This window comes from Pseudonocardia sp. P1 (assembly GCF_000178675.2).
Lineage (GTDB): Bacteria > Actinomycetota > Actinomycetes > Mycobacteriales > Pseudonocardiaceae > Pseudonocardia.
The window spans coordinates 1775355-1832459 of the sequence record NZ_ADUJ02000001.1; the positions used below are offsets into that span (position 1 = coordinate 1775355).

At 74.4% G+C, this 57105-nt stretch carries 53 protein-coding genes (2 of these 53 running past the window's edge); 30 read left to right on the forward strand and 23 right to left on the reverse strand.

Features of this window, described 5'->3' with window-relative positions:
• The 8 genes from PP1_RS07740 to PP1_RS07775 all read right to left on the reverse strand — a co-directional run.
• Positions 1–606, reverse strand: the start of a protein-coding gene (locus tag PP1_RS07740) for an MFS transporter (RefSeq protein ID WP_083697068.1). The gene continues 780 nt to the left of window position 1, outside the view; the window shows 606 of its 1386 coding nt (coding positions 1–606); the start codon lies at positions 604–606; its stop codon lies off the left edge, out of view.
• A gap of 124 nt (positions 607–730) precedes the next feature.
• Entirely contained in the window at positions 731–1687 is a 957-nt protein-coding gene (locus tag PP1_RS07745; protein WP_010226968.1) for an NAD(P)H-dependent flavin oxidoreductase, read from the reverse strand.
• The gene (locus PP1_RS07750; RefSeq protein WP_010226970.1) at positions 1684–3294 is read right to left on the reverse strand and encodes an AMP-binding protein; all 1611 of its coding nucleotides are present in this window, start codon (positions 3292–3294) and stop codon (positions 1684–1686) included. The genes PP1_RS07745 and PP1_RS07750 overlap by 4 nt, the downstream gene beginning before the upstream one ends.
• Entirely contained in the window at positions 3291–4052 is a 762-nt protein-coding gene (locus PP1_RS07755; protein ID WP_010226972.1) for an enoyl-CoA hydratase/isomerase family protein, read from the reverse strand. Before PP1_RS07755 ends, PP1_RS07750 begins: the two co-directional genes overlap by 4 nt.
• Entirely contained in the window at positions 4049–5239 is a 1191-nt protein-coding gene (locus tag PP1_RS07760) for a CaiB/BaiF CoA transferase family protein (protein WP_010226973.1), read from the reverse strand. The genes PP1_RS07755 and PP1_RS07760 overlap by 4 nt, the downstream gene beginning before the upstream one ends.
• The gene (locus tag PP1_RS07765) at positions 5236–5979 is read right to left on the reverse strand and encodes an enoyl-CoA hydratase/isomerase family protein (protein ID WP_010226975.1); all 744 of its coding nucleotides are present in this window, start codon (positions 5977–5979) and stop codon (positions 5236–5238) included. The genes PP1_RS07760 and PP1_RS07765 overlap by 4 nt, the downstream gene beginning before the upstream one ends.
• Before the next feature lie 16 nt (positions 5980–5995).
• A complete protein-coding gene (locus PP1_RS07770) occupies positions 5996–6934 on the reverse strand; it encodes a hydroxymethylglutaryl-CoA lyase (RefSeq protein ID WP_010226977.1) in 939 nt (312 codons plus the stop codon).
• A 57-nt stretch (positions 6935–6991) separates the two neighbouring features.
• Complete coding sequence (locus PP1_RS07775) at positions 6992–7477, reverse strand: MarR family winged helix-turn-helix transcriptional regulator (protein ID WP_010226978.1); 486 nt, start codon at positions 7475–7477, stop codon at positions 6992–6994.
• Positions 7478–7594: 117 nt separating this feature from the next.
• On the opposite strand from PP1_RS07775, the gene PP1_RS07780 reads away from it, so the two are divergent.
• Positions 7595–8944: an MFS transporter gene (locus PP1_RS07780; protein ID WP_010226979.1), complete on the forward strand. Its 1350-nt coding sequence runs from the start codon at positions 7595–7597 to the stop codon at positions 8942–8944.
• A 31-nt stretch (positions 8945–8975) separates the two neighbouring features.
• On the opposite strand, the gene PP1_RS07785 is transcribed toward PP1_RS07780, so the two are convergent.
• Complete coding sequence (locus PP1_RS07785; protein ID WP_010226980.1) at positions 8976–11234, reverse strand: S9 family peptidase; 2259 nt, start codon at positions 11232–11234, stop codon at positions 8976–8978.
• A 175-nt stretch (positions 11235–11409) separates the two neighbouring features.
• On the opposite strand from PP1_RS07785, the gene PP1_RS07790 reads away from it, so the two are divergent.
• On the forward strand, positions 11410–12156 hold the full coding sequence (locus PP1_RS07790; protein WP_033199067.1) for a MerR family transcriptional regulator: 747 nt from the start codon (positions 11410–11412) through the stop codon (positions 12154–12156).
• On the opposite strand, the gene PP1_RS07795 is transcribed toward PP1_RS07790, so the two are convergent.
• Positions 12119–13657 (reverse strand): ArnT family glycosyltransferase, encoded by a 1539-nt coding sequence (locus PP1_RS07795; protein WP_010226983.1) that lies wholly within the window; start codon positions 13655–13657, stop codon positions 12119–12121. The genes PP1_RS07790 and PP1_RS07795 overlap by 38 nt on opposite strands.
• A gap of 194 nt (positions 13658–13851) precedes the next feature.
• Between PP1_RS07795 and PP1_RS07800 the strand changes: the two genes are divergently transcribed.
• The 4 genes from PP1_RS07800 to PP1_RS07815 all read left to right on the forward strand — a co-directional run bounded on the left by PP1_RS07800 (position 13852) and on the right by PP1_RS07815 (position 17931).
• Positions 13852–15147, forward strand: a complete 1296-nt coding sequence (locus PP1_RS07800; RefSeq protein WP_010226984.1) for a cytochrome P450 — start codon at positions 13852–13854, stop codon at positions 15145–15147.
• A gap of 41 nt (positions 15148–15188) precedes the next feature.
• The gene (locus tag PP1_RS07805) at positions 15189–15830 is read left to right on the forward strand and encodes a TetR/AcrR family transcriptional regulator (protein ID WP_075315010.1); all 642 of its coding nucleotides are present in this window, start codon (positions 15189–15191) and stop codon (positions 15828–15830) included.
• 68 nt (positions 15831–15898) lie between these two features.
• Complete coding sequence (locus PP1_RS07810) at positions 15899–16702, forward strand: helix-turn-helix domain-containing protein (protein WP_010226986.1); 804 nt, start codon at positions 15899–15901, stop codon at positions 16700–16702.
• Positions 16699–17931, forward strand: a complete 1233-nt coding sequence (locus PP1_RS07815) for a cytochrome P450 family protein (RefSeq protein WP_010226987.1) — start codon at positions 16699–16701, stop codon at positions 17929–17931. Before PP1_RS07810 ends, PP1_RS07815 begins: the two co-directional genes overlap by 4 nt.
• Positions 17932–17940: 9 nt before the next feature.
• Here PP1_RS07815 and PP1_RS07820 read toward each other — a convergent pair whose 3' ends face one another.
• The gene (locus PP1_RS07820; RefSeq protein WP_010226988.1) at positions 17941–18762 is read right to left on the reverse strand and encodes an alpha/beta hydrolase family protein; all 822 of its coding nucleotides are present in this window, start codon (positions 18760–18762) and stop codon (positions 17941–17943) included.
• Positions 18763–18783: 21 nt separating this feature from the next.
• Positions 18784–19209, reverse strand: coding sequence for a hypothetical protein (locus PP1_RS07825; RefSeq protein ID WP_139323820.1), 426 nt, complete (start codon positions 19207–19209; stop codon positions 18784–18786).
• Between the two features lie 140 nt (positions 19210–19349).
• On the opposite strand from PP1_RS07825, the gene PP1_RS07830 reads away from it, so the two are divergent.
• Positions 19350–20249 carry an NADP-dependent oxidoreductase gene (locus PP1_RS07830; protein ID WP_010226992.1) on the forward strand — a complete coding sequence of 300 codons (900 nt, stop codon included), beginning with the start codon at positions 19350–19352 and terminating at the stop codon, positions 20247–20249.
• Between the two features lie 32 nt (positions 20250–20281).
• On the opposite strand, the gene PP1_RS07835 is transcribed toward PP1_RS07830, so the two are convergent.
• The gene (locus tag PP1_RS07835) at positions 20282–20890 is read right to left on the reverse strand and encodes a DUF4232 domain-containing protein (protein WP_139323819.1); all 609 of its coding nucleotides are present in this window, start codon (positions 20888–20890) and stop codon (positions 20282–20284) included.
• A 175-nt stretch (positions 20891–21065) separates the two neighbouring features.
• Here PP1_RS07835 and PP1_RS07840 point away from each other — a divergent pair, with 175 nt between their 5' ends.
• Positions 21066–21926 (forward strand): alpha/beta fold hydrolase, encoded by an 861-nt coding sequence (locus tag PP1_RS07840; protein ID WP_010226996.1) that lies wholly within the window; start codon positions 21066–21068, stop codon positions 21924–21926.
• A gap of 98 nt (positions 21927–22024) precedes the next feature.
• On the opposite strand, the gene PP1_RS07845 is transcribed toward PP1_RS07840, so the two are convergent.
• A complete protein-coding gene (locus tag PP1_RS07845) occupies positions 22025–23290 on the reverse strand; it encodes an HNH endonuclease (RefSeq protein ID WP_010226998.1) in 1266 nt (421 codons plus the stop codon).
• Between the two features lie 204 nt (positions 23291–23494).
• On the opposite strand from PP1_RS07845, the gene PP1_RS07850 reads away from it, so the two are divergent.
• Positions 23495–24232 (forward strand): helix-turn-helix transcriptional regulator, encoded by a 738-nt coding sequence (locus tag PP1_RS07850; RefSeq protein WP_075314074.1) that lies wholly within the window; start codon positions 23495–23497, stop codon positions 24230–24232.
• A 12-nt stretch (positions 24233–24244) separates the two neighbouring features.
• On the opposite strand, the gene PP1_RS07855 is transcribed toward PP1_RS07850, so the two are convergent.
• Together PP1_RS07855 and PP1_RS07860 are read right to left on the reverse strand one after the other, a co-directional pair.
• Positions 24245–24616: a hypothetical protein gene (locus PP1_RS07855; protein ID WP_010227003.1), complete on the reverse strand. Its 372-nt coding sequence runs from the start codon at positions 24614–24616 to the stop codon at positions 24245–24247.
• A complete protein-coding gene (locus PP1_RS07860) occupies positions 24613–25773 on the reverse strand; it encodes an LLM class flavin-dependent oxidoreductase (RefSeq protein WP_010227005.1) in 1161 nt (386 codons plus the stop codon). The genes PP1_RS07855 and PP1_RS07860 overlap by 4 nt, the downstream gene beginning before the upstream one ends.
• Positions 25774–25965: 192 nt before the next feature.
• Here PP1_RS07860 and PP1_RS07865 point away from each other — a divergent pair, with 192 nt between their 5' ends.
• The 7 genes from PP1_RS07865 (at position 25966) to ptsP (ending at position 35455) form a co-directional block, all read left to right on the forward strand.
• On the forward strand, positions 25966–26277 hold the full coding sequence (locus PP1_RS07865; protein ID WP_010227007.1) for a hypothetical protein: 312 nt from the start codon (positions 25966–25968) through the stop codon (positions 26275–26277).
• Between the two features lie 61 nt (positions 26278–26338).
• Positions 26339–27115 (forward strand): SDR family NAD(P)-dependent oxidoreductase, encoded by a 777-nt coding sequence (locus PP1_RS07870; protein ID WP_010227009.1) that lies wholly within the window; start codon positions 26339–26341, stop codon positions 27113–27115.
• A 181-nt stretch (positions 27116–27296) separates the two neighbouring features.
• Positions 27297–28148: a helix-turn-helix domain-containing protein gene (locus PP1_RS07875; protein WP_010227012.1), complete on the forward strand. Its 852-nt coding sequence runs from the start codon at positions 27297–27299 to the stop codon at positions 28146–28148.
• A 32-nt stretch (positions 28149–28180) separates the two neighbouring features.
• On the forward strand, positions 28181–31291 hold the full coding sequence (locus PP1_RS07880; RefSeq protein ID WP_010227014.1) for a DUF3427 domain-containing protein: 3111 nt from the start codon (positions 28181–28183) through the stop codon (positions 31289–31291).
• A 95-nt stretch (positions 31292–31386) separates the two neighbouring features.
• Entirely contained in the window at positions 31387–32391 is a 1005-nt protein-coding gene (gene dhaK, locus PP1_RS07885) for a dihydroxyacetone kinase subunit DhaK (RefSeq protein WP_010227016.1), read from the forward strand.
• A 5-nt stretch (positions 32392–32396) separates the two neighbouring features.
• Complete coding sequence (gene dhaL / locus PP1_RS07890) at positions 32397–33044, forward strand: dihydroxyacetone kinase subunit DhaL (RefSeq protein WP_010227018.1); 648 nt, start codon at positions 32397–32399, stop codon at positions 33042–33044.
• The gene (gene ptsP, locus PP1_RS07895; RefSeq protein ID WP_075314073.1) at positions 33041–35455 is read left to right on the forward strand and encodes a phosphoenolpyruvate--protein phosphotransferase; all 2415 of its coding nucleotides are present in this window, start codon (positions 33041–33043) and stop codon (positions 35453–35455) included. Before dhaL ends, ptsP begins: the two co-directional genes overlap by 4 nt.
• A gap of 18 nt (positions 35456–35473) precedes the next feature.
• Here ptsP and PP1_RS07900 read toward each other — a convergent pair whose 3' ends face one another.
• From PP1_RS07900 to PP1_RS07915, 4 genes are all read right to left on the reverse strand, one after another.
• Complete coding sequence (locus PP1_RS07900; RefSeq protein WP_283161928.1) at positions 35474–36259, reverse strand: alpha/beta fold hydrolase; 786 nt, start codon at positions 36257–36259, stop codon at positions 35474–35476.
• Positions 36256–37236, reverse strand: coding sequence for an extracellular catalytic domain type 1 short-chain-length polyhydroxyalkanoate depolymerase (locus tag PP1_RS07905; RefSeq protein ID WP_010229307.1), 981 nt, complete (start codon positions 37234–37236; stop codon positions 36256–36258). The genes PP1_RS07900 and PP1_RS07905 overlap by 4 nt, the downstream gene beginning before the upstream one ends.
• A gap of 140 nt (positions 37237–37376) precedes the next feature.
• The gene (locus PP1_RS07910; protein WP_060573081.1) at positions 37377–37946 is read right to left on the reverse strand and encodes a universal stress protein; all 570 of its coding nucleotides are present in this window, start codon (positions 37944–37946) and stop codon (positions 37377–37379) included.
• Positions 37947–38016: 70 nt separating this feature from the next.
• Positions 38017–38613: a TetR family transcriptional regulator gene (locus PP1_RS07915; RefSeq protein ID WP_227012657.1), complete on the reverse strand. Its 597-nt coding sequence runs from the start codon at positions 38611–38613 to the stop codon at positions 38017–38019.
• An 89-nt stretch (positions 38614–38702) separates the two neighbouring features.
• Here PP1_RS07915 and bioB point away from each other — a divergent pair, with 89 nt between their 5' ends.
• Genes bioB through bioD form a run of 3 tightly spaced genes read left to right on the forward strand, consistent with a single transcriptional unit; the run spans position 38703 to position 41742 of the window.
• The gene (gene bioB, locus PP1_RS07920; protein ID WP_029239721.1) at positions 38703–39761 is read left to right on the forward strand and encodes a biotin synthase BioB; all 1059 of its coding nucleotides are present in this window, start codon (positions 38703–38705) and stop codon (positions 39759–39761) included.
• A complete protein-coding gene (locus PP1_RS07925) occupies positions 39758–40984 on the forward strand; it encodes an 8-amino-7-oxononanoate synthase (protein WP_075314071.1) in 1227 nt (408 codons plus the stop codon). The genes bioB and PP1_RS07925 overlap by 4 nt, the downstream gene beginning before the upstream one ends.
• Positions 40981–41742 (forward strand): dethiobiotin synthase, encoded by a 762-nt coding sequence (gene bioD, locus PP1_RS07930; RefSeq protein WP_075314070.1) that lies wholly within the window; start codon positions 40981–40983, stop codon positions 41740–41742. Before PP1_RS07925 ends, bioD begins: the two co-directional genes overlap by 4 nt.
• A 554-nt stretch (positions 41743–42296) precedes the next feature.
• Here bioD and arr read toward each other — a convergent pair.
• Both arr and PP1_RS07940 read right to left on the reverse strand, forming a co-directional pair.
• Entirely contained in the window at positions 42297–42743 is a 447-nt protein-coding gene (gene arr, locus PP1_RS07935; RefSeq protein ID WP_010227644.1) for an NAD(+)--rifampin ADP-ribosyltransferase, read from the reverse strand.
• A gap of 117 nt (positions 42744–42860) precedes the next feature.
• The gene (locus PP1_RS07940) at positions 42861–43349 is read right to left on the reverse strand and encodes a GNAT family N-acetyltransferase (protein WP_010227642.1); all 489 of its coding nucleotides are present in this window, start codon (positions 43347–43349) and stop codon (positions 42861–42863) included.
• A 117-nt stretch (positions 43350–43466) separates the two neighbouring features.
• On the opposite strand from PP1_RS07940, the gene PP1_RS07945 reads away from it, so the two are divergent.
• The 7 genes from PP1_RS07945 to PP1_RS07975 all read left to right on the forward strand — a co-directional run bounded on the left by PP1_RS07945 (position 43467) and on the right by PP1_RS07975 (position 51844).
• The gene (locus PP1_RS07945) at positions 43467–44198 is read left to right on the forward strand and encodes a GntR family transcriptional regulator (RefSeq protein WP_010227640.1); all 732 of its coding nucleotides are present in this window, start codon (positions 43467–43469) and stop codon (positions 44196–44198) included.
• Positions 44199–44279: 81 nt separating this feature from the next.
• Positions 44280–45185: a dihydrodipicolinate synthase family protein gene (locus tag PP1_RS07950; protein ID WP_010227638.1), complete on the forward strand. Its 906-nt coding sequence runs from the start codon at positions 44280–44282 to the stop codon at positions 45183–45185.
• Positions 45182–46675 carry an aldehyde dehydrogenase family protein gene (locus PP1_RS07955; RefSeq protein ID WP_010227636.1) on the forward strand — a complete coding sequence of 498 codons (1494 nt, stop codon included), beginning with the start codon at positions 45182–45184 and terminating at the stop codon, positions 46673–46675. The genes PP1_RS07950 and PP1_RS07955 overlap by 4 nt, the downstream gene beginning before the upstream one ends.
• Before the next feature lie 86 nt (positions 46676–46761).
• On the forward strand, positions 46762–47946 hold the full coding sequence (locus tag PP1_RS07960; RefSeq protein ID WP_010227634.1) for an enolase C-terminal domain-like protein: 1185 nt from the start codon (positions 46762–46764) through the stop codon (positions 47944–47946).
• A 61-nt stretch (positions 47947–48007) separates the two neighbouring features.
• Positions 48008–49360 carry an MFS transporter gene (locus PP1_RS07965; RefSeq protein WP_010227632.1) on the forward strand — a complete coding sequence of 451 codons (1353 nt, stop codon included), beginning with the start codon at positions 48008–48010 and terminating at the stop codon, positions 49358–49360.
• Positions 49361–49413: 53 nt separating this feature from the next.
• Positions 49414–50745: an Nramp family divalent metal transporter gene (locus PP1_RS07970; RefSeq protein WP_010227629.1), complete on the forward strand. Its 1332-nt coding sequence runs from the start codon at positions 49414–49416 to the stop codon at positions 50743–50745.
• Between the two features lie 28 nt (positions 50746–50773).
• Positions 50774–51844, forward strand: coding sequence for an Ldh family oxidoreductase (locus tag PP1_RS07975; RefSeq protein WP_010227627.1), 1071 nt, complete (start codon positions 50774–50776; stop codon positions 51842–51844).
• A gap of 23 nt (positions 51845–51867) precedes the next feature.
• Here PP1_RS07975 and PP1_RS07980 read toward each other — a convergent pair whose 3' ends face one another.
• A complete protein-coding gene (locus PP1_RS07980; RefSeq protein WP_075314069.1) occupies positions 51868–54621 on the reverse strand; it encodes an AAA family ATPase in 2754 nt (917 codons plus the stop codon).
• A gap of 185 nt (positions 54622–54806) precedes the next feature.
• Here PP1_RS07980 and PP1_RS07985 point away from each other — a divergent pair, with 185 nt between their 5' ends.
• The 4 genes from PP1_RS07985 to PP1_RS08000 all read left to right on the forward strand — a co-directional run.
• Complete coding sequence (locus PP1_RS07985) at positions 54807–55520, forward strand: flavodoxin family protein (protein ID WP_010224458.1); 714 nt, start codon at positions 54807–54809, stop codon at positions 55518–55520.
• A 40-nt stretch (positions 55521–55560) separates the two neighbouring features.
• Positions 55561–56514, forward strand: coding sequence for a DUF5996 family protein (locus PP1_RS07990; RefSeq protein ID WP_010224457.1), 954 nt, complete (start codon positions 55561–55563; stop codon positions 56512–56514).
• Positions 56511–56867, forward strand: a complete 357-nt coding sequence (locus PP1_RS07995; protein WP_010224456.1) for a nuclear transport factor 2 family protein — start codon at positions 56511–56513, stop codon at positions 56865–56867. The genes PP1_RS07990 and PP1_RS07995 overlap by 4 nt, the downstream gene beginning before the upstream one ends.
• A 76-nt stretch (positions 56868–56943) precedes the next feature.
• Positions 56944–57105, forward strand: partial view of a hypothetical protein gene (locus PP1_RS08000; protein WP_075314068.1) — the start only. The gene runs 669 nt beyond the window's last position; 162 of the gene's 831 nt are visible here — the first part of the coding sequence; it begins with the start codon at positions 56944–56946; the stop codon falls past the right edge of the window.

The following is a 57105-nucleotide window of genomic DNA, read 5'->3' on the forward strand; positions in this document are numbered from 1 at the left end:
GAGGACCAGCGTCGCGCCCGCGGCCAGCAGGCTGGTCGCGGCCGTCGTCAGCAGCAGCGCCGGCGACAGCCCGAGCACCCCGACGAGCAGCCCGCCCAGCCCGGGCCCGGCCAGCAGCAGGACGTTGCCGACGGTCTCCCGGGTCGCGATCAGCCGGTCCAGCCGGCCGGGCTGCGTGCCGCCGAGCCGCGCGAGGACCGGCAGGATCGTCTCCTGCGCCGTCATCCCGGGCACCCGGATCACCGCCCCGACGACCCCGAGGGCGAGGAACCAGGCCATGTCCAGGCCCCACAGCAGGTCGACGACAGGCAGGGCGGCCAGCGACAGGGCCGCGAGCAGGTCGGAGACGACCGACACCACCCGCCGGTCGGTGCGGTCGACGAGCAGCCCGGACACGATCCCGGTAGCCGCCGACGCCGCCGTCGACACGGTCGCGAGGATGCCGGCGGCGAGGACGTCGCCGGTGCGGTCGAGCACCAGCAGCGGGAGCACGACGCTCGCGACGCCCTTGCCGAGCAGGGACAGTCCGTACGAGGCGAACCAGACCGAAGGGCTGAGCCGCGGGGTCACCCCCGTCGGCCGTGCGGTCCTGTGCGGCCGTCCCATGCGTCGCTCCCTCTCCGGTGGTGTCGGTCCTGCTGCGACACCAGGAGACGGCGTGCCGGTGCGGCACACTCCAGTCCGGATCCGTGTGATCCGGACCACTGCGCATCGGCGGCACCGCCGGCGGTCAGGCAGTCGTGGCGGGAAGCCGCCCGACGGCGGATCCGTACTCGGTCACGATGCGGGCGACGAGTTCCGCCGCCGGGCGCACGTCGTGGAGGAGTCCGGCGGACTGGCCCGCCTCGACCTTGCCGCCGCGGACGTCGCCGTGCACGGCGGCGTCGCGGAGGGTGGCCACGCCGAACGGTGAGCGGCGTGCCTCGACGCTCTCCCCGGCCTGCTCGAGTGCGGTCATCCGGTCGGTGAAGTCGTTGCGCACGGCGCGGATCACGCCGAGTCCGTGCCCGACGGTGCGGGTGCCGTCGACCTCCGCCGTGAGCACGGCGTCCTGGTAGTCGGGGTGCACCGACGCCTCGGCGCTGAGCAGGAAGCGGGTGCCGAACTGTGCACCGTCGGCGCCGAGTGCCAGGACCGCGGCGAGTCCGGCGCCGTCGGCGATCCCACCGGAGGCGACGACCGGGATGTCCGGGACGGCGGTCGCGACGGCGCGGACCAGCACCATCGTCGTCACGAGCGCGGGGGGCGGGTGCCCGCCTGCCTCGGCCCCGACGACTACCAGCCCGTCGACGCCGGCGTCGGCGGCCTTGCGGGCGTGCTCGGCTCCGGCCACGACGTGGAGGCAGCGGGTGCCGAGGGCCTGGAACCGGTCGAGGTAGCGTCTCGGTCCGCCCTGGGAGGCGATGAGTACCGGCGGTGGCCGGCGTTCGAGCAGGGCGAGAACGTCGTCGACACCCTGGCGATAGAGCGGGAGGTTCACCGCCCAGGGCCGGTCGGTGCCCGCGGCCATCTCGTCGAGGGTGCGTTCCAGGTCCGGCAGCCGCATCGGGCCGGCGGCGACGACGCCGAGTCCGCCCGCGTTGCTCACCGCCAGGGGCAGCGCGGACGACGACGACACCCACGACATCCCGGCCTGGACCACCGGCACGTCGGTGCCGAGCAGCTCGGTGATCCTGGTCGTGATCATGCCTCCACCTGCTCGAGCAGGGCGCGCGCGTGGGTGGCGAGCTTGTTCTTCTGGATCTTCGAGCTGGCCGTCATGCCGATGTGGTCGAAGCCGTCGACGATCCGCAGGTGTCTGGGCAGCTTGAATCCGGCCATCCGGCCGCGCGCCCAGTCGAGGATCTCGGTCTCGCTCGCCGCGCCCGGCGTGGTCAGCACGACGAACGCGAACGGCACCTCGACCAGGCGGGCGTCGGGTACCCCGACGACGGCGGCCTGGCGCACGGCCGGGTGGCGGTGCAGCGTGTCCTCGACGTCGGCGGGTGCCACGTTCTCGCCGCCGACCCGGATGATGTCCTTGGTCCGGCCGGCGAAGTGCAGCCGACCGCTGCTGTCGAGCATCCCCAGATCACCGGTGTCGAGCCACCCGTCGGCGTCGATCGTCTCGGCGGTCTTCGCGGGGTCGTCGAGGTAGCCCTGCATGAGGTTCCAGCCGCGCACGAGGATCGTCCCGTTCTCTCCGGGCGCACACAGGCGGCCGTCGTCGGTGCCGCGGATGCGGACCTCGACGCCGGGTTGCGGGGCCATGGCTGCGCTCGCCCGGATCTGCTCGGGTTCCCACCACGCGGACTGGGCGACGTTCGGGGAGGCCTCGGACTGGCCGTAGCCGGCGACGGCCTCGCGGGCACCGAGCTCGTCGATCACCCGCCGGATCACCGTCGACGACGCGGCCAGCCACGCCCCCCGCAACGCGAGCGTGTAGCGGTCCCGGTCGGGGTGGTCGAGCAGCAGCAACGCCATGGTGTCGTTGCCGGAGAAGTGTGTGCAGCGCTCCGATTCCAGCAGGCCCAGGGCCTCGACCGGTTCGAACCGCGCCATGGTGACCAGGGTGGTGGTGTGCTGGATCGCCGAGAGCACCGACAGCGTGCTCCCCGCGACGTGGAAGAAGGGCCGGGCCGAGTGGAACCGGTCGCCGGGGCGCAGGCCCATCCGGGCACCGGAGAAGTAGGCGTTGGCACACATGCTGCGGTGGGTGAGCAGGACGCCCTTGGGGCGGGACGTGGTGCCGGAGGTGTACTGGACCAGCACGACGTCGTCGGGCGTCGCGGTGGGTCCCCGGTCTTCGGCCCCGTCCCCGGTGGCGAGGTAGTCCACCCACGGGGTGCCCCAGCCCGGCCACTGCCCGACCACGACGGTCTCGCGCAGCTCGGGCAGGCTCGCGCTGCGCCCGTCGTCGCCGATCCCGGTCTCGCGCAGCAGGGCGGGCAGGTCGACCCGCAGGACCCTGTCGGCGGTGACCAGTGTCGACACCCTGGCGTGGGACAGCGTGTAGTGGATCTCGTCGGCGGTGAAGCGGGTGTTGACCGGCACGGTGACGGCTCCGATCGAGCCGAGTGCGACGAACAGTGCGACCCAGCGCGGTCCGTTGCCCAGGAGAAGTCCGACCCGGTCGCCGTGGCCGACGCCGCGGGCGAGCAGCGCCGCGCGGATCGCGGTCACCTCGGCGGCGAGTGCGGCGTAGGTGATGCGCTCCTCGGTGGTGACGACGGCCTCGACGTCCGGGGCCGTCGTCGCGGCCCGGGCGAGTGCCTCGTGGGCGGTCAGTGGGCAGGCCGCGCGCAGGTCGATCACGGTCGAGGTCCCTTCGTGGTGAAGCGGTCGACGCCGGCGCGCCAGTCCCCGGTGGCCAGGTTCTGTTCGATGGCGGCCATCTCGATGCGGATCCCGCGGTCGAGGTCGGTCTCGGCACCCAGGTCGATGGCGCGTTTGGTCAGCGAGAGCGCCGTCGGGGGTGCTGCGGCGATGGTGCGGGCGGTCTCCAGCCCGGCAGAGGCGAGCGCGGTGGCCGGGACCAGCGTGCTGACCAGGCCGAGCTCGAGCGCCTCGGGGCCTGCCATCCTGCGGTTGGTGAACAGCAGTTCCTTGGCGCGGCGCTTGCCGATCGCGCGTTGCAGGCGCTGGGTGGCGCCGACGGTGCCCCAGTGCGGCTCGGGGAACCGGAAGCTGACGTCGTCGGCGGCGAGGGCGAAGTCCGCGGCGAGGGTGATCTCGCCGCCGGAACCGACCACCGCTCCCTGCAGGAGGGCGACGACCGGACGCCGGCATGCCTCGATCGCTGCGTAGGCGGCGAAGGAGGCGACCCGGCGGCGCCGTATCCAGGAGGCGTCCTTCCCTGTGCGTTCCGTGAGGTCCGCACCCGCGCAGAACACCGGGCCCTGCGCGGTCACGAGGACGACGTGCACGGAGTCGTCCGCGTCGATCTGGTCGAACGCGGCGTGCAGCTGTTCACACATCGGCAGGTCGACGGCGTTGCGGGCCTCGGGCCGGGCGAGCTCGACGGTCGCGACACCGTCCGCGACGGCCGTCCGGATGCGCTGCGGGGTGCTCACCCGAGCACCCCCGCCCGCCGCAGGTCCTCGATGTCGGTCGCCGACAGTCCCGTCCCGGCCAGCACGGCGTCGGTGTCCGCGCCGAGCAGCGGCGGCGGATCCGTCGGCGGGGGCTCGGCGCCACTGTCGCGCAGCGGGGTGCGCAGCGCCGGGAACTCTCCCTCGGTGGGGTGGGTGAAGGTGCCGACGACACCGCGGGCGGTGACGTGGGGGTCGGCCAGCGCCTCGCGCACCGACCGGACCTCGCCGGCCGGGACGTCGACCGTCTGCAGCGCCTTCACCAGCGGGTCGCGGTCGTGCTGGGCGATCGCGCCACGCAGTGCCCGCATGATCCGGTCGCGGTGGGCGACCCGGCCGGCGTTGCGGGTGAGGTCGGGGTCGTCGGCGAGGTCGTCGAGTCCGAGCACGGTGCACAGCGGCGCCCAGTGCTGGTCGCTGGCGCTGATGTGCAGCCAGCCGCCGTCGCCGGCCTGGAACGCTGCCGACGGGACCCGGCCGGGGTGCTCGGTGCCGGTGCGGATGGGGTCCTCGTCGAGGGCGAACAGCCGGGCGGCGTTGAGTGCGTGCAGGCTGAGCTGCACGTCCATCATGGACACGTCGAGGTGTCGGCCGCGGCCCGACGCGCCGCGCCCGGCGAGCCCGGTGAGCACGGCGATCACGACCCACAGCCCGGAGCTCATGTCGGCCACGGGGATCCCGGTCTTCGACGGCGGTCCGTCGGGTTCCCCGGTCATCGCCATCACTCCGGACAGCGCCTGGAAGACGGTGTCGTAGCCCTTGCGGGAGCGGTCCGGCCCGGTCTGGCCGAACCCGGTGGTCGAGACGTAGACCAGGCCCGGGTTGTCCGCGGACAGCTCGTCGTAGCCGAGGCCGAGCCGGTCCATCGCGCCGGGCAGGAAGTTCTCGACGACGACGTCGGCTCCGGCGGCGAGCCGGCGTGCGACATCACGGCCACGCTCGTCCTTCAGGTCGAGGGTGATCGATCGTTTGCCGCGGTTGAACGCGAAGAAGTAGGCGCTCTCCCCGTGCGGCAGCCGCGGCTCGAAGCCGCGGGTCTCGTCTCCGGAGCCAGGGCGTTCCACCTTCACCACGGTCGCGCCGAGCTCGGCGAGCACCTGGGTGGCCATCGGGGCGGCGAGGACGCGGGAGAAGTCCAGGATCGTGATCCCGGCCAGCGGTGCGCTCACCTGCGGAACCCCCGCATCAGTGCGTTGACGTCCTGTCCGGCGCGCATCGCGGCGTCGGTGGGGAGGTCGGCGACACGGTAGAACAGATCCTTCGCCGTGGCGATCGCCCTCGGCTCGACCGCCGCCCACCCCTCGGCGATCTCCACCGCCGTGGACACCACGTCGTCGGGTGCGACGACCCGGTTGACCAGCCCGCAGCCGGCAGCTTCGGCCGCGGTGAGCAGCCGGCCGGTGCTGACGAGCTCGAAGGCGAGCTTGCGGCCGAGGTGGCGGACCAGCCCGGTCATCACCAGGGCGGGCACGATGGAGTGGCGCAGCTCCGGGTACCCGAACCTCAGGTCGTCGCCGGCGACGGTCATGTCGGCGCCGATCGCAAGGCCGGCGCCGCCGCCGACGGCGACTCCGCGCACGGCTGCGACCACGGGCACCGACAGCTCCTGCATCCGGGTCTGCAGCGACGAGGTGAGCGCCGCGCGTTCGAGCACCGGCCCGGGGTTGTCGGGGGTGAGCACGGAGAACTCGCCGAGGTCGGCGCCGGAGCAGAACCCGCGGCCGGCACCGGTGAGGACCACCGCGCGGACGGCCGGGTCGCGGTCGGCCTCGCCGAGCGCGTCGCACAGGCCACGGGTCAGCTCGGTGTCCAGGGCGTTGAGTTTGTCCGGGCGGTTCAGGGTGAGGATCCGGACGGCGCCGTGGTCGTCGCGGAGCAGGACCCCGGTGGCGGGGACGGTGGTGGTCACGGAGAGCTCCTCGTGATCAGGTGGGGACGGTGGTCCGGGCGAAACCGGCGCGGGCGACCATGCTGTGCAGCGGCCGGCCCAGCGCCTGCTCGCAGGCGGCGGACGCGGCGGTCAGGCCGTCGAGGTCCAGCCCGGTCGGGACACCCATGGCGTCGAACAGACTCACCAGGTCCTCGGTGCAGACGTTGCCGGTCAGTCCGGCTCCGTAGCCGATGGTGGCCGGATGCCCGCCGACGCCTCCCAGGGCGCTGTCGAAGTGCCGGCAGCCGGCATCGAGTGCCGCGACGGCGTTGGCGATCGCGGTGCCCCGGGTGTTGTGCAGGTGCGCGATCACCGGGAGGCCGGGGTGGCTGCGGTGCACGCGCCCGAACAGCTCGGTGATCGCAGCGGGGGTGGCGACGCCGGTGGTGTCGCCGAGGGTGACCGCGTCGGCGCCCAGGTCGACGAACCGGGCGACGTCCTCGGCCACCCGGCCCGGGTCGACGGCTCCTTCGAACGGGCAGCCGAAGGCGACCGAGACGACCCCGACGATCCGGAACCTGCCCGCTGCGAGCCGGGCCATCTCGCCGACCCTCGCCCACTGGCCGTCGCGGGTGGTGCGCAGGTTGCGGCCGGTGTGGGACTCGGTGGCCGAGACGAGAAAGCTCAGCTCCTCGGCGCCGTGCCCGGCGTCGAGGTCGGCGAGCGCACGCGCGACGGCGCGCGGGTTCGGACAGGTCGCCTTGAACGCCACGCCGCGGCGGTGGGTGACCCCGGCCAGCACCTCGGACGCGTCGGCGAACGCCGGGACCCGGCCGGGGTGGCTGTAGCTGGTCGCCTCGATGCGGGTGAATCCTGCGGCCGCGAACTGCTCCAGCAGCGCGATCTTGGTCGCGGTGGGTACGAACTCCGTCTCGTGCTGGAGCCCGTCGCGGGCGAAGCACTCGCAGATCGTGACCGCGTCCGGCTCGGTCATCGGACACCTCCTCGTGAGGCACCCAGGAGACCTGGCAAGTGTTGATTCCGTCAACACTTAGGTGAGATCGCCCTCGCATCGCTCGCGTCGTTCGACCTCCAGTGCCACCTCGGCGAGATGGTCGAGCGCCCGCAGCAGCACGGCGGACTCGTCAGGACTCAGCGCCGCGAGGAACTGCGCGTCGCGCTCGTTCGCCGCCGTGATCAGTCCCCGGTAGACCTCCGTGCCCGCCGCGGTCAGCGCGAGCTGGGAGGTGCGGCCCGATCCGGCCGTACGGTCGACGAGACCCCGCTCGGACAGGCGTGCGACGACCCGGCTCATCTGCGCCTTGTCCAGGCCGGCCCGGCGAGCCAGCCGATTCAGGGTCAGCGTCGGGTCCGCAGCGATCAGTGCGATGGCGCGCCACTCCCCCAGACTGACGTCGAACTCCCGCCGGTAGCGCAGCGCCGCACTGCGCGACAGCGCCGACGACGTCCGGGAGAGCCGGTAGGACAACAGCTGCGCGATGGGGACGAGCTCCCCGCCGTCCGGACGATCCGCCATGCGGGCATCCTATCGGCCGCATCACAGGTGTTGACATAATCAACACCTGTGCCGAGGCTTCGGCTGCCGCCGCGGCCGTCGCGCCGGCCTGCCACCCATGACGAAGGAGTCGCCGTCGTGGCCGAGAATCCGCCCGTGACCCGCAGCGAGGACCGCGCCGAGACCGGCCCGGTGGATCGCGCGAAGACCTACCGCGCGATCGCACTGCGCGTCATGCCGCTGCTGGTCGTCTGCTACATCGTCAGCTTCATCGACCGCACCAACATCGGGATCGCGCAGGAGGGCCTGCAGCGCGACCTCGGGTTCGGGCCCGCCGTCTACGGACTGGGCGTCACCGTCTTCTTCGTGGGCTTCATCCTGTTCGAGGTGCCCAGCAATGCGCTGATGGCTCGGATCGGAGCTCGCAGGACCCTGATCCGGATCATGCTGTCGTGGGGCGTGGTCACCGTCGCGACGATGTTCGTGCGCGACGAGATCACGTTCTACCTCGCCCGCTTCCTGCTCGGGGTGGCCGAGGCCGGGTTCTTCCCCGGGGCGCTGTTCTACCTCTCGCGCTGGTTCCCCTCCGCCCGCCGCACCCGGATGACGGCGATCTTCTTCATCGGCGTCCCGGTGTCCGGCGTCGTCGGGTCACTGGTGTCGGGCGGGATCATGCACGCCTTCGGCGGGGTCGCCGGCCTCGCCGACTGGCAGTGGCTGTTCCTGATCGAGGGCATCCCGCCGATCCTGCTCGCCCTGGTCGTCGCGTTCTGCCTCGTCGACGAGCCGGAGCAGGCACGGTGGCTGACCCCTGCCCAGAAGGCGGCCGTGCGCGCCGACCTCGACGACGACCAGCGCCGCAAGGGTGGTGACGGCGGCCGGACCGCGCACGCGGGCCTGCGCACCGCCCTGCGCGACCCCAAGGTCTGGATCCTGGGGATCTGCGCCTGTGGCGCCTACACCCTGGCGAACGCCGTGTCCTTCTGGACCCCGCGGATCATCGCCGACGCAGGAGTGGGCGACGTGCTGGACCTCGGCCTGTTCTCCGCCGTCCCGCCCCTGGTCGGGATCGTGGTGATGCTCGTCGTGGGGAGGCACTCCGACCGCACCCTGGAGCGCCGCTGGCACGCCGCGGGGAGCTGGATCCTGGCCGCCGCGGCGATGCTGGCACTGTCGTTCTCCCACGGCAGCGTCCTGGTGGTGGTCCTGTTGCTCGCCGTGCTCGCGGCGGCGCACTACTCCGGACTCACCGTCTTCTACTCGATCCCGTCGATCTACCTGTCCGACCGTGCCGCCGCGACCGGCATCGCGATCGTGACCTCGATGGGCTCGTTCGCGGCCGCCGCTTCCCCCTCCCTGCTGGGGTTCATCCAGGCCGCGACCGGGAGCCTCGCGCTCGGCCTGCAGATCAGCGCGGGCATCGTCGTCCTGGCGATCCTCGTGCTGCTGTTCGGTGTCAAGGCGCGGGACCTCAAGGAACAGCGGTGACCGCGAGGTCCGGCCCGGCGGGTCACGACTCCTAGGCGCCGGGAATCGGCAGCGGCAGCGGCGCGAGGCGGTACCCGGGCGGCTCCGTGCCGTGCAGGTGGCGGACGAGGTAGTCCCAGGTCCGCCGCAGGACGTGGTGCATCCGGAACAGCAACGCGTGCTCGGCACCGGGGACGATCAGCATGTCGACGTCCTTGTCCGCGGTGATCAGCGCGTCGACCAGGCGGAGCGTCTGCGCCGGGAGCACGTTGTCGTCGAGCTCGCCGTGCACGAGCAGCAGCTTTCCCTGCAGGTTCGCGGCGAGCGGGACGTTCGAGATCGCCGTCCGGGCCTCGTCGTCGATGTCGCCGTGGTACTGCTCGGGCCACATCGGGATGTAGACGCCGTTGTCGTGGTTGCCCGCCACCGCGACGCCGACCGAGTAGAACTCCGGGTACGCGAGCAGGGCCCGCGCCGTGGCGAACCCACCTCCGGAGTGCCCGGTGATCCCGACGCGGCCGGTGTCGAGCCAGGGGTGGCGGTGCCCGAGCTCGCGGATCGCGGCGACGTGGTCCTCCAGCGCCCCGGCACCGCCGAGGTTGCCGTAGGAGTGGTCGTGGAAGGCCTTGTCGCGGCCCGCGGTGCCGCGCCCGTCGACGGCGACGACCGCGAACCCGAGCGCGGCCAGTGCCTCCGGTTCCCCGTGGTGGGGCACGTCGAAGGAGGGCCCGGCCCGGTGGACCTGCGGTCCGGGGTAGATGTGGTCGACGACCGGGTAGCGGCGGGTGGGGTCGAACCCGTGCGGACGCCACAGCAGCCCGTACACCGGGGTGCGGCCGTCGGCGGCGGTGGCCCGGAACCGCTCCGGGGCGGTCCAGCCGAGCGCCTCGAGCTCCGCGGTGCCGGGTGCCTCGAGCTCGACGAGCACCTGCCCCTCCCGGTCGAGGAGCCGCGAGCGCGGCGGGAGGGCGGGGCTGGAGGCGCGGTCGACGATGTGGCCGCCCTCGGGCGGGCTGACCGCGTCGTGGTCGAGGTCGTCGTCGGTCAGCCGGGTGAAGCCGGTGCCGTCGAGGCCGATCCGGCAGATCTGCCGGACGTACGGGTCGCCGTCGACGAGGCCGGTGGCCACGAACCACACCTGCCGGTGCTCCTGGTCGACCCACAGCACCCGGCGCACGACCCACGGCCCGCTCGTCACCCGGGCGGCCTGCGTGCCGTCGGCGTCGTAGAGGTAGAGGTGACCCCAGCCGTCGCGCTGGGACCACCAGAGGATCTCGCCGGAGTCCAGCACGTGGACCATCGGTGTCTCGCCCAGCTGCGGCGCCGGGTCGATCCGGGTCTCCCCCGTCTCGCCGACCAGGGTGGTGAGCTCACCGGTGTCGGGGTCGAGGCGGCGCAGTTCCAGGGTGCGGGCGTCGCGCGACTGGTGGAGCACGTGCACCACGTCGCCCTTCTCGCCGGACCACCAGCGGTGGATCGTCGCCACCGGGTGCACGATCTGCTCGGGATCGCCCTGCTGGTGCACGACGCTGCGCGCGGCGACGTCGAGGACCGCCCAGGACATCAGCGGCTGCGCCTCGTCGCCGGGCATCGGGTAGCGCGAGCGGTGCTCGACCGGCCGGCCGCCGCCGGGCGGGGACGACTCGACGAGGACCTGCTCGGGCAGCCCGCGCTGGTCGAGCCGGTGCGTGATCAGGCGGGCCGAGTCCGGCGACCAGGTCACCACCGCTCCCGCCTCGATGCCGAGCCCGCGCAGCAGCGCCCGCGAGCCCGGCGCGTCGGGCATGGCGCCGTAGTCGTGGTCCGGCTCGGCGTCGTCGGTGAGGGCGATCTCCTCGCCGCTCTCGCGCGAGCGGACGACGATGTCGCCGTCGCGGCGGAACGCGACCCACGCCTTGTCCGGCGAGACGACCTCGTGCGGCGCCGGCGGCTCGTCGCCCTCGACGCGCGTGCAGGTGCCGGCGGTGTCCGACCACTCCCACCTCGACCCGAACGCGGTGAACCGCACGGGGTCGCCGAGGACGTCGCCGCCGGTGTCGAGTTCCACCGAGGTGATCGGCAGGGTGCCGGCCTCGACCGCCGTCCCGGACGCGACCGACAGCGCGGCGGCGAGCCGCACGTGGTCGAACGCCTCGCGCCGGGTCCCCGCGGCCGGGTCGACCACGACGTGACGCCGGCCGACCTGGTACGAGAACTGCGCGCCTCCCGGCAGCCACTGGGGCTGCACCGTGCTCCCGGGAACGCGCCGAGCCCGGTACGGGGCGAGCATCTGCTCGGCACGGGCGTAGTCGGCGTCGACGAGCTGGGTCATCGTTCGGGTCCTCTCTCGTGGCGTCGGAACCGACGAGACACCCGGCCGTGACGGCACACTCAAGCTCGGGAACCAGTGAGGCACGTCACTGTCGCGCCCGACCGGGCGCCCGGACGTGACCATGCCGCCACGTCACGGTGTGAACTGGTACCCCACAGACGACGAGGGGACGGCCGTGGCCTGGAGTACCCGAGAGATCGCCGAGCTCGCCGGCACCAGCCTGCGCGCGGTACGGCACTACCACGAGGTCGGGCTCCTGGAGGAGCCCGAACGCCGGTCCAACGGCTACAAGCAGTACGGAGTCCGCCACCTCGTCCGCGTCCTGCGGATCAAACGCCTCACCGACCTCGGCTTCTCACTGGCCCAGATCTCCGCGATGGGCGACGAGGACGACCACCCCGAGGAGGCCCTGCGCACCCTCGACGCGGAGCTCGCCGCGACGATCGAGCGGCTCCAGCGCGCCCGCGTCGAGCTCGCGACGATCCTGCAGGAGTCCACGCCGACCGATCTCCCGCCCGAGTTCGCCGGCACCGCGAACCTCGAGATGTCCGAGACCGACCGGTCCATGACCGTCGTGATGTCCCGGGTGCTCGGCCCGGACCGGATGCGGGCCTACGCCGACATGCTCCGGAACCAGCCGCCGGACCCGGTGGACGGCGCCTTCGAGGAGCTCCCCGACGACGCCGACGAGGCGACCCGCCAGGACATCGCCGAGCGGATGCTGCCGTTCGTCCGCGCGATCTACGAGCAGCACCCGGGCCTCGGGGAGCCGGACACGGGCGCCCCGCACCACCCGCGCTTCGTCGAGAAGACGGTCGGGCGGGCGATGAAGGACCTCTACAACGACGCCCAGATCGACGTCCTCGTGCGCGTCCACACGCTGTTCAGCGCGGAGGCGGAGCAGCCGGGGCAGCCGGGCTGACGTGCAGGTCCCGGGTCGCTGACCAGATCTCGGACCACGGCGCCGTCCGGCCGTCCAGCAGCCAGATCGTCGTCGACTCGGGCACCAGGCCGCCGTAGGTCCCGAGCGGGGTCGCCGCCGCGGCCGTCGCCACCGGGCGGGCACCGGTGAACCACGGCCGGAACCGCTCCGGGTCCCCGACGAGCAGCATCCGGTCCTGGTGCTCGGGCGGCGGCGCGAACCAGCCGTACGCCCGGTTGGTGCCGGCCGCGGGTGGCAGCCCGAGCTCCGGCGGGGCCGCGTCGAGGTAGGTCGCGTAGACGTAGGGGCTCGCACCGAGCGCGGTGCGCCCCCGTTCCCCGGGCGGCAGCTCGCGATAGGCCCGGGCGGTCTCCGCCACCATCGCGTCGGCGAAACGCGGGGACGCCAGCACCACCGACGACGCCAGCGCCCCCGCGGCCAGCACCACCCCGAGCGTGACGGCGGGCCAGGCGGCCCGCGTCCGGCCGGCCTCCCGCCGGTGCTGGAGCGTCACCGCGCCGATCGCGGCGAGCACCGGGTAGGCCGGGAGCAGGTAGTAGTGCCGCCCCGAGCTCACGACGACCGCGACGGCGAGCAGCACGAACGCCACCCCGAGGAACCGGTGGTCACGCCACCGCGGGTCCCGCCACAACCCGGCCAGCCCACACGCGGCCAGCCCGAGCGTCACCGGCCCGACGACGGCCAGGCCGTGCAGCGCGACGACGAGCGGTCCGCCGTAGATCAGCGTGTTCTCGTCCGAGACCGCTCCGGCCATGGCGAGCTGGGGCCAGCCGTTCGCCGCCTGCCACACCAGGGTCGGGGCCGCGACGAGCAGCGCGATCACCGCCCCCGCCCAGAAGGCGGGCGTGCGCAGCAGCGCCCGCGGCCCGGCCGGCACGACCGCGACGACGACGGCGACCCCGAGCGCCATCACCTGGAACCGGGTCATCGCGGCGATCCCGGCGACGGGCCCGAGGGCCAGGAGCAGCCGCGGGTCGCGGGTCCTGACCCAGCGCAGCAGCAGCCAGAAGATCACCGCCCACAGCGCGGGCTCCAGCGTGTACGGGGTCAGCCAGTGTCCGAACTGGGCGGCGGCCACCCCGGTCCCGGGGCCGAGCGCGGCCAGCGTCTGGGCGCGGCGGTCCCCGCCGAGCTCCCGGGCGAGCAGCGCCGTCAGCAACACCGTGCCCGCGGTCGCCACGACCGCCGGCACGGCGAGCACGACCTGCGACCCCGGGGCGACGGTGTCGGCGAGACGGGCGAGCAGCGGGGTCAGCGGCGGCTGGTCGACGGAACCCCACGCGAGGTGGTGACGGCCGATGGCCAGCATGAGGTCCTCGTCGAACCACCGGCGGGGCACGGCGGCCAGCACCAGGTGGACGACGGCGACGGCACCGGCGATCGCGCCCACCGGTGCCGTCGCGAAGCGGGGCAGCTGCCCGGTCCGCAGCGCTGCCACCAGCGGTGACGGGCGTCCGACGTCTCCGGGACCGGTGGTCATGCGGTGTCCTCCCACGGCGGGCCGGTGATGCGGTGTGTCCTCAGGAGACCGCGTGACGCTGCGGCACACTCAAGATCAGGACGAGGTGACACCGGCCACACGGCTCGGCTCGCTGCACTACGCGCAACGCTGCATGACGTGCAACGAACTTGCTAGCGTCGAGGCGTCCCACCACGACGCCCCGAGGAGCACCGATGGCACCCGGCGACAGCACCGCCCCCACGGAGTCCGCGACCGCGATGCGCAGCCTCGTCCCCGAGGACCTGCTCGAGCGCAGCCCGCGCTGCCCGTTCGATCCCGCGCCCGGTCTCGCCGCCCGGCGCGGCGGGGGCGCGGTCCAGACCGTCGACCTGCGCAACGGCGCCCGGGCGTTCCTCGTCACCGGGTTCGAGGAGGCCCGCCAGGTCCTGGCCGACCCGCGGTTCAGCTCGGACCGGGTCCGCTACTCCGACGCGACCGCGCTCCAGCCGCACGAGGTCGCCGAGCTCGCCGCCGCGGCCGCACGCGGCGAACCCGTCCGCCCGGCCGACGTCGACCGCAACGACGGCATGTTCATCTTCATGGACCCGCCGGAGCACACCCGGATCCGGCGGCTGCTGCAGGGCCAGTTCACCGTGCGGCGCATGCGGGCACTCGAGACGCGGATGACCGAGATCGCGGCCACGCACATCGACGCGATGATCGCCGACGGTCCCGGCGCCGACCTGGTCCCGGCCTACGCGCTCCCGCTGCCGTCACAGATGATCTGCGAGCTGCTCGGCGTCGACTACGCCGACCGCGCGACCTTCCAGGAGAACACCAGCGTCGGCCTGAACGCGAACTCCTCGGACGCCGAACGGGCCCGCGCCCTCGGCGAGCTCTACGCGTTCCTCACCGGGCTCATCACCCACAAGCGGGAGCACCCCGGCGACGACCTCCTGTCCGGGCTCGTCCACGACGCCGACCCGCCGCTGCCCGACAACCAGCTCGTCGACATCGCGCTCGTCCTGCTCGGCGCCGGCCACGAGACCACCGCCAACATGCTCGCGCTCGGCACCTACGCGCTGCTGCAGCACCCCGAGCAGCAGGAGTTCCTGCGCACGCACCCGGACCGGATCGACGACGCCGTCGAGGAGCTGCTGCGCTACCTGAGCATCATCCAGCTCGGCGTCACGCGGATCGCGACCGAGACCGTGACCGTCGGCGACACCGAGGTCCCCGCCGGGGCGACGGTGATCATCGGGATCCCGGAGGTGAACCGCGACGGGCGGCAGGTCGACGCCGCCGACGCGCTGGACGTCTCGCGGGGCCGCGTCGGGCACCTGGCCTTCGGGCACGGCGTCCACCAGTGCATCGGGTCCCAGCTCGCGCGGGTGGAGATGAAGGTCGGTTTCACCGAGCTGTTCGCCCGGTTGCCCGGCCTGCGCCTGGCCGTCACACCCGACGAGGTCCCGCTGCGCAACGAGATGCTGATCTTCGGGGTGCACTCGCTCCCCGTCACGTGGGGCTGACCGGCGGCACTATCCTGCGGCACGACCACGAGGGGGCAGCGGTGGACGGTGGCACGGACACGACGCCGGGACTGCGCGAGCGCAAGAAGCTCGCCACCCGGGAGGCCGTCCGTGCCGCCGCCGTCCGCCTCGCGGTGCGCGACGGCATCGAGGACGTGACGGTCGAGCGGATCGCGCAGGAGGCGGACGTCTCGCTGCGCACGTTCTTCAACCACTTCCCGCACAAGGAGGACGCGGTCCTCGACGCCGTCCGGGTCCGCGCCGCCGAGCTGATCACCGAGTTCCGCCACCGGCCGACGGCGGAGCCGGTGCCGGTCGCGGTGCGGGAGGCCGCGCTCGCGGTGATCGACCGCGACGACGTGCTCGGGCGTGACCATCTCGCCGCGCTGCGGCTGGTCCGGCGCGCCCCGTCGCTGCTCGCCCGCCAGATGACGGTGCTGCACGAGCAGGAGGAGGCGCTGGCGGCCGCGATCGCCGACCGGCTGGGCGTCGACCGGTCCGGATCGGCGGGTTCGTCCGTCCCGGACGTCCTGGCGGCGATGGCGCTGGCCGCACTGCGTGTGGCACTGGACCGCTGGCTCGCGCGGGACACCGGCGACGGCACCGCCGCGGCCGAACGGGCCGCCGCGCTGCGACAGGAGATCGACACCGCGCTGGAGCTGCTCGCCGTCACCCAGGAGTGACCCACGTCACCATCCGGTGGGGTCCCCGTCCTTGACCATGCCCCGACGGCACGGTCTGAACTGGCGTCATGGCCTGGAGTACCCGAGAGATCGCCGAGCTCGCCGGCACCAGCCTGCGCGCCGTCCGGCACTACCACGACATCGGGCTCCTGGAGGAGCCCGAGCGACGCTCCAACGGCTACAAGCAGTACGGAGTCCGCCACCTCGTCCGTGTGCTGCACATCAAGCGGCTCACCGACCTCGGGTTCTCACTGTCCCAGATCGCCGCCATGGGCGACGCCGACGACCACCCGGAGGAAGCCCTGCGCACCCTCGACGCCGAGCTCGCGGCCACCATCGAACGACTCCAGCGCGTCCGGGTCGAGCTCGGACTCATCCTCCAGCGGTCCGCCCCCACCGACCTGCCCCCGGAGCTGGCCCCGGCCGGCACCGAGCGGATGTCCGAGGCGGACCGTTCGCTGGTCGTGGTCATGACCCGGGTACTCGGCCCGCAACGCCTGCAGGCCTACGCCGACATGTTGCAGGACACGCCCACCACCCCGCTGGACGGCGAGTTCGACAGCCTGACCGCCGACGCCGACGAGGACGTCCGCCAGGGCCTCGCCGACCGGCTGGCCCCCCACATCCGGGCGCTGCACCGGACCCATCCGGGCCTGGCCGGCCCCGACTCCGACGCGCCGCGCGGCGCGCGGTACGTGGCGCGCACCGTCGGCGCCGCGATGCGGGACCTCTACAACCCCGCCCAGATCGACGTCATGCGGCGCGTCCAGGAGCACCTCGCCGGCGATCCGGCACACCTCGACGACGCCGATCCGCCGGGGGACGGCACCGTGCGCGCCCCCGCCGCCACACCCCGAGGGAGACGACCATGACCACGCACACGACCGACGACCACGCGGACCCCCTCGCGGGCACCGGCTGCCCGGTCGCACAGTTCCGCGCCCTCCGGGAGCGGGGCCCGGTCGTCGACACGGCGATCGTCGGGACCCGCACCACCGTCATGGTCACCGGGCACGACGACGTCCGCGCCGTCCTGACCGATGCGCGGTTCCGCTCCGACGCGGGCACCGTCGAGGGGGCGGAGGACGCCGCCGCGGCGATGTTCGCCTTTCTCGGGCTTCCGCCGGACGTGGACTACCTCGGGCGCGGCCTGCTCACCCGGGACGGTGCCGACCACAGCCGGTTGCGGAAGCTCGTCTCCCGCGCCTTCACCGTGCGACGGGTGAACGGCCTGCGCCCCCGCGTCGAGACGATCACCGAGCGGCTGCTCGACGACGTCGCCTCGGCCGGCGCCGACGGCTCGGCCGTCGATCTCGTGACGGCGCTCGCCCGCCCGCTGCCCATCGCCGTCATCTGCGAGCTGGTCGGGGTGCCCGAGGACGACCGCGACCGCTGGGACCGGCTGGGCCGGCTGCTGATCGACCCCGATCCCGAGCGGATGCCCGACGCGGTGCGCGCCGTCGTCGCGCAGATCGAGGAGCTGATCACGGCCCGCCGGGCCGAACCGGCCGACGACCTGCTCACCGCGCTGGTCGAGGTGCACGACGACGACGGCGACCGGCTCACCGAGCGCGAGATGGTCACCATGGTCTTCGACATCGTCACGGCGGGGTTCGAGACGACGGCGCACCTGGTCGCCAAGGCGGTGCAGGCGCTGCTGACGCGCCCGGACCAGCTCGCCGCCCTCCGGGCGGAGCCCGGGCTGTGGCCGCAGGCGGTCCACGAGCTGGTCCGGATCTGCGGTCCGATCCCGGTGACCGTGCCGCGATACGCCACCGAGGACGTCGACGTCGACGGCGTCACCGTCCCCGCCGGTTCGACCGTGATGGCTGCGCTGCTGTCCGCGAACACCGATCCCCGTGTCCTCGACCGTCTCGAGGAGCTGGACGTCCGGCGCGACCCCGGTCGCGGGGAGGGCCACGTCGGGTTCGGTCAGGGCGCGCACTACTGCCTCGGCGCGGCGCTCGCCCGGCAGGAGACGGAGGTCGTCCTGCGGGCGCTGTTCACCCGGTTCCCGGCACTGCGTCTCGCGGTGGACCCCGGCCCGGAGCCGTCGCAGCTGGGGTTCCAGCGGCTGGCCGAGCTCCCCGTCCGGATCTGAGGGTCCGGTTCAGCCGCGACCGCCCAGGTGCCGGGCGAGGAACCGCTCCACGGCGCGGAACAGGGCGATCCGGTTCTCCGGGTCCTCGATCGTGTGCCCCTCGTCGTCGAACACGAGGTACTCGACCTCGCGCCGCCGCGCCCGCAGCGCGTCGACGACGAGGGCGGACTCGGCCGGCGCGACCCGCGGGTCCTGCGCCCCCTGAGCGATCAGCAGCGGGGTGCGGATGTCGCGCACCCGGGTCACCGGCGAGCGCGCCAGCATGGCGTGCTCCTGGTCCGGGTCGTCCGGGTCCCCGATGTGGCGGAACCAGGCGGCGGCCGTCGCCGGATCGTCGTGTTCCGGCACGCTCCGCAGGTAGTTCGCGAGGTTCGGGATGCCGGAGTGCGCCACCGCGGCCGCGAACCGGTCCGGGGTGAAGGCCACACCGGCCAGCGCCGCGTAGCCGCCCCAGGAGCTGCCGGCGATCGCGACCCGGTCCGGATCGGTGTGGCCCAGCTCGACGACCCGGTCGACGGCGTCGAGGAGGTCCTCCGGCACGGAGACCGGCTCCCGGTCGCCGACCTGCAGGACCGCGTAGCCGCGGTTCGCGAGCAGCTGCACCACCGCGCCGTCGCCGCACCGGGGCCCGAGCCAGGGCCGGTCCTGGACCAGCAGCACGGTCGGGAGCCCGCGCGGTTCGATGCCCACCGGGAGTGTGAGGGACGACGGCAGCGCACGCCCGTCCCGCGCCGCGAGCGTCAGCGGGGTCGTCGGCACCGGCGTCCGTGTGCCGGGCGCGCGGTGCGGGGAGAACAGGTCCTCGACCGGGATCGGGTCGGGCAGTGCCATGGTGCGGTGCCTCTCTCCCCGTCAGGCCGGGGTGACGCGACGCGTCGACGTGCGGCGGGACGCCCCGGCCACGACGAGGACGGCGAGGACGGCCGGCAGGGCGCCGGCCGCGACCGTGGCGAACGACGCCCACCAGGGGGTGCCGTCGGCGGGGACCCACCACGTGACGACGGACCGGGCACCGAGGGCGGCGGCGACGGCGAGCAGACCCCCGGTCGCCGACGAGAACCGCTCCCCGTACAGCAGCCGGAGTCCGGTGACGGCCAGCCCCGCGGCGACCGCGATCCCGGTCGCCATCGGCGGTGCCAGGACGGCGCCGGCCACCACGAGGACGACCACGGGCACGGCCGAGCAGGCGACGCCCGCCGGGCCGCCCATCCTCTCGAGCAGTGCCGTCGTCGCCCGGACGGCGTCCTCCGGCGTCGGGTTCCTGTCCGTCACGCTCATCGTCGTCGCTCCCGGTCCGCTGTGCTGCGACGAGGAGATGCCGTGCCGCCACGGCACACTCAAGCCGTCTGTGACCGGAGTCACCGGACCGGGGTCGGCGTAGCGTCGCCCGCGACATGATCGAGAGCCGAGGACGGTGTATGCGGGGCTACGGATTCCTCCGGCCGGGCGGGCCGGAGCAGCAGGCGTTCCTGGACGCCCCGGAGCCGGAGGCGGGGCCGGACGAGCTCCTCGTGCGGGTGCGCGCGGCCGGGGTGAACCCGGGCGACTGGCGGGTCCGCGAGGGCTCCTACGGGGTCGAGGGCCCGGCGGTGCTCGGCCGCGAGGTCGCCGGCACCGTCGTCGCCACCGGTGACGGGGTGGCCGGGTTCGTCCCCGGCGACGAGGTGTTCGGCGGGTGTCCCGGCATGCTCGGCGGGTGGGCGCCACTGGCGCGGGTCACCGCGTCGTTCGCCGCGCACCGGCCGGACGCGGTGACGCCGGAGCAGGCCGCGGTCCTGCCGGTCGCCGCCGGGACGGCGTGGGACACGCTCGAGAACCTGGGTCTCCCGCCGGGTGCGACGCTGCTGGTGAACGGCGCGGGCGGCGGCGTCGGGCTCCCGCTGGTGCAGCTCGCCCGCCTGCGCGGGCTGCACGTCGTCGGGACCGCGAGCCCTGCCAAGCACGACCTCCTCGCCCGCCTCGGGACCACGCCCGTCACCTACGGCGAGGGCGTCGCCGACCGGATCCGGGCCGCGGCGCCCGGCGGTGTCGACGGTGCGCTGGACCTCGTCGGCGGCGACGCGCTGCGTGCCGTCGCGGGTCTGGTGCCGCGCGGCCGGCTGTACTCGGTCGCGGACAAGCCCCTGGTCGCCGAGCTCGGCGGGAGCGACGTCCCGCGCGACCGCAGCACGGCCGTGCTGGCCGGGCTCGCCCGGTTCGTCGCCGCCGGGGAGCTGGACCCGCTGGTGCGGGAGGTGCGCCCGCTGGACGAGGCGGGCGCCGCACTCGCCGCGGTCGAGGGCGGGCACGTCACGGGCAAGATCGTCCTGGTGCCGTAGCGCGGCTCCCGCGCCACGACACCGGGCCGGGCTCAGACCGAGCCCTGCTCCACCGGGCCGATGTAGCTGCCGGGCCGGGTCGCGCCGTCCTGGCGCTGCACCGGGCCACCGCGCCACGGGATCGTCGTCGACGTCGTCTCGTCCGGCGCCGTCACGACGACCTCGGTCGGTGTCCAGCCGCCGCCGGACAGCGTCGTGATCGTGGTGATCCCGGTGCCGCCCGGCTGCAGCGTCACCGGCGTCGCCTCCTCCGACGAGCGCGGCAGCGAGTACGACGGCCCGAACGTCGGGTCCTCGGGTCCCCGCAGGTCGACACCGCCGAAGCCGGTCATCGTGCACGGCTGGTCCGAGGTGTTGCGCCAGGCGAGGATCGTGCTCTGCTGTCCGGTGCCGGTCGGCTGGTTCACCGTCGCGGACAGGTCGGCGGTGGTGCAGCGGTCCGCGGCCTGCTCGGCGGACCCGCCGCCCTCCTGCCCGGACTCCTGCTCGCCGGTCGAGGCAGGGGTCTCCGGAGCCGCCTGCTCCGACGACGGCGCCGTCATCTGCCCGGCCGCCGAGGACCCCGCGTCCCCGCCACAGCCGGCGAGCAGGAGGCCGGCGGCGAGCGCCCCGGCCACGATCGAGATGCGTCTGGTTCTCATGTGGACACCCTCCGGCGTGCACCGATCGACCGCACGACGGCACGGGCATCTGCACCCGTCCGTGCACGGCAGCTGCCCGCGCGGCTCCGATCTCGATGGACGCGTCAACCCGGGACACGCAGGATCGTGCCCATCCCGATCGGCAGCGGCCCGATCCGTACAGACAGGAGCGACGATGGGTGCGGATCCCGCCGGCGGCGCGGACATCTGGACGAGCGAGGCCGGTGCGGCCGCGGTCCGGGAGCGCTACGAGCAGCACCTCGCCGGCTGGCCGGTCCCCGTCGCGCGCCACGAGCTGGTGACCTCCTACGGACGGACGTTCGCCCTGACCTGCGGCGACGACGACGCCCCGCCGGTGGTGCTGGTGCACGGGTCCGGTGCGAACAGCTCCGTGTGGGGTGACGGGATCGCCGGGCTCGCGGCCCGGCACCGCGTCGTGATGGTCGACCTGCTCGGGGAGCCCGGGTTCAGCGACCCGGTCCGTCTCGACCTCACCACTCCGGACACCGCGGACTGGCTCGCGCAGACGCTCGACCTGCTCGGTGTCGGGGTGACGGCCGTCGTGGGCATGTCGCTCGGCGGGTGGATCGCCGTGGACCTCGCCACCCGTCGTCCGGAGCGGGTGTCGCGGCTCGCGGTGCTGTGCCCGGCCGGGATCGGCAGGCAGACCCTCGGGAAGGTCGCCCCCGCGTTCCTGCTGAACCTGCTGGGCGCCCGCGGGCGCCGCCGCTCGGCGGAGATCGTCACCGGGCTCGACGCACGTGCCCACCCGCACGTGCTCGACGAGATCGACCTGCACTTCCGGCACTTCCGCCCCCGGACGGAGCGGATCCCGGTGTTCGACGACGCCGCGCTGCGCCGTCTGACGATGCCGGTGCTCGCTGTGCTCGGCGAGCGCGACCGGGTCTTCGACCCGGTGGGGACCGGGCGACGGCTGACCGGGCTGCTGCCCGACGTGCGGGTCGTGGTCGTGCCCGGTGCCGGGCACGCGCTGCTCGGACAGGTCCCGCGCATCGCAGAGTTCCTCGGCCACTGAGGACCCATCGGGAGACCCGACCTGACCGAGCCGCCCCACCCGTCCGGCGGTGCCGTCCGGGCCGGGTGGGAGCTCCGCGCCGGACGGGCCGGGGCGCGTCATCCGGGTGCGAGGTAGGCGTGGCCCGTCGGGGTCGTGGTGCGGACCCTGCCGTCCGGCCCGCGGGCGACGCGCCAACCGGCCTGCTCGCGGACGTGGTTGTGGAACTCGCACACACCCCTGCCGTTGTCGAGCTCGGTCGCTCCCCCGTCGGCATCGCGGTGGATGTGGTCGACGTGCCGTACCGGGGCGTCGCAGTAGGGCTCGGTGCACCGGTTCCCCGCCCGCGCCCGCACCAGCCGGGCGAGGAGCCCGGTGAAGGTGCGCTGGCGGGAGTCCCCGCCGATCACGACACCGTCGGAGGTGATCAGGCGGCGCAGGGTCTTCCTCCCCTCGCTCGTGGCCAGGAGTTCGACCGGGACCGGGCCGTGGCCGGGGACCTCCGCCGGGAGTAGCGAGTCCGGGTCCAGCAGCGCCTCGATCGGCACCACGACCTGGACCTCGACGCCCACATCGGTCGCCACGGCCTGGCCGGTGAGGCGCTCGACGAGCGTGTCGGCCATGACCTGACCGCGGGTCCGGGTCAACGGTGCCGGATTCACCGACACCTCGGTGAACGCCTTGTTCAGCGCGGCCAGACACGCCACACCCTGCTCCACCGGCAGATACGCGGTCAGATACGTCATCGCATCCGGCGCCGGGCGCAGCGTCACGCGCCGCTCTGCGCGGGCGGACTCGGCGCGGGCGCGGAACTTCTCCGGCGCCACCTCGGCAGCGAACTTGCGGGCGAGATCCTGCAACCGCCGGATCCCGAGCCGGGTCAGATCGTGGCCGGCCAGACGAACATCCACCGCAGCACGTTCGGCGCGGTCCAGATCCGAGCACGCGGCCACCACCGCCGCCACCTTCACCGCGCTCAACTCACCGGCCCCGAACAACCCACGAACATGATCGAGACCGTCGTGCAGGTCCCGGGCGGTACTCACCCGGCGCCGCGCCTCGGCCGGCGACACCCGACAGGCCAACCCGACCTGCGCCACCACACCCCGCTGCAACCGATCCGGATCGACCTGCCCGGCCGCGATGCCGTTCTCCACATGGAGCCGCGCGAACGCCCGCACCCGAGTCGCCTGCAACGCCGCCAAGGAGTGCTGCACCGACTCCAGCTGCTGAATCTGATCGATCAACTCCGCCTCGGACACACCGGACAGGTCGTCGTGCGCGGCCTGCTCCACCGCCAGCTGCACCAGCGCCAGATCGACCTGAGGGAACCCCGGATCCCCGGCAGGGAGGCCGGTGCGTGGAGGTTCCTGGACCGCGGTCATGTGGACGATCGTACTCGACCATATGTTCGATTCGCTAGTACATCGTTCGCTCCCGCGCACCCGTGACCTGCGAAGGAGTTCCGATGAGTCATGTCGCGGCCACCGCGCCGCCGTCCGTGACACCCGAACGTCGCCGTCGCCGGCCCCGCCGCACGGCGGGCTATGATCGCCGACACACCGTCAGCGTGGGAGGTGTCGGCCAGGATGCGTGCGGCTACGGCGACGGCGTTGCCCGCCGACCGGCTCGGCCAGGTGTTCACGGTGCTGGAGCGGGTCGACCGCGCGCGTGACGTCGGCGAGCTGGCCGAACTGGTGCTCGAGGCGCTCGGTTCGGTCCTCGGCTTCCGCAACACGACGTTCTTCGCCGGCTCCACCTACAGCGGCCTGTTCCGCGACCCGGACCCGCTGCTCAACGGCCGTCAGCGCAGCATGATCCGTGAGTACCGCGAGCGCTGGTCGGACCGCGACGTGTTCGCCCAGCCCCGCGAGTCGGCGGTACTGCACCGCACGCACGCCGCCGCGGTCGACACCCGTGAACCCACCCCTGCTGCCGACCGGCCGTACCTGTCGTGGCTGGCCCGCAACGGGCTGGAGAACCTCGCCGCCGTCCGGGTCGCGCCCGGCGGCGGGCAGGCGCTGTTCGGGATCTTCGGCCCGAGCGGCACCGTCGGCCCGGCCGAGCTGGCCCAGCTGCGGCTCCTCGGCCGCCAGCTCGACGCGATCGCCCGGCACCTGCCCGAGCACGCGACGGCGGCCCCGCCCCCGCTGCCGCCGCGGCTCGCCCAGACGGCCGAGCTCGTCGGACGGGGCATGACCAACGCGATGATCGCCCGGACGATGGAGCTGTCCGAGGACACGGTGAAGAAGTACGTCAGCCGGTTGCTGGAGCGCACCGGGGCGCGGAGCCGGACCGAGCTGGCGTTGGTACTGCGCGGCAGCTGATCCGGCCGCCGCTCACCCCAGCGCCGCGAACAGCGGGGCCAGCTGCCCCGTGTCGACGTACTCCTCGATCCGGACCACCCGGCCGTCGTCGTCGACGTGCACGGCCAGCGCCGCCGGGGCGCGGAACGTACCGCCGTCGGGCAGGGTCCCGCGGAGCGTGTACTGCGCCCAGGAGACCGGTCCACCGGTGTCCTGGGCGCGGACCTCGTACATCCCGAAGTCCGGTACGACGGACCGGATGGCACGCACCGAGTCGAACGTGGCGGGGAGGGTCGGGGCCTCCACCTCGTCGAACGAGTGCCAGGTGACCGATCCGGGCGCGAACAGCGTCTCGCCGGGGTCGAGGGTCATCAGGGCGTCCACCACCCGTGCCGCAGGGATCACCGGGCACGCTCCTTCTCGTACTTCTCGGTCATGTGCGCGACGGCGTCGAGCTGGGCCTTCGAGTATCCCTCGCGGACCTCGGTGGCGCGACGGGCCGCGTCGACGGTGGGTTCGGCCTGCCCCTGGAAGTGCGGCACGACCTCCTCGGCGAACAGCTCGAACGAGCGCCGGGTGGCCGCCGGACCCGCCCAGTCCTGCCCCATCAGCAGCAGCGTGCCGAAGCTGCCGGCCTGGTCGACGAGCCGCTGCACCTGGGCGCGCGCCTGATCGGGTGTCCCGATCACGCCGATGCCGGCCTCGTTGATGAACTGGATCATCTCCTTGACGTTGTCGCCGGAGACGGCCATCTGCGGGAACGCGGCGACCTTCTGGAAGTAGCCGAACCAGTGCTCGATGCCCTGCTCGACCTCGCGGTAGGCCTGGTCCTCGGTCTCCGCGACGTGGAACGGGCTGACCAGCCGCCAGCCGGAGCGGTCGACGGTCGTCCCGGCCGCGGCGGCCCGCTCCTCCATCACGTTCCAGTGGTGGGCGAGCGCGTCGAAGCCGTCGGCACTCAGCGTCGCACCGATCGACAGCAGGCCGAGCCCGTGGGTGCCGGCGAGCCGCGCCCCGGTCGGCGACGCGACGGCCGCGACGGCGATGTCGAACAGCGGGTCGGAGAACGGTGCGAGCTGCAGCCGGGCGTCGATCAGCTCGTGGGTGCGGGTCGTCGCGGTGACCGACTCGCCCCGGAACAGCCGCAGGATGATGTCGAGGTTGACCTCGAGCAGCTCGCGGGTCTCGGTCGGGTTCAGGCCGATCATCGCGGAGTCGGTGGGGAGCGAACCCGGGCCGACGCCGAACAGCGTCCGGCCACGGGTGAGGTGGTCGAGCTGCACGATCCGGTCCGCCACCCACAGCGGGTTGTGGTAGGCGATCGAGGTGACGCCGGTGCCGAGCTTGATCCGCCGGGTGCGCTGCGCCGCGGCGGCGATCATCAGCTCCGGCGAGGCGTAGATCTCCGAGCCGGCCGAGTGGTGCTCGCCGAACCACGCCTCCTCGTAGCCGAGTCGGTCCAGGTGCTCGATGAGCTCCAGGTCGCGCTCCATCAGCAGCGTCGGGTTCTTGCCCGGTGCGTGCACCGGGGCCAGGAAGATGCCGAAGTTCAGTCGGGCCATCTCAGGTGTGCCTCTCGTCGGGCGGTGCGCCGTCGCACCGCGCGGCCGTGGTGCCGATCACGGTGCAACCGCGGCGGGCGCGGCACGAGTGCACGAAAGGAGACACCGCGCCGTCCCCCTCCGTGCACTCCCGTACGGCGCCGGCGGCGGCTACCGTCCGGGCGACAGCACCCCGACCCCCGGAGGACGACGATGTACGTCCGGATCACCGCGGACACCGCCGAGCTCGTCGAGCCGGAGAACGTCCGCTCGTTCCACGCCGTCGTCCCCGCCGGGTTCGACGCCGGCGCCGTCGAGGCGGCCGTGGCGGCCTCGGACGTCGGGACGGTCACGCCGGACGGCGAGCACGTCCTCGTCCGGGTCGACGCGCTGCGCCGCCTCGCGGCCGGCCGGGTGCCCGCGGGCTGGGACGACGATCTCGCCGGGATGGTCGCCTACGCCGCGACGAAGGGCTGGACCGACGAGGACGGCACCGCGGTGCGCGCCCACGTCGAACGGGAGTGAGCCGGCACGTGCACCTTCGTGCACTGTCCCGGCCGCCGCGCCGCGCCCTACCGTTCCCTGCATGACCGACTTCACGGGCAAGGTCGCCCTGGTCACCGGCGCGGCGTCGGGTATCGGCGCCGCCGTGGCGCAGCGGCTGCACACGGCAGGGGCGAGCGTGCTGCTCGCCGACATCGACGCCGGCCGGCTGGCCGCCACCGGGGACGACGACCGCCGCCGCGGCGTCGTCACCGACGTGACCCGCTCGGCCGACGTGGCCGCCGCCTGCGCCGCGGCCGTCGAGGAGTTCGGCGGCCTCGACCTGGTGTTCAACGTCGCCGGCGCCGCCACGCTGGGCACCATCCTCGACGGTGACGAGGACGACTGGCGGTCCACCGTGGACCTCGTCCTCGGCGGCACCTACCTGACCACCCGGCACGGCGCCCGGGCCATCCGCGACACCGGGCGCGGCGGGGCGATCGTCAACGTCGCCTCGCTCAACGCGCACGTCCCGCTCTACGGCGGGAGCTCCTACGCCGCAGGCAAGGCCGCCGTCGAGGTGTTCACGAAGAACGCCGCGCTGGAGCTCCAGCGCCACGGGATCCGGGTCAACGCCGTGCTGCCCGGCCTCGTCCGGACGCCGCTGACCGCCGGGTGGTTCGACGGCGGACCGGGCGAGCAGGACTTCGCGAACCGGATCCTGATCGGGCGGGCCGCCGATCCCGACGAGCTGGCCGGGCCCGCGCTGTTCCTCGCCGGGCCGGACGCGTCGTACGTGACCGGGACCAGCCTGGTCGTCGACGGTGGGTGGGAGATCACGAACTACCCGGACATCTCGGCGGCGGTCGAGGGCGGCTGAGTTCCAGCAGACCGAGCCCACCCGCCGCCCGGCTTACCCGGGAATCAGAGAATATTCCGGATCGACGCCCGAATTCTCTTGCCTGGCTCCTTGCGGCTCCGAGAGGATCGAGTTCCCACCGGTCAGCAGGATTCAGAATATTCCCTGCACCGGAGCCGGAATCGGTGCACCAGGAGCCGCTGTGGACGACGTCAGGTCAGAACTCGGACGGCGGCTGCGCGCCCGGCGCCGCGCCGGAGGTCTGACGGGAGTCGAGCTGGCCCGGCTCATCGGCATCTCCCAGGCGCAGGTGTCGAAGGTGGAGACCGGGCAGGCCAGGATCGACGAGGACCTCGTCACCGCCTGGATCAGCCACACCTCCGACGCCCCGGACGCCGACGGGCCGGCCGTCACGGCACTCGCCGCCGACACGCAGCAGTTCACCTCCTGGCCGGCCCTGCACGCGCGCGGCTGGGAGGAGCACCAGCAGCGCTACGAGGACCTGGAACGGGCGGCGTCGCGGATCCTCACGTTCCAGAACGCCCTGGTCCCCGGCCTGCTGCAGACCAGCCGGTACACCCACTACCTGATGCGCGAGGGTCTCGGCCTCGACGACGACCAGGCGGCGCTCGCCGTCGCCGCACGGCTCGACCGGCAGGCACTGCTGTACCAGCCGGGCAGCCGGGTCGACGTGATCCTGACCGAGGCCGTCCTGCGTCACCGGCTCGGCGGACCCGGGGTGATGGCCGAACAGCTCCGTCACCTCGCCGACCTCTCCTCCCTGCCGACGGTCTCGCTCCGGGTGATCCCCGCCGACACCGCCATGCCCAGCCGGTACGGCGTGAGCTTCGACCTCGTCGAGTCCGCGGACGGGGCAGGCACCGTCGTCGTCGAGCTGGAGGGCGGGGAGTTCCGCGAGGACCGGGCGGAGCAGCTCGCCCGCTACCGGGCCCGGTTCGCGGTGTACGAGCGCGCGGCGCTCGGCGCCGAGGCGTCACGGGCAGTGGTCGAGGAGCTGACGGCACGCATGCGGGCGGACCTGTTCCCCTCCTGAGGGGTGGTCGAGAAGTGTCGGGGTCCTCCGGCATGCTGCACCCGATCGTGATCCACGACGGATGGGGAAGCGTGTCCGAACCACTGCGTGCCGGTGCGCACGAACGTCTGCGCACCAGCCGCCTCGACTCCGCTCTCGCCGAGGTCGCCGAGCTGACCCCGCGGTGGGACGAGGTCGAGGCCGCCACCCAGCCGCGGGTGCTGTCGCGGCACGTGGCGGCGGTCGTCGAACAGGCCCTCGCCGACCGGGACCCCGACCAGCGGGTCGAGCTGGTCAACCGGCTGCTCGGCGTCGTCGAGCACGACGACCGGCTGCATGCCGACCTGCAGCAGCTCATCGCGCTCACCCGGGAGATCGCGCCCGGTGTGCACGAGGTCCGGCGCCCGCTGACCCCGCTGTCGGACGCTGCGCTGTTCACCAACGCCGCCGGCGAGCCGAAGCTGCACAGCGCGCTGCAGTCGGAGCTGTCCAGCGCGGACCGGGTCGACCTGCTGTGCGCGTTCATCCGCTGGCACGGCATCCGGCTGCTCGAACGCGAGCTCGACGTGCTGCACGAGCGCGGCGTCCCGTTCCGGGTCATCACCACGACCTACATGGGTGCCACCGAGCAGCGGGCCGTCGACGAGCTGGTCCGGCGGCACGGCGCCGACATGAAGATCAGCTACGCGAGCGCGACGACCCGGCTGCACGCGAAGGCGTGGCTGTTCCGCCGGGAGTCCGGTTTCGACACCGCGTTCGTCGGGAGCTCGAACCTGTCGCGTTCCGCGCTGGTCGACGGCCTCGAGTGGAACGTGCGGCTGTCCTCGGTCGCCACGCCGGACCTGATCCGGAAGTTCACCTCGACCTTCGACACGTACTGGGCCGCGCCCGATTTCGTGTCCTACGACCCGGCCGTTCCCGCGGACTCGCAGCGGCTCGCCGACGCGCTCGGCCGCCAGCAGGGCGACACGACACCGCTGTCCGGGCTCGAGGTGCGCCCGTACCCGCACCAGGAGCAGATCCTCGAGGCGCTCGCGACCGAGCGGGAGGTGCACGACCGGCACCGCAACCTCGTCGTCGCCGCGACCGGCACCGGCAAGACCGTCGTCGCGGCCCTCGACTACGCCCGGCTGCGCGACCGGCACCCGCGGCTGCTGTTCGTCGCGCACCGCAAGGAGATCCTCGACCAGTCCCGTCGCACGTACCGCAACGTCCTCGCCGACGGCGCGTTCGGCGAGACCTACGTCGGCGGGGACCGGCCGCAGCGCTGGAACCACGTGTTCGCGAGCGTGCAGTCGCTGGCGTCGTACGGGGTCGAGAACATCCCGCCGGACCGCTTCGACGTCGTCGTCATCGACGAGTTCCACCACGCCGAGGCCGCGACCTACCGGCAGTTGCTGGACCACCTGCGCCCCGCCGAGCTGCTCGGCCTGACCGCGACCCCGGAGCGCTCCGACGGCGTCGACGTCCGTGACCGGTTCTTCGACGGTCGCAGCGCCGCGGAGCTGCGGCTGTGGGACGCGCTGTCGGCCGATCTGCTGGTGCCGTTCCACTACTTCGGTGTCGCCGACGACGTCGACCTCACCGGGATCGAGTGGAGGCGCGGCAGCTACGACGTCGCCTCGCTCGACGGGCTCTACACCGGCAACGACGCCCGCGCCGCGAAGGTCATCCGCGAGACCCGGGCGAAGGTCACCGACGTGACCACGATGCGCGCCCTCGGCTTCTGCGTGTCGGTGGCGCACGCCGAGTACATGGCGCGGGTGTTCACCGCGGCCGGGATCCCGAGCGAGGCGGTCACCGGTCGGACCGCCCGCGAGGACCGTGACGGCGCCCTGCGACGGCTGCGGGACCGCGAGGTCAACTGCCTGTTCGCGGTCGACGTGTTCAACGAGGGCCTCGACGTGCCGCAGGTCGACACCGTCCTGCTGCTGCGGCCCACCCAGAGCGCGACGGTGTTCCTCCAGCAGCTCGGCCGGGGCCTGCGCCGCGCTCCGGACAAGGCCGTGCTGACCGTGCTCGACTTCATCGGCCAGCACCGCCGCGAGTTCCGTTTCGACCTGCGGTTCCGGGCGCTGACCGGGAGCACCCGGAAACGGCTGGAGCACGACGTCACCGAGGACTTCCCGTTCCTGCCCTCCGGATCGGCGATGGTGCTCGACCCGGTCGCGAAGGAGATCGTCCTCGACAACGTCCGCAGCCGGTTGCGGCTGTCCCGGAAGGACCTCGTCGCCGACGTCCGCTCGCACGGGGAGTCCGCGCTGGGCCGCTACCTGCGGGAGTCCGGCGGCGAGCTGTCCGACGTGTACCGGAGCAAGGGATCGTGGACGGCGCTGCGCCGCGACGCCGGCTTCACCGTCCCGGTCGCCGGCCCGGACGAGACCGCCCTGCTCCGGCGGCTCGCGAACCTCACGCACGTCGACGACCCGGAGCGGGCCGGGGTCTACGCGCGGATGGCCGATCCGGACGGCCCGGCCTACGCGGAGCTGACCGCGCGCGAGCAGCGGCTGGCCCGCATGCTGTTCTTCCAGATCTGGCCGGACCGCGGCGGGTTCGGGAGCTACCAGGCCGGGATCGACGTCCTCCGCCGCCACCCGGCGGTGTGCGCCGAGATCCGCGAGCTCACCGCGTACACCCTCGACCAGGCCCGGCACCTGCCGCGCTCGCTGGGTGAGGGGCTCCAGCACGTCCCGCTGCAGAGCCACGCCCACTACCGGCGCGAGGAGATCCTCGCCGGGCTGGACTGGGCCTCGATGGAGCGGAAGGCCGCCGGTCACGCGACCGGTGTCGTCTGGGCGGAGGAGACCCGGGTCGACGCGCTCCTGGTCAACCTGCACAAGACGGAGCGCGACTTCTCCCCCACCACGATGTACCGCGACTTCGCGCTGCAGCCCGACCGCTTCCACTGGGAGTCGCAGAACGCCGCGTCACCGGAGACCGGCATGGGGCGGCGGTACCTCACGCACCGGGAGCAGGGCAGCCACGTCGTGCTGTTCGTGCGGGACGCGCCGGGTGACGACATCGGCCCGGGCGCGCCGTTCCTGTGTCTCGGGGCGTGCGAGTACGAGTCCCACGAGGGCAGCAAGCCGATCGCGATCACGTGGAAGCTGCGGCGGGCGATGCCGGGCGAGACGTTCCGGGCGGCGAGCGTCGTCGCGTCGTAGGCGGGCTCCGGCGTAACCACACGGCCCGGCCCGGCGAGCACGACAGGAGGACCCATCGACACCTGACCCGCGTACTCCGTGGAGGAGGAGCTCCGATGAAGAAGCTCATCAACGATCCCGCCGACGTGGTGGCCGAGTCGCTGGTCGGCGTGGCCAGGGCACACCCGGCGCAGCTGCGCGTCGACCACGAGAACCGCGTCGTCCTGCGGGCCGACGCCCCCGTCCGGGGCAAGGTCGGTCTGGTCTCCGGCGGCGGGACCGGGCACGAGCCGCTGCACAGCGGTTTCGTCGGGCGCGGGATGCTCGACGCCGCCTGCGCCGGGGAGGTGTTCACCTCGCCCGTGCCCGACCAGATGGTCGCGGCCACCCGGGCCGTCGACGGCGGCGCCGGCGTGCTTCACGTGGTCAAGAACTACACCGGCGACGTCATGAACTTCGAGATGGCGGCCGAGCTCGCGGGCGCCGAGAGCGGTGTGGCGGTGGAGTCCGTCGTGGTCGACGACGACGTCGCCGTCCAGGACAGCCTGTACACCGCGGGCCGGCGCGGCGTCGGTGCGACGCTGCTGGTCGAGAAGCTCGCCGGGGCCGCCGCCGAGGAGGGCCGCGACCTGCCCGCCGTCGCCGAGATCGCCCGCCGGGTCGACGCCGGCGCCCGCAGCATGGGGATGGCCCTGACCTCGTGCACCGTCCCGGCGAAGGGCACCCCGACGTTCGACCTGCCCGAGGACGAGATCGAGGTCGGGATCGGCATCCACGGCGAGCCCGGACGCCGGCGGGTCCCGCTCACCACGGCGCGCGAGACCGCGGAGATGCTGGTCGAGCCGGTGCTGACCGATCTCGACTTCACGGGTGGCGGCGGGGTGGTCGCGTTCGTCAACGGCATGGGCGCCACCCCGCTGCTCGAGCTCTACCTGATGTACGGCGAGATCGCGGCGCTGCTGGAGAAGGCCGGGGTCACCGTCGCCCGGTCGCTGGTGGGCTCCTACGTCACCAGCCTGGACATGGCCGGGTGCTCGCTGACCCTGCTCCGCCTCGACGACGAGCTCGTCCGGCTCTGGGACGCGCCCGTGTCGACGACCGCGCTGCGCTGGGGAGTCTGACCCGGATGGCCGACACGACGGTCGACGCCGACGCGGTGCGCCGCTGGCTGCGCGTGTTCGCCGGGACGGTCGCCGCGCAGAAGGACGTGCTGACCGCGCTCGACGCCGAGATCGGCGACGCCGACCACGGAGCGAACATGCACCGCGGCATGCAGGCCGTCGTCGCCGACCTGGACGGCAGCCCGGGTGCCGACCCGGGCTCCGTCCTGAAGCAGGCCGGGATGACGCTGGTCCGCAGCGTCGGCGGCGCCAGCGGCCCGCTGTACGGCACGTTCTTCCTGCGCATGGCGACGGCGGCCGGCGCGGCGGGCGAGCTCGATCCCGCCGCGTTCGCGGTGGCGCTGCGCGCGGGGCTCGACGGCGTCGTCGCGCGGGGGAAGGCCGGCCCGGGCGACAAGACGATGGTCGACGCGCTGGGCCCGGCGACGGACGCCCTGGACGAGGCCCTCGCCGGGGGGCGCTCCCTCGACGAGGCGTTGCGCGCGGCGTCGGCGGCGGCCGACCGGGGGCGGGACGCCACCACCCCGATGCTCGCCCGCAAGGGGCGCGCGAGCTACCTGGGCGAGCGCAGCGTCGGGCACCAGGATCCCGGCGCGACCTCGACCGCCCTGCTCGTCGCGGCGGCCGCGACGCTGGCGGAGCCCGGCCCGTGACCGTCGGCATCGTCGTCGTCTCGCACAGCCCGGCGCTCGCCGACGCCGCCGTCGCGCTGGCCGCGGAGATGGTGCAGGGGCAGGACTCCGTCGTCGAGTGCGCCGCCGGGACCGGGGACGGCGGTCTCGGCACCGACGCCGTCGCGATCGCCGACGCCGTCACGCGCGCCGACACCGGCGCGGGCGTCGTCGTCCTGATGGACCTCGGCAGCGCCGTCCTCTCCGCGGAGACGGCGCTGGAGTTCCTCGACGACGACGTCCGCGCCCGCGTCGTGCTCTGCCCCGCGCCGCTGGTCGAGGGCCTGGTCGCCGCCACGGTGACGGCGGCGTCCGGGGCGGGCACCGCGGAGGTCGCGGCCGAGGCGACCGCGGCACTGCTCGCGAAGCAGAACCACCTCGGCGAGCCCACCGCCGGTCCCCCGCCGGACGGGGGCGCGGCACAGGTGACGGCGCGGTTCACCGTCGCGATGCTGCACGGGCTGCACGCCCGCCCCGCGGCGATGGTCGTCCGGGCGGTGCGGGGGCTCGACGCCGACGTCCGGCTGCGGAACGTCACCGCGGGCACCGCGGCCGTGCCGGCGCGGAGCCTGTCGCAGGTCGCGACGCTCGGCGCGCTGCGGGACCACGAGATCGAGATCCTGGCCGACGGCGACGACGCCGAGACCGCGGTCCGCGCACTGCTCGCGCTCGCCGGCGACGGCTTCGGGGAGACGTCCGCCCCCGCCCCGGCGGCCCCGCCGGTCGTCCCGGACGTGCCGGTCGCGGCGTCCCCCGGGATCGGCATCGGCCCCGCGGTCCTGGCCGGGACGGCCGCGGTGGCCGTGCCCCCGCCCCGGGCCGGTCCCCCGGAGGTGCAGCGCGAGCGGCTGGCGGCGGCGTGCGGGACGGTGCGGTCCGCACTGGGCGCCGTCCGGGACCGGGCCGCCCGGGACATCGGCACCGCCGAGGCCGCGATCTTCGAGGCCCAGCTGCTGCTGCTCGACGACCCGGAGCTGACCGGGGCCACCGACGCCCGGATCGCCGCGGGCACGGACGCGGCACGCGCCTGGGCCGAGGCGGTCGAGGAGGTGGAGCGGCGCTTCGCCGCCGTGGCCGACGACTACCTGCAGGCCCGCGCCGCCGACGTCCGCGACCTGCGCGACCAGGTCCTCCGCGCCCTCGGCGGCGACGGCGCGCCGGGCGCGGCCGCCGACGGCGTCCTGCTCGCCGACGACCTCACCCCGGCACGGGCCGCCGAGCTCGATCCGGCCCGCACCGTCGCGGTGCTCCTCGCCCACGGGAGCCCGACGGCGCACAGCGTGATCCTGCTGCGCGCCCGCGGGATCCCGGCCGTAGTCGGGGCCGCCGGGGCGATCCGGGCGGCCCGGCCCGGCGTCACCGTCGCGCTCGACGGCTCCACCGGCGAGGTCGTCGTCGACCCCGACGACGCCACCCTGGCCGGGTTCCGGCGGCGCGCCGGGGACCGGGACCGGCGGCGGGGCGAGGCGCTCGCCCGGGCCGGCGAACCGGCCGTGACACGGGACGGCACGACCGTGCTCGTCGGGGCCAACCTCGGCTCCGCCGACGACGCCCGCGCCGCCGCCGGGGCCGACCTGGCGGGCCTGGTCCGCACCGAGTTCTGCTTCCTCGGCCGCGCCGCACCCCCCACCGTCGACGAGCAGGAGGACGCGTACCGCGCGATCGCCGAGGCGATGACGGGACGGCGTGTCACCCTGCGCACGCTCGACGTCGGCGGCGACAAGCCGCTGGACTACCTACCGGTGGCGCCGGAGGCGAACCCGTTCCTCGGGGTCCGCGGCATCCGGCTGGCCCTCGCGCGCCCGGAGCTGCTGACCGGCCAGCTGGAGGCGGTCGTCCGGGTGGCCCACGACCATCCCGTCGACGTCATGTTCCCCATGGTCAGCACGCTCGACGAGCTCCTCGCGGCCCGCGGGCTGCTCGACCGCGCGGTCACCACGGTCGGCCGGGGCCGCCCCGCAAGCCTGCGGGTGGGGATCATGGTCGAGGTGCCGGCGACGGCGTTGAAGGCGGCCGTGTTCGCCCCGCACGTCGACTTCCTCTCCGTCGGGACGAACGACCTCACCCAGTACGCGCTCGCGGCGGAACGCGGCAACGAGGCCCTGGCCGCGCTCGCCGACCCGCTCGATCCGGGGGTGCTCGCCCTCGTCGCCGCCGCGGGCGCCGTCGCCGCGCCGGACCTGCTGGTCGCGGTGTGCGGGGAGCTGGCCGCCGACCCGGCGGCCGTCCCGCTGCTGCTCGGGGCGGGGGTGCGGGAGCTGAGCGTCTCCCCCGCCGCCGTCGCGGAGACCAAGCAGGTGGTGCGCGGGGTCGATCTCGACACGGCCCGCGACCTGACCGGCCGGGCGCTGCGCGCCGCCGGGGCCGCCGCGGTGCGCGCGCTGCCGGGCTGACCTCGTCGTCGGCGGGGGTCAGCGCCCGGTGGCGACCCGGCCGGCCAGCTCCCGGACGACGGCGAGGGTCTCGTCCGGATGGTCGAGCTGCGGGTTGTGGGTCGAGCCCGGCCACGACACGAGGGTCCCGCCGAACGCGTCGGCGAGCCGGGCGTGGGCGCGGTGGACCGCGTCCGTCTCCGCGCGGTCCGCGGTGACCACGACGGACGGCACCCGCGGGAGGTCGGCCTCCCGCAGCCCGGCCGACAGCGCGGCGAGGCCCCGCACGGCGCGGGCCAGGACCCGGATGTCGGAGCCGGCGATGCGCTCGTGCGCGGCGGCGCAGTCCGGGCGCAGACGCAGCCGGCGGCGCTCCCGGGCCATCGTGGCGCGGAGCAGCCCGGCGAGCAGCCCGCGCACAGGCGGCACGGCGGTCACCGTCGCGACCACGCCCATCACGCGTTCGAGCCGGGCGCAGGCGGCCGGGTCGTTGATCGGCGTCGGGTCGAGCAGGACCAGGCCCGCGACGACCTCGGGGTGGTCCCGGGCGAGCAGCGTCGCCACCGCGCCGCCCAGGCTCTGCCCGACCACGACGACCGGGCCGCGGCCCAGCTCGCCGACGAGCGCCGCGAGGTGCGCCGCGGCCCCGGCGAGCGTGCCGTCCTCCGTGGACGTCCCGGTGCCGGGGCGGTCGTGCACGATGACCCGGCAGCCGGGGTCGTCGGCGAGTCCCTCGGGCATCCCCGGGAAGAAGCCCTCGCACGCCGCGGCGCCGCCGGGCAGGAGCAGGACGGCCGGGCCCTGTTCGGTGCGTCCGCCGGTCACGATCCCTCCGTGCTCATCGGCCGGCCGGCCGCGAAGTCCCACACGATCTCCGACAGGTCGGGTCCGGCCCGGTCCACGAACAAGCCGTCGGCGCGGGGCCCGGACCAGGCGTGCCCCTGCCCCTCGACCAGGTACGAGTCGATCGCCGCCCCGCCGGGGCCGCGGTGGCTCGTCAGCGTGTAGGGGTGCCCGCCGGGCGGCGCGACGCGGGTGACGTCGTCGGGTGCGGGATCGGCGTCGGGCAGGCCGGTGTCGATGAGCGCGTCCAGCGCGAGCCACTGCTGCACGAGCCGGTCCGCCATGAACGGCGGCACGACCTCGTCCTGGTCGCCCTGCACGACGAGCAGCGGCACGTGCCGGGCGCGCGTCCCCATCACGGACCGCGCGAGGCGGGCGTTGTCGACCGGGGTGACGGCGTCGAGGTCGTCCTGGGCGCGGTGGAACCCGTACTCGCCGCCCGCGACCGAGGTGACGGTCGCGACGAGGTCCGGGTAGGTGACCCCGAGGATCACGGCCGTCCCCGCCCCGGACGAGGCCCCCGCGACGTGCACCTGCCGGGCGTCCGCCCCGTACTCGCCGACGACCTGGCGGATCATCCCGGCGAGCAGCTCGGGCTCGCCGCGGCCCCGATCCTGGTGGTCCGGGGACAGCGAGTTCCAGCACATCTGGACGTTCCGCAGGAGCGACTGCGTCGGGTAGACGACGAGGAACCCCTCCCGGTCGGCGAGGTCGTCGAAGCGGGTGGTGGCCTTCATCGAGTTCAGTCCGTAGCCGCTCATCGCGCACCCGTGCACGGCGACGACCACCGGCATCGGCCGGTCCGGCCGCCACGACGGCGGGACGTGTACCTGGTAGGCCAGCCGCCCCTCGGAGCTGGAGTAGCTGCCCGTCCGGTCCCCGCCCGGGGCGGGCCCGGCGGCCGGGGCCGCTGCCGAGGGGGTCGCGGCGAGGACGACGAGCACGAGCGCGGCCGTCACCCACCCCGTCCATCGGCCGATGCTGCGGCGGTGGGTCATGTCGACATCGCTCCGTTCCGGACGCCCGTGCCGGGTCCGTCGACAGTGAACACCCGGCCGTAGCGGCATGGTCAACCGCGGTCCCCGGGCCCGCCCGCCGGTCAGGCGGTCGGCAACGCCCCCGGTCCGGCGTCGGCCGCGGTCAGACGGTGCGGGACACCCCCGGGAGCGGGACGGCGGCGGGGCGGCGCGGGTGCGGACCGCACCACCGGCGAGGGCCGCACCGGGCGGGCGCCGGGCGGCACGACGACCACCGCCGCGCCCCGCACCTCGTCGGCGACGACGTCGGCCCACCTCCCGATGCGCACCTCCGCCTCGACGTCGACCTCGCCCGACCGGACCGCGACGTCGTCGGCGACCCGGTCGAGGCGCTGCCGCACGAGAACCGCCGCGCCGCGGGACACCGGCCGGTCGTCGGGCGACCGGGCGCCGACGGCCACGACCAGGCGCAGGTCACGTCCCGCCCGGCGCGCCAGCTGCTCCGCCCAGCAGGCGACGTGGTCGGCCAGCTCCCCGTCCCCGACCGCGACGACCGGCCCGGCCCTCCGGTGCCCGTCGCCGGCGTCCTCCCCGTGGCCGCGCGCGCCGGTCCCGGACGCGCCGGAACCGCCGGTCAGCCGCCGCAGCCAGGCCGGGAGGAAGGGCCCGGGGACGCTCGACGACGTCGTCATGCGGGTGAGCGTCCCGCCGGGGCACCCGGGACGGGCAGGGCCGACCGGCCCGCACCCCGGTCCGGCCCGGTCAGCTCCGGCCGGTCCCGGGCGCGGGCCCCAGCGCCTCCGGATCCGTCGACAGCCCGGACACGATCGCGGCCACGCCGAAGTGGAACGCCTCCGCGTCGTCGTCGCGGCTCCGCCCGGCACCGTCGGCGACGATCCCCGTCCGCACCAGCTCGGCGTGGTTCTGCTCCTCGGCGACGAACCCGAGCACGTAGTGCACGAGCGTCCGCGCCGCCCAACCCGCCCGGCGCTCGGAGAGCCGGTCGTCGAACGCGTCGCGCAGGTCCCGGAGGGGTCCCAGCGCCTCGGGCCGGAAGGCGAACGCGAACGACACGAGCTCGGCGCCGTCGCGGACCGCCAGGAGCGCGGCCCGCAGGGCGATCGCGGCCTCGCGCGGATCATCCGTCGGGACGGGATCCGGCGCGTCGTCGAGGATCCGGACCGCGACGTCCACGAGCAGGTCCTGCTTGCTCGGGACGTGGTAGTAGAGCGCTCCGGGCCGCACGCCGAGGTCGTCGGCGAGCCGCCGCATCGTCAGGCCGCCCAGGCCCTGCCCCCCGAGCAGGGCGACGGCCTGCCCGACGATCCGTTCCCGACTCAACCGCACGGTTCCCCCCACCTGTCCCGCTCCAGTCTGCGGTCCGGCCCGGACCGCGTCCCCACCGGGCGAGCTTGTCGCGCGGCGGCGCCCCGACTACCGTTTGAACGGTGTTCAAAACCTTTGACGACCTCGCCTCCCGACAGCTCGACGGCGGCGTGCTCGACCGCGAGGACGCCCGCACCGTGCTCTCCGCCCCCGACGACGAGGTCCTCGGGCTGGTCGCGGCGGCCGGCCGGCTGCGCCGCGCCCACTTCGGCGACCGGGTGAAGGTCAACTACCTGGTGAACCTGAAGTCGGGGCTGTGCCCGGAGGACTGCGGGTACTGCTCGCAGCGGCTCGGCTCGTCGGCGGACGTCCTGAAGTACTCGTGGCTGAAGACCGACGAGGCCGTGCGGCAGGCGGGCGCGGGGATCTCGGGCGGGGCGTCGCGGGTCTGCCTCGTCGCGAGCGGGCGCGGGCCGGGCGCGCGGGACGTGGAGCGGGTCGCGGGCGTCGTCGGGGAGCTCAAGTCCGCGCACCCGGGTGTCGAGGTCTGTGCCTGCCTGGGGTTCCTGGGCGACGGCCAGGCCGAACGCCTGCGCGAGGCCGGTGTCGACGCCTACAACCACAACCTGAACACCGCCGAGTCGCGGTACTCGTCGATCTGCTCGACACACGACTACGCCGACCGCGTCGACACCGTGGAACGCGCGCGGGACGCCGGCCTCTCCCCCTGCTCCGGCCTCATCGTCGGCATGGGCGAGACCGACGACGAGGTGATCGACGCGATCTTCGCCCTGCGGGACCTCGGGGCCGACTCGATCCCGATCAACTTCCTGATGCCGTTCGAGGGCACGCCGATGGCGGGCACGTGGACCCTGGACCCCCAGCGCTGCCTGCGGATCCTCGCCCTGGCTCGGCTCGCGTGCCCGGACACCGAGGTCCGGATCGCCGGCGGCCGGGAGATGCACCTGCGGTCCCTGCAGGCGGTCGCCCTGCACGTCGCGAACTCGATCTTCCTGGGTGACTACCTGACCAGCGAGGGCCAGGCGGCGGAGGCCGACCTCCAGCTCATCGCCGACGCCGGGTTCCGGGTCCAGGGCGCCGACGAGTCGGCCACCGGCGACGCGCAGACCCCGGCCTCCCGCCGTCGCGGCGCCGGTACGCCCGTGGCCCCGAACGCATGACGACGACCGCGCCTGCCGGGACGGGCTCGATGGAGGACTGGCTCGCCGGCGCCGCGGACCGCCGGCACCGCGACGGCCTGGTCCGGGCGACCGACGCCGCCCGCCACCCGCGGGCTCGTCCGGGGACCCTCGACCTCGCCTCGAACGACTACCTCGGGCTGAGCGGTGACCCGCGCCTGGTCGCCGCCGCGGCCGAGGCACTGCGACGGCACGGCACGGGGGCCGGCGCGTCCCGGGTCGTCACCGGGACCACCGGCGCGCACGACGACCTCGAGTCCGCGCTCGGGCGGCTCACCGGGCAGCCGGCGGCACTCGCCTTCTCGAGCGGGTACGCCGCGAACGTCGGCCTGCTCACCGCACTCGGCGACCCCGGCACCCTGATCGTCAGTGACGCCCACGTGCACGCCTCGCTGGTCGACGGGGCCAGGCTGTCGCGCTCACCGGTGCGGATCTGCCCGCACGCCGACACCGGCGCGCTCGAGGAGCTGCTGCGCGACCGGGAGCACGAGCGCGCCGTGGTCGTCGTGGAGTCGATCTACTCGGTGCTCGGCGACGCCGCCGACCTGCGCCGGACCGCCGAGCTGTGCCACCGGTACGGGGCGATGCTCGTCGTCGACGAGGCGCACGGGATCGGCGTGGCGGGCGGCGGGCGGGGAGCCGTGCACGCCGCAGGGCTGGCCGGCGCCCCGCACGTCGCCGTCACCGCGACGCTGTCCAAGGCACTGGGCTCGCAGGGCGGCGCCGTGCTCGGCTCGCCGCTGCTGCGCGAGCACCTCGTGAACACGGCGCGCACGTTCGTCTTCGACACCGGGCTCGCCCCGGCTGCCGCCGCGGCGGCAGCCGAGGGCTGCCGGATCATCGACACCGACCCCGGGCCGTGCGCCGCGCTGCACGCGGTCGCCGACGCCGTCGCGTCCGCGGCCGGGATCGTCCGGGCCCCCGGTGCGGTGCAGTCGCTGGCCGCCGCCGGCCCCGAGATCGCGGTCGCCGCGGCGCGGACGCTCGGCGAGGCCGGGATCCTCGTCGGCTGCTTCCGGCCACCGAGCGTCCCCGACGGGATCTCCCGGCTCCGGCTGGTCGCCCGCGCCGGGGTCGATCCCGGCCGCGCCGCCGAGGCTGCAGCACGGGCCGCACGCTCGGTCGGCCCGGCCGGTCCGGTCGGTCCGGTCGGTTCGGTCGGCCCGGCCGCGTCGACCGGCGGGTCCGTCGGGGCGCCGTCGTGACCGGGGTGCCGCGGGTCCTGTTCGTGACCGGCACCGACACCGGGGTCGGCAAGACGATCGCCACCGCCGCGCTCGCCGCCGCCCTCGGCGGGACGGGCCGCTCGGTCGCGGTGTACAAGCCCGTCCAGGCCGGCACCGAGGACGGCGCCGGTGACATCGACACCGTCGTCCGGCTGGCCGCGCCGGCGGTGGCCCGCGAGGGTGTGCGGCTGCCCGATCCGATGGCACCGGTCGCGGCCGCGGCCCGCGCAGGCGTCCCGCTCCCGGCCGCGCCCGACCACCTGGCGACGATCGCCGCCCTCGGCGACGCCCACGACCATGTGATCGTCGAGGGCGCCGGTGGGCTCCTGGTCGAGCTCGGCACCGACGGCCACACCCTCGCGGACCTCGCCGTCGCCGCACCGCAGCCGTCGGCGACGGTCGTCGTCTGCCGCAGCGGGCTCGGGACGCTCAACCACACCGCGCTGACCCTGGAGGCGCTCCGGCACCGCGACGCCGTCATCGCCGGGCTCCTCCTCGGCGCCTGGCCGGAGCACCCGTCCCCGATCGAGGAGGACAACCGCCGCCGCCTCGCCACGGGACCGCCCCCGCTGCTCGGCGCGGTCCCCGACGGAGCGGGCCTGCTCGACCCCGGGCACTTCCGCCGCCGGGCAGCCGAGTGGCTCGACGCGTGGCCCGCCCCCGCCCCGCCCCCGGCTCACCCTCACCCTCGCCGAGATGCACCTCAGCGCGACAAGTCGATCTCCGGACGACACTGAGCTGCATCTCGGCGGGTACGCGACGCGGACCGGTCCGGGTTCGCACGGGATCGGTTGCCTCGCACGGGGTCGGATCCCGTGCGAGCGACGCGTACCCGTGCGAACCGATCCGTCGAGGGGTGCGGGGGCGCCGCGACTCATCGGACTCCGCATCCGCACCGCACGGCACGGTGTCCGGCACGTGCACGGTGTCCGGCACGGCACGGCACGGCACGGCACGGCCCGGCTCGGCTCGGCTCGGCACGGCCTGGCCCGGCCCGGCTCGGCTCGGCTCGGCAGAGCGCCACTCTGTCCGCCGGGCCTGGTCCGCACCGGCACACCCCTTCCGTGGAATCGCTTCCCCAGGCAGCGATCTCACCGGACAAGGTCCTCGGCCGCGGCGCGTGCCGGCCGGGCCCGGAGTCCGCGGTCCTGTGCGGGCGCCCCGGTGGGCGGCGCCGCCCACCGCGAGATCCGCCCCCGGACAGGTCCGGCCCGCCGCCGGCCCGTCTGCGCGGCTCGTTCGCGCGGCTCGTTCGCGCAGCTCGTTCGCGCGGCTCGTTCGTGCGGGATCGTCAGTCGTAGATGACGGCGAGGCCGCGGCGCCGCAGGTCCTCGAGGAGGTCCCGCATCGTCTGCAGCTGCTCGGGGGTGTGCCCCGTCCAGTCCTCCAGCTCACCCACGATGCGGACGGGCTCGCGGGTCCGGTAGGAGCGCGTCGGATTGCCGGGGTGCTTCTTGTCGGTGACGTTGGGATCGTCCTCGACGGCTCCGGTCGGTTCCACGACGTAGATGCGACCGGGCCCGTCACCGGCGGCCATCTCGGCACCCCAGGCCGCGGCGTCGAGCGTCGCCGTCACGTAGACGTGGTTCATGATCCGCCCCTCCTCGAAGTTCGAGGGGCGGCCGGGGACCAGCAGGTCACCGACGGCCAGGTCGGCCCTGGTCCCGTGCAGCAGGACCCCCGGCTCGTACACCTCGAACGGCGTCGGCCCGGTCCCCGAGTCCGGCTCCTGCGTCATGACGTGACTCCCCCTCGTCGTCGCGTGTGCGTCGAGCGGAGATCCTCCGCCGTGAGGGAGGGCTTGCCGCAAGCCCCGCCCCGCGCTATACGTTGATCACGGCGGACGCGGTGCCGGTCACGGGAGATCCCGCTGGAACCAGTGCTCGTCGCGGAACGTCCCGGGAGCGGTCTGCAGGGCGCCGGGGAACACCCCGACCTCCGTCCAGTCCCGGCGGCGGTAGAAGGCGGGCAGCGGCCCCCCGCCCCGCGTGGACAGCCGGAGCTGGCGGAACCCGCGCTCCCGCGCACGGTCGACGACCCGGCCGAGCAGCCGGCTCCCGACGCCGATTCCCTGCTCCGACGGGGCGACCATCAGCTTCGCGACGTCGGCGCGGTGCGCGAAGAGCGCACCACGCGCCGGGCGGAGCACCACCATCCCGCGGAGCCCGCACGCCCCCCGTTCGACCAGCAGGTCCTGGGACCCGCGCGTCGTGGCCTCGTGCAGCACGCCGGCGGCGGCACGGATCTCGTCGTCCGCGGCGTTCACCGGCAGCCCGACGGCGCCCCCGGCGCGCACGACGGCACCCCACAGGGCGGCCACCTCCTCGACCGTGGCACCGGTCACGTCCCCTCCGATCGCTCGACGACGGGCACTGCTTGACCCGGCTCGGTGCGAATCCTACAGTCCCTCATATCTCGTATATGAGAGCCGAGGAACGGGAGCCCGATGGAGAGCAGCCCCATGGATGCCACGACCGCCGTACGCCTGTCGCTGGCCGACGCGGACCACGATCCGCTGGCGAACCGCACCGACCGGGCGCTCTCGGTGGTGAAGCGCGGCATCCTCACCGGCCGGTTGCGCCCCGGGCAGCAGCTGATCGAGTCCGAGATCGCCGAGATGCTGGGCATGTCGAAGACGCCCGTGCGTGAGGCGTTGAAGACGCTCGTCGGGAGCGGGCTGGTCAGCCTGAGCCGGTACAAGGGTGCGGTCGTCCGCGAGCTGGACAGCGACGCGGCGGCGGCCGTCTACGACCTCCGTGTCCTGCTGGAGCCGGAGGCCGTCCGGCGGACGGTCACCACCGGTGGTGATCTCGGCGCCGCGTCGTCCGCGCTCGACCGGGCTGTGGCCGCGGGCGAGGCGGGCGACGAGGTCGGGATGAGCCTGGCCAACCGCGACTTCCACCGCTCGCTCTACCTCGGCTGCGGCAACCCGTTGCTGGTCGCCACCCTCGACGGGCTGAAGGACCAGACCGCCCTGGTCAGCGTCTCGGGGTGGCGTGCAGCCGGAGGCTGGCGCACCGAGGCCGGCGAGCACCGGGCGATCCTCGACGCGGCGCTCGCCGGTGACGGCGACCGCGCGGCGGGCGCCGTGCGCGAGCACATCACCGGCTTCGTCGCACGGGTCCTGCCCCGGCTCGGCCCGACGGTGGATCCGTCCGACCAGGACGGGACGGCGGAGCCGGCCGCCGGCTGACGCCCTCCTGACGAGACCACTCCACTCCGGAGCCGACCGGCTCCGGAGGCGATGCCCCCTGCCCTACTACCGAGGAGCACGATGGACCACGACGAGATCCGGGCGAGACTGGCTGATGTCGTCGCGATCACGCCGACCCCCTTCACCGGCGACGACGGCCTCGACTCCGCGACCTTCGACCGTGTCGTCGGCCGGATGGTCGACGGCGGGGTGCGGGTGCTGACGGTCAACGGCAACACCGGCGAGTTCTACACGCTCTCGCCCGCCGAGCGGCGCCGCGTCGTCGACCTGACCGCCGCGGCGTCCCCGGACGACGGCGTGCTCGTGGCCGGCGTCGGGTTCGACGTCGCCACCGCCGTCGACGACGCCCGCTACGCCGCCTCCCGCGGCGCCGCGGCGGTCATGGTGCACCAGCCGGTCCACCCCTACGTCTCCCGCCGGGGCTGGGTCGAGTACCACCGCGCCGTCGCCACGGCGGTGCCGGAGGTCGCGGTGGTGCCCTACGTCCGCAACACGCGGATCACCGCGGACGACTTCGGCGCGCTCGCCGACGCGGCGCCGAACGTCGTCGCCGTGAAGTACGCGGTCCCCGACGCCGCGCACTTCGCCGCCGTCGCCCGTGGTGCGGGGCTGGACCGCTTCACCTGGATCGCCGGGCTCGCCGAGCTGTCGGCGCCGTCCTACGCCTCCGCGGGGGCGACGGGCTTCACGTCCGGGCTGGTCGCCGTCGCCCCGGAGCTGTCGGTGCGGATGCACCGGGCCCTGTCGGCGGGTGACTTCCCGGCCGCGATGGAGGTCTGGGACGCGGTCCGCGACTTCGAGCACCTGCGCGCCGCGCACGAGAACGCCGACAACGTCAGCGTCATCAAGGAGGCACTGCACCAGATGGGATACGGCCGTGCCGACGTCCGGCCACCCGCGTCGCGGCTCGACGCCGACGCGCGTGGCTCCGTCGAGAAGATCCTCGCCGCGTGGGGTGTCCGGTGAGCGCCGCGGTCGACACGGTCGACCCGCGCACCGGCACCACGACGAGCACCGGCCTGCGGGAGCACGACGCCGCCGAGGTCGCCGCGATCTGCGCGACCGCGGCCGCCACCACCGAGCTCGACGCCGCGGGGCGCGGGTTCCGCGGCCGGCTGCTCACCGCGATGGCGGACGCGCTGGAGCACCGGCGCGAGGAGGTCGTCGCGACCGCCGACCGGGAGACCGCGCTCGGCCCGGCCCGGCTGAACGGGGAGCTCACCCGCACCGCCTACCAGCTGCGGCTGTTCGCCGACGTGATCGCGGAGGGTTCCTATCTCGAGGCCACCGTCGACCACGCCGGCGACACCCCGATGGGTCCGCGGCCGGACCTGCGCCGGATCCTGGTCCCCACCGGCCCGGTCGCCGTGTTCGGCGCGAGCAACTTCCCCCTCGCGTTCTCCGTGCCGGGCGGCGACACGGCGGCGGCCCTCGCCGCGGGCTGCGCCGTCGTCGTGAAGGCGCACGGCAGCCACCCTCTGACGTCGGCGCTCTGCGGCGAGATCCTCGCCGGGGCGGCGGCCGGGGCAGGCGCACCGGCGGGCACCGTCACCGTGGTGTTCGGCCGGGCGGCCGCGGAGGCGCTCGTCACCGATCCGCACATCACGTCGGTCTCCTTCACCGGCGGGCACACCGGCGCGTCGGCGCTGAAGCGCCTCATCGGGCAGCGACCCGACCCGATCCCGTTCTACGGCGAGCTCGGCAGTGTGAACCCGCTGCTGGTCACCGCGGCCGCGGCGGCCGAGCGACCGGCGGAGATCGGGGCGGGCCTGGTCGGCTCCGTCACGCTGGGCGGCGGCCAGTTCTGCACCAAGCCCGGCCTCGTCCTGGTCCCGGCCGGCGCGGACGGCGACGCCGTCGTCGACGCCGTCCGCGCCACGCTCGCCGAGGTCGCCCCGCCCGTCCTGCTCAACGGCGGGATCGCCGGTTCCTACGCGAAGGCCGTCGCCGGGCTGAGCGGGCGGACCACGATCGACGGCACCGACCCGGACGGCCGGGGGTTCGCCGTGCGGCCCACCGTCGTCGTCACCGACCGGTTCGACGAGGACCTGCTCGACGAGGTCTTCGGACCGCTCGCCGTGATCGTGCGCTACGAGCCGGACGGGCTCGCGACGCTGCTGCGGCGGCTCCCCGGATCGCTGGTCGCGAGCGTGCACGGCGGCAGCGGGGCCGACCCCGAGCGCGACGCCGCGGCCCCGCTCCTCCGGGAGCGGACCGGACGCGTGCTGTTCGACGGCTACCCCACCGGCGTCGCGGTGTCCTGGGCGCAGCACCACGGCGGCCCGTGGCCGTCGACCGACACGATCCACACCTCCGTCGGCGCCACGTCGATCCGCCGCTTCCTGCGCCCCGTGGCCTGGCAGTCCGCCCCGGAGCACCTGCTCCCCGCGGAGCTGCGCGACGGGCCCGTCGCCGTCCCCCGCCGGGTCGACGGCGCGCTCGTCCTCCCTTCCTGACCACCTGACACCACACCCACCGGACAGGCCGTCGCCGTCCGGTCGACCCCGCCTGCGCCGAGCACGGCGGCACGAGAGGAACCCACGTGAGCACGCTCATCGACAAGGTCGAGGTCGTCCAGTTCGACGTCGACACCCCCGGCTACACCCGCACCTTCGACGTCGACGTCCGCGGTGGGTCCTGGTACTACCAGCCCGGCGTCACGGGCCGGCGCGGCGTCGTGATGGTCCGCGTGCACACCACCGACGGCCACGTCGGCGAGTACGCCAACCACGCCCCGACCGGTGCCGCGCAGCAGGCCGCCGATGTCGCCAGGATCGCGGTCGGACGCCCGTGGCACGCCCGCGAGCAGATCCTGCGCACCGGGCGGCGGCTGTCCCGGCCCGCCCACTCCTACGGCCTCTGCCTGCTGGACAACGCCCTGTGGGACCTGGCGGGCAAGGTCTACGGCGCCTCGCTGACCGAGCTGCTCGGCGGCGGCCGCGAGCGGGTCCGTGCCTACGCGTCCTCGGTGAACTCCGACCGGGAGGGGAGCCTGTCGACCAAGGAGCAGGTGTCCGAGTTCTTCGGGTCGCTGCGCGAGCTGGGCTGGACCGGCTTCAAGATGCACAGCTGGCACGAGGGCGACAAGTGGGAGGAGGCCGAGAACGTCGCGCACATGCGCGCGACCCTCGGCGAGCGCACCGAGCTCATGCTCGACCCCGCGTGCGTCTTCGACTCCGTCTCGGACGCGATCTTCGTGGGCAAGGCGTGCCAGGAGGCGGGTTTCCGCTGGTACGAGGACCCGCTGCGGCCGCTCGGGATCGGGGCCTTCCAGCACAAGCAGCTCCGCGACGCGCTCGACATCCCGATCCTGCAGACCGAGCACGTGGCGGGCCCCGAGGCCAAGGCCGACTTCCTCCTCGCCGGCGGCACCGACCTGCTCCGCGTCGACGCCCACTACGACCTCGGCATCACCGGCTGCCTCAAGACGATCAAGTTCGCGGAGTCGCTGGGCGTGAACGTCGAGGTGCACGGGCCCGGCCCGATCCACCGCCACCTCGTCGCCGCCATGCAGGCCACGTCGCTGTACGAGGTCGCCAACGTCTCCCCGCACCTCGAGGACCCGTCGCCCGCGATCTACACCTGCGGCTACGCCGACGCCTACACCTCGATCTCCTCCGACGGCACGCTCCCCGTCCCGTCCGGTCCGGGCATCGGCGTGACCTACGACGACGAGCTGGTCGCCAAGCGGGCGACCGCCACCGTGACCGTCACCGCCCAGGACTGACCTCCCGGCGGGCCCGCGCCGCGCGGGCCCGCCCCGCCCCTCACCCAGCGAGGCAGGTGCAATGCAGCACTCGACCCAGACGGACCCGGTTCCGGAGTCCCCAGCACTCGAGTCCGCCACCCGGAAGGCCTTCCGCAGGCTCGTCCCGCTCGTGATGATCATGTTCGTCGCGAACTACATCGACCGGGTCAACATCGGATTCGCCAAGGACGCCCTCGAGGCCGACTCGGGCATCGGCGCCGGCGCGTACGGCCTCGGCGCCGGCCTGTTCTTCATCACGTACGCGATCTTCGAGGTCCCCAGCAACATCCTGCTCGAGCGCTACGGCGCCAAGTTCTGGCTCACCCGCATCATGATCAGCTGGGGCCTCGTCTCGGCAGCCATGATGTTCGCCCACAACGAGTGGATCTTCTACGGCCTGCGGCTCGCCCTCGGCGCCGCCGAGGCCGGCTTCTTCGCGGGCGTCATCTTCTTCTTCACGCAGTGGTTCCCCAACCGCACCCGCGGCCGGGCGAACGCCGCCCTGTACTCGGCGTCGACCATCGCCGCGGTCATCGCGGGGCCGCTGTCCGGCGCCCTGCTCGGCATGCACGACGTGCTCGGCCTGCGCGGCTGGCAGTGGATGTTCCTCGTCGAGGGTCTCGCCGCGGTGCTGATCGGTGTGCTCGTCTGGTTCCGGCTCGAGTCCCAGCCGCGCGACGCCGCGTGGCTCACCGAGCAGGAGAAGGACGCGCTCACCGCGAAGCTGCGGGCCGAGGAGGCGGAGCGGCTCGCCACCAAGCAGGAGAAGGCGCCGTCGCGCTGGTCCATGCTGCGCGACCCGCAGATGCTGCTGTTCTGCTTCGTCTACTTCGCCGCGCAGCTCGCGCAGTACTCGGTGACGTTCTGGCTCCCCAGCTTCGTGCGCGACATCGGCGGGCTGTCCGAGTTCATGATCGGCGTCATCTCGGTGGTGCCGTTCGCGGTGGCCTTCTTCGCCATCCTCGCCGCCGGCCGCATCTCCGACGCGACCGGCCTGCGGCGCACGGTGCTCGGCAGCGGCTTCGTGCTCGCGGCCGTCGGCCTCGGGGTCGCCGCGGTGACGTCGCCGGTGCTGGCCGTCGTGATGCTCGTCGTCGCGACCGCCGGCTTCAAGGTGGCGGCGTCGTCGTTCTACGTGATCCCGCAGCAGTACCTGGTCGGCGCACTCGCCGCGCCCGGCCTCGCGTTGATCAACTCGATCGGCAACCTCGGTGGCTTCGTCGCCCCGACGATGATGGGCCAGGTCCAGGAGCAGACCGGCAGCGTGTCGGGTGGCCTACTCGTGGTCGCCGCCTGCTGTGTCGTCGCGCTCGCCGGCTGTGCGCTGCTGAGATACGTCTCGCCCTCCCGCGCCGCGACGCCCGAGACCGCTCCGAGCACGACCGCCGGCTGACCCGCCGGGTCAGCGGCGGCCCCTCGTCGACAAGGACGTCCACCGGAGGCATCGTGCACGACCACACCACGTCCACCACGGAGCAGGAACCCGCACACCAGGGCAGGGCCCGGCGGGGCGGCCGGCTGCTCGGTCACCTGAGGACCGTCGGCCCGGGCCTCGTCGTCGCCCTGACCTGGGTCGGCGCCGGCGACCTGGTCGAGAACACCGTCGCGGGCGGCAACTACGGCTACGCGCTGCTCTGGGTCATCCCGATCTCGCTGGTGTTCCGGTTCTTCCTGGTCTCCACCATCGCGCGCTACCCGCTGTTCAACGTGCACGGCGACACCAGCATCATCCGCGGCATCGTCCGGTTGCGGCCCGCGCTGGGCTACGTGTTCGGCGCGGCCCTGCTGCTCTACTGCTACATCAACATGGCGTTCATGCTGAGCGGCGTCGGCACCTCGCTCGAGGCCCTCACCGGCGGCGCCGTCGGCCGGTTCTGGGGTGCCGTCCTCGGCGCGGTCACCATCGTGATCCTGGTGGGGCGCGGGGTGTACTCCACGCTCGAGACAGCCTTCAAGATCGTCCTCGGCCTGCTGAGCCTGGCGTTCGTCGTCGCCGTCGCGATGGTCGGGGTCGACTGGCCGGCGCTCGCGAGCGGACTGGTCGGCTTCGAGCTGCCGCCCGACGCCGGGCTGTTCAGCTCCGGTCTGCTGCTGCTGAGCCTCGTCATGGCGAGCGTGGGGTCCCTGGCGAACCTGATCTACCCGCAGATGATGGAGGAGAAGGGCTGGACGACGCCGCGGCACCGCCGCCGCCAGCAGCTCGACCTGCTGTTCGGCACCGTGGCGGTGGCGTTCCTCGGCGTCATGATGTGGATCGTCGGTGCGGAGGACCTGCACGGAGGCCCGCCGGCGACGACCGACCGGCAGATCGCCGGTGCCCTCGGCGGGGCGATCGGCCCGGTCGGCACCTACATCTTCTACTTCGGACTGCTGGCGGCGACCTGGACGACCGCGGCGGGCGTGCTGTTCAGCATCAGCAAGCTCGCGGTCCAGTCCTTCGGGACCGCGCGCAACGCCCGCCGCGGGGACATCACCGCGCCGGTCGAGACCCGGGGCACGCTCTACCGGGTCTTCGTCGGGGTCGGGCTGACGGCGCTGGTCTGGTCGCTGCCGTGGACTCCGGGCTTCGCCGCCCTGACCGTCGCGCTGGTGACCTTCCAGGCACCGATGCTCGTCCTCACCGTCGTCGTCCTGCTGGTCGTGCTCAACCGCACGTCGATGATGGGGACGCGCCGCAACCGGTGGTGGGAGAACGTCGCCCTCGCCGTGCTCCTCGGGTTCACCCTCTTCGCCTGCTACCACGGCTTCACCGACGCCGTCTCGATCATCGCGGGCTGACCGCCATCGTCGTCCGGAAAGGACCACCATGAGCACCGGCACGACCGTCGGTACGACCCGTTACACCGTTCCCGGCCTCACGGACTTCTCCGACGCGCTGCTGCGCGCAGCCGGCATCGACGACGACCACGCCGCGGCCATGACCGCCCGCATGATCGACGGCGACCTGCTCGGCCACCGCACCCACGGCCTCGCCTTCCTCGGCACCTACCTCGACCGGATCACCGGCGGTCACATCGGCAGCGCCGGGGAGCTCGAGACGCTGCACGACGACCGCGCCTCCGTCGCCTGGCGGGCGAACCGCCTCCCCGGGGCGTGGGTGATGGGCGAGGCGACCCGTCTCGTGCTGGACCGCGTCACCGACCACGCGGTCGTCACGGTCACGATCGCGAACTGCTCGCACATCGGCTGCCTGCAGAGCTACCTGCTCCCCTTCACCGAGCGGGGACTCCTGGTCACGCTCACCGCGACCAACCCGGGGGTGGCCTCCGTGGCCGCACCCGGCGGCACCCGGGGCGTGATCACCACGAACCCGATCGCGATGGGCATCCCGACGCGCGACGACCCGATCCTGATCGACCAGTGCACGTCCGTCGGGAGCAACGCGCTGTTCGACGCCTACGCCGGGCGCGGCGAGCGGCTGCCCGGGCAGTGGCTCGTCGACGCCGACGGCGCACCCACCGACGACCCGGCCGTCCTGCGGGCCGACCCGCCCGGGACGATCCAGTCGCTGGGGCAGGCCGACTTCGGCTACAAGGGGTTCGGCTTCGGGCTGATGTCGGAGGCCCTGTCGATCGCCCTGCCCGGATACGGGCGCCGCTCCGCTCCCGACCGGTACGGCCAGGGCGTGTTCCTGCAGGTGCTCGATCCCGCGCGGTTCTGCGGCTCCGAGGAGTTCCTCGACGAGATCGCCCACCTCGTCACCTCCGTCCGCGACGACCCCGGTGCGGCGGGATCGTCGGTCCGGCTGCCGGGGGAACGGGCGCTGGCGTCACGCCGGGACCAGCTCGCCCACGGCGTCACCCTCGGCCCGGGGACCCTCGCCGGGCTGGAGCCGTGGGCCCGGCGCCACGGGACACCGCTCCCCGCACCCGTGTAGCGGCCCGTCACGGGCACTGCGGGTCATCCCTCGTCGGCGCCCACGCGGAACCGCAGGTCCCCCGCCATGTCGATCCGGGCGAGCTCGACGCGCGAGGTGATGCCGAGCTTGGGGTAGACGCTGGCCAGGTGATGGCCGACCGTGCGGTGGCTGATCAGCAGCTGTGCCGCGATCTCCCGGTTGGTCAGGCCGTCGGCGGCCAGCCGTGCGACCCGCAGCTCCTGGGCGGTCAGTCCGGCCCCGGCCGGTGAGCCCGGCTCGTGGCGGGCGCCCGGCCCGCCCGCCAGGTCCTGCTCGCGCAGCGCCCGTGCCCGCAGCGGCTCCGCGCCGAGCCGGCCGAACGTGTCGGCGGCCGCGGCGAGCTCGTGCCGGGCGTCGGCCCGGCGGCGCGCCCGCCGCAGCCACTCGCCGTACAGCAGCCGGGTACGGGCGTGCTCGAACGGGTCGTCGCACGCGCCGGCCTCGTCGAGGGCCGCACGGTAGGAGGTCTCGGCCGCCGGCCCGTCCGCGGTGAGGGCGCGCAGCCGGTGGGCGGCCGAACGGGCCCAGACCGCGCCGGTGCGCTCGGCCCACGTCGCCACCGTCGCGACCCGGGCCCCGACGACGTCGGCGCGCCCGGCCTGCGCCGCCGCCTCCGCGGTGTCCGGGGCCGCGAGCAGCGCCGCCGTGCGGTGGGCGGCCTCGTGGCCGGGCTCGTCGAGCGGCAGCAGGTGGCGCAGGGCCTCCTGCGGCCGGCCGCCGAGGAGCGCCGCCCGGCCGCGGTGCCAGTACGCGGAGGCCGTCAGCGCGCGCACCCCGCGCGGGACCGAGAGTGTCAGTGCGCTCCGGGTGAGCTCCTCGGTGCGGGTCCCGTCGCCGCGGGCCGCGGCCAGGCCGGCCAGGGAGAGGCGGCACTGCGTGGCGATGTGGTCCGCGCCGACCTCCGCGGCCAGCTGCAGTCCCTCCTCCGCCGCGGACCCGGCCGCCTCCCACCGGCCCGCGGCGAGGTCGAGGACGGCGGTCTGGGAGAGGACCATCGCCAGCGCGGCGAGCTCGTGCCGGCGCCGCAGCTGCGCGGCCTGCACGGTCAGCACGTCGTGCAGCGGGCCCTCGGCGCCCCAGGCCCAGACCAGCGGGACGGGTGGCAGCAGCTCCCACGGGACGGTGCCGAGCCGGCCGACGGTGTCGCTGCTCCTGCCCGGGGTGGCGCGGGCGACCTGCCCGGTCTCGTCGTAGCAGGCCCACCAGGCCCGCAGCACCGGCACGACCGGTGACAGCTCCGGGTCGCCGCCGGCATCGAGATCCAGCAGCCGGCGCAGCGCCTCCTGCTGCAGCTCGGGCCGGCCTGCCGACCACGCCGCGCGGACCGCCATCGAGCCCAGCTCCACCGCGCCGCGGGTGCCCGGGACGACGGTCATGTCCCGGGCCAGGTAGTGGTGGGCGCGCTCCGGCCTGCCGTAGGCGAACTCGAGGATCCCGCGCAGCCCACCGCTGCGCCGGACGACGGGGTCCACGCCGTCCAGGAGCTCGGCGTCGTCGAGCAGCCGTCGCGCCGCACCGGCCTGACCGGCGTCCCACGCGGCGCGGGCGGCGGCGGCCAGCCGGCGTGCCGCGTCCGCCGGCTCCGGCGACAGCTCGGCGGCCCGCCGCAGCGTGCGGGACGCCATCGGGCCGGCGCTGCGCTGCAGGCAGCGATCGGCCGCACGCTCCAGCAGCGCGGCGACGTCCTCGTCCGCCTCCTCGGCGGCCGCCGCCAGGTGCCAGGCCCGTTCCTCGAGGGCGTCGCCGGACAGCACCGCGGCGAGCGCCCGGTGCGCGGCCTGCCGGTCCGCGAAGGGAGCGCCGTCGTAGACGGCCGCCCGCACCAGCGGGTGCCGGAACTCCACCCGGGCTCCCGACGCACGGAGCAGACCCGAGCGCAGTGCCTCGTCCCAGGCGTCCGTGTCGACGCCCCAGCCCGCCCCGGCGCGGTGCACGACGTGCCGGTCACCCCGGTCCTCGGCGGCCGCCAGCAGCAGCAACGCCCGCGCCGACGGCTTCAGGGTCTCGACCCGGGCGCAGAACGCCCGCCGCAACCGGGGCCCGACCGCCACCGGCTCCCCCGCCGCCGGGAGGGGCGCCTCGCGACCGAGGGTGGGCAGCTCGCGCAGCGCCAGCGGGTTGCCCCCTGCCGTCCGGACCGTGCGGTCGACCAGCGTCTCGTCGGTGTCCGGCACGACGGCCGCGACCAGCCGGCGTGCGTCGTCGTCGGCCAGGCCGACGACCTCCATCGACGGCAGCCCCTCCCACGGCCCCGAGGCGGGATCCTCGTGCCCGGTCAGGAGCACGACGACCGGGTCGGTCCGCACCCGCCGCGCGACGAACCCCAGGCAGTGCACGGTCGCCTCGTCGATCCACTGGGCGTCGTCGACCACGACGAGCACCGGCCGTTCCCGGGCCAGGCCGGACAGCAGCGAGAGCACGGCCGCACCGATGAGGAAGCGGTTGGCCGGGTCCCGGCTCAGACCCAGTGCACCGCGCAGCGCCGCGGCCTGCGGTGCGGGGAGTGCGTCCAGCCGGTCCGTCACCGGCCACAACAGCTCGTGCAGCGCGGCGAACGCGAGGCCCGCCTCCATCCGGGTGCCCCGGCACCGCAGGACCGTGGCGCCGGACGCCGCCCCGACGGCGTGGTCGAGCAGGGCGGTCTTGCCGATGCCCGGCTCGCCCCACAGCACGAGCCCGGAGCCCTCGCCGCCGGCCGCCCGTGCCAGCACCCGGTCCAGGGCCGCGGTCTCGGCGCGCCGCCCGAACAGCTCCATGGTCCACCGTGCCTTCCCGCGCCGGGCCGCAGCGGCACGACGGATCGCCTCGTCACACGGTAACCGCGCCTTTCCGGACATTCCGTCGTGACCGATCCACCGACCGATCCGCGGACGTCCGCGGCGCCCGACACTCGGCGGGTGAACCGCTCCGCACGCGTCGAACCGCCCGCGTCGTGACCCCCGTGACCGAGAGACCCGACTTCACCGGGCTGCGGGCGACGTACATCAACTGCACGCTCAACCGCTCCCCCGGCCGCAGCCACACCCAGGGCGTGATCGACCGCAGCGTGGCGATCATGGAGGCGAACGGGGTCGGCGTCGACCAGATCCGCGCCGTCGACCACGACATCGCCACCGGTGTCCGCCCGGACATGACCGAGCACGGGTGGGACACCGACGAGTGGCCGGCGCTGCTCACCCGGGTCCTGGCCGCCGACATCCTGGTCATCGCCGGACCCATCTGGCTCGGGGACAACAGCTCGGTGACCCGCCGGGTGATCGAACGGCTCTACGGCTACTCCGGCGTGCTCAACGAGCACGGCCAGTACGCCTACTACGGGCGCGTCGGCGGCGCCCTGCTCACCGGCAACGAGGACGGCCTCAAGCACTGCGCGATGAGCATCCTCTACAGCCTGCAGCACATCGGGTTCACCGTCCCGCCCCAGGCCGACGCGGGCTGGCTCGGCGAGGTCGGCCCCGGCCCGTCCTACCTCGACGAGGGCTCCGGCGGTCCGGAGAACGACTTCACCAACCGCAACACCGCGTTCATGACCTACAACCTGCTCCACCTCGCGTCGATGTTCCGGAGCGCAGGCGGGTTCCCCGCCTACGGCAACCAGCGCACGGCCTGGGACGCCGGGCGCCGCCCCGACGACGCCAATCCCGAATACCGTTGACCGTGACCCTCCCGTGGCGCCGCGAAGGATGTGAGCACCGATGACCAGCCCGGCGACGACGACCTGGCCGAGCCTGCGGGTGTCCGACTGGACCCCCACCCGCGACACCCTGCACATGTGGACCCAGATCGTGGGCAAGATCCGCATGGCCCACGCGCCCCTGCTGAACCACTGGTGGCAGGTGACCCTCTACGTCAGCCCGCGCGGGCTGACGACGTCGACCGTCCCGCACCGCACGGGGGCCTTCGAGATCGAGTTCGACTTCGTCGGGCAGCAGCTGGAGGTCCGCAGCAGCGACGGCGGGGTGCAGAGCCTCCCGCTCCGGCCGATGCCGGTCGCGGAGTTCTACGCCCGCGTCCTCGACATGCTCGACCGGCTCGGGATCGAGGCGCCCATCCGGCCGCACCCCAACGAGGTCGACCCGGCGATCCCCTTCGCCGAGGACCACACCCACACCTCCTACGACGGCGAGGCGGCCGCCCTGTTCTGGCGGCAGCTGCTGCAGGCGAACCGGGTGATGGGTGAGTTCCGGTCGCACTTCGTCGGCAAGGTCAGCCCGGTGCACTTCTTCTGGGGTGCGATGGACCTCGCCTGCACCCGCTTCTCCGGGCGGCCGGCCCCGCCGCACCCGGGCGGCGCCCCCAACTGCGGGGACTGGGTCATGGTCGAGGGCTACTCCCGGGAGCTGTCCAGCTGCGGGTTCTGGCCGGGGGGTGGCGAGGAGGGCGCGTTCTACTCCTACGCCTACCCCGGGCCCGACGGGTTCGCCGACCAGCCGGTCGGCCCCGACGGCGCGTTCTTCAGCACCGAGTTCCAGCAGTTCCTGCTGCCCTACGAGGTCGCCCGCGCCGCACCCGACCCCGACCGGGCCGTCGCCGAGTTCCTCCGCACCACCTACGAGGCCGCCGCGGACCTCGGCCACTGGGACCGCGCGGCACTGGAGGACGACCCCGCCCGCTGGGAGGGGACCGCCGTACCCCGGACCACGACATGACCGATCCGATCGGCACCCTCGTCGACGCGCACCTGGACGCCTGGAACGGACCGGCCGGACCCGTCCGGGACGCGGCCGTCGCGGAGATCTACGCGCCGGACGTGCTCGTCGGGGAACCGGACGCCGCCCGCACCGGGCACGCCGGGATGTCCGAGGCGATCGACGCCCTCCACGCGCAGGTGCCGGGCACCGCGATCACCCGCTCGGGGCCTGTCCAGCGGGCGCAGGACCTGGTCACCTACACCTGGGTCCTCGGCGCAGAGGGTCGCGCGCCGGTCGCGTCCGGCCGTGACGTGCTCCTCGTCCGGGGCGGGAGGATCACGAGCCTGTACGTGCTGATCGACACGACGTGACGGCTGCGCCGGTGGCGTGACCGGGGAGTGTCGGACGGCGGGTACGGGCACAGGGGCGCCGGGGAGGGAGCGGTCCGTGGCCGATCAGGACGTCGATCACCTGGCCGTGGCCGAGCGGGCCGCGCGGATGGACGACCTCGCCGTCCGGCGGGGCGCGGAGGGCCGGCGGGCCGAGGCCGAGGCCGCCGCCGACGAGGCCGCCCGGCTGTACCGCGCGCTCGCGGCGGACTTCCCCGCG

Coding starts and splice junctions, on each gene's coding strand:
- PP1_RS07745 (WP_010226968.1), bottom strand. CDS start 1,687: ATGATCACGACCAGGATCACCGAGCTGCTCGGCACCGACGTGCCGGTG.
- PP1_RS07770 (WP_010226977.1), bottom strand. CDS start 6,934: ATGACCGAGCCGGACGCGGTCACGATCTGCGAGTGCTTCGCCCGCGAC.
- PP1_RS07775 (WP_010226978.1), bottom strand. CDS start 7,477: ATGGCGGATCGTCCGGACGGCGGGGAGCTCGTCCCCATCGCGCAGCTG.
- PP1_RS07785 (WP_010226980.1), bottom strand. CDS start 11,234: ATGACCCAGCTCGTCGACGCCGACTACGCCCGTGCCGAGCAGATGCTC.
- PP1_RS07795 (WP_010226983.1), bottom strand. CDS start 13,657: ATGACCACCGGTCCCGGAGACGTCGGACGCCCGTCACCGCTGGTGGCA.
- PP1_RS07800 (WP_010226984.1), top strand. CDS start 13,852: ATGGCACCCGGCGACAGCACCGCCCCCACGGAGTCCGCGACCGCGATG.
- PP1_RS07810 (WP_010226986.1), top strand. CDS start 15,899: ATGGCCTGGAGTACCCGAGAGATCGCCGAGCTCGCCGGCACCAGCCTG.
- PP1_RS07815 (WP_010226987.1), top strand. CDS start 16,699: ATGACCACGCACACGACCGACGACCACGCGGACCCCCTCGCGGGCACC.
- PP1_RS07820 (WP_010226988.1), bottom strand. CDS start 18,762: ATGGCACTGCCCGACCCGATCCCGGTCGAGGACCTGTTCTCCCCGCAC.
- PP1_RS07825 (WP_139323820.1), bottom strand. CDS start 19,209: ATGAGCGTGACGGACAGGAACCCGACGCCGGAGGACGCCGTCCGGGCG.
- PP1_RS07830 (WP_010226992.1), top strand. CDS start 19,350: ATGCGGGGCTACGGATTCCTCCGGCCGGGCGGGCCGGAGCAGCAGGCG.
- PP1_RS07835 (WP_139323819.1), bottom strand. CDS start 20,890: ATGAGAACCAGACGCATCTCGATCGTGGCCGGGGCGCTCGCCGCCGGC.
- PP1_RS07840 (WP_010226996.1), top strand. CDS start 21,066: ATGGGTGCGGATCCCGCCGGCGGCGCGGACATCTGGACGAGCGAGGCC.
- PP1_RS07845 (WP_010226998.1), bottom strand. CDS start 23,290: ATGACCGCGGTCCAGGAACCTCCACGCACCGGCCTCCCTGCCGGGGAT.
- PP1_RS07850 (WP_075314074.1), top strand. CDS start 23,495: ATGCGTGCGGCTACGGCGACGGCGTTGCCCGCCGACCGGCTCGGCCAG.
- PP1_RS07860 (WP_010227005.1), bottom strand. CDS start 25,773: ATGGCCCGACTGAACTTCGGCATCTTCCTGGCCCCGGTGCACGCACCG.
- PP1_RS07865 (WP_010227007.1), top strand. CDS start 25,966: ATGTACGTCCGGATCACCGCGGACACCGCCGAGCTCGTCGAGCCGGAG.
- PP1_RS07870 (WP_010227009.1), top strand. CDS start 26,339: ATGACCGACTTCACGGGCAAGGTCGCCCTGGTCACCGGCGCGGCGTCG.
- PP1_RS07880 (WP_010227014.1), top strand. CDS start 28,181: ATGCTGCACCCGATCGTGATCCACGACGGATGGGGAAGCGTGTCCGAA.
- dhaK (WP_010227016.1), top strand. CDS start 31,387: ATGAAGAAGCTCATCAACGATCCCGCCGACGTGGTGGCCGAGTCGCTG.
- dhaL (WP_010227018.1), top strand. CDS start 32,397: ATGGCCGACACGACGGTCGACGCCGACGCGGTGCGCCGCTGGCTGCGC.
- PP1_RS07910 (WP_060573081.1), bottom strand. CDS start 37,946: ATGACGACGTCGTCGAGCGTCCCCGGGCCCTTCCTCCCGGCCTGGCTG.
- PP1_RS07925 (WP_075314071.1), top strand. CDS start 39,758: ATGACGACGACCGCGCCTGCCGGGACGGGCTCGATGGAGGACTGGCTC.
- arr (WP_010227644.1), bottom strand. CDS start 42,743: ATGACGCAGGAGCCGGACTCGGGGACCGGGCCGACGCCGTTCGAGGTG.
- PP1_RS07945 (WP_010227640.1), top strand. CDS start 43,467: ATGGATGCCACGACCGCCGTACGCCTGTCGCTGGCCGACGCGGACCAC.
- PP1_RS07950 (WP_010227638.1), top strand. CDS start 44,280: ATGGACCACGACGAGATCCGGGCGAGACTGGCTGATGTCGTCGCGATC.
- PP1_RS07965 (WP_010227632.1), top strand. CDS start 48,008: ATGCAGCACTCGACCCAGACGGACCCGGTTCCGGAGTCCCCAGCACTC.
- PP1_RS07975 (WP_010227627.1), top strand. CDS start 50,774: ATGAGCACCGGCACGACCGTCGGTACGACCCGTTACACCGTTCCCGGC.
- PP1_RS07980 (WP_075314069.1), bottom strand. CDS start 54,621: ATGGAGCTGTTCGGGCGGCGCGCCGAGACCGCGGCCCTGGACCGGGTG.
- PP1_RS07990 (WP_010224457.1), top strand. CDS start 55,561: ATGACCAGCCCGGCGACGACGACCTGGCCGAGCCTGCGGGTGTCCGAC.
- PP1_RS07995 (WP_010224456.1), top strand. CDS start 56,511: ATGACCGATCCGATCGGCACCCTCGTCGACGCGCACCTGGACGCCTGG.